We start from the raw sequence: 56,566 nt of genomic DNA, 5'->3' as shown, positions 1-56,566 counted from the left end.
GGACCGCTCGACGTGGATTGCCCTTTCCAGAGCTTTCCGGGTCTCAAGAACGCGTGATTCAGCCACAGGCCGGCCTCCAGGTATCGGGTGTACTCCACCAGACTCCTGTGGCCGTCCGAACTCATCGACTGCACCCACACATCGGCAAGAGTTGGATCCTTTTGTACCGAAACAGCACTCAAACTCGCGCCCCTTGAGTCGTGATTGTTCCCTTGAAGACTGGATCTGCGACTTCTCGCCCACGCGGAGCACGAGTGATGCTCCGGCGGGTCCAGGCAGAGGCCCACGACATCGCGGACCTTGCCGATGAAGAACGGGTCCCTGGACAGCTTGGACATCTTGGACCGGTGCGGCGCGAACGCGAACGCCTTCCAGATCCGGGAGATCGCCGACTGCGACATCCCGACGGCGGCGTCCTGCGGGTAGCCGGGGATGAGTATGCCGAACTCTCGCGCGGGCCCAGCCCGCTGAACGGGCGCCCATCCAGGAGGACTGTGAGGCCGTGACCAAGATCATCTCCCCCTGACAGGTAGTCACGGGACAGGTCTTATGACTTCGTGGCTCGTAGGTGGGCGGCCGCCAGTTCATCGCGATGTGGGAGAAGAGCCGGTGCTCGATCTTGTTCCACTTCGACGTGCCCGGCGGTAGGTGGCAGACCGTGATGACCAGCCCGGTTTCCGCGGCCAGGCGGGCGAGGCCGAGTTTCCGGGCCCGGGTGCGACGGCCGTTGGGCCCGCCCGCATCCGCAGTGATCAACAGCCGGGAGGCTTGCGGGTACTCGGCCCGGCCCTGACCGTGCCACCAGCGGCGGATTGACTCCACCGCGAACGCCTCCCTCGACCGAGCCAAGACCTCTGCGAGCGCTCACACTGGCGCTGTGCCGCGATCCGGAGAGGCCGCGCCCCCGCTATGTGAGCGTTCGTCAGGAGTCGGTGTTTACATACGCCCCTCGCATGGGTGGTGCGTTCCGCCGGGGAATCGGTGCTCCCGGCGTTGGCCGGTCGTCGAAGGGAGCACGGCCCCCAGTCGTCTCGGGCGGCGCCGGCGCACTATCGGCGATCGTCTGGTGCGCCGGGCAGCAGTGCCGTAGGGTGCCGGACGATCTGTGGGAGCGCTCCCACAGATCGTCCCTCCGACCGCAATCCGATTGGAGTACTTCGCATGCGTTATCCCCTCCTCGCCGTCCGGCGGCTGCCCCGGCTGCTCGTCGCCGTCGCCCTGGCCGGCTTCACGGTGGTGGCCGCCCCCGGCGGCGCTCCGGCCCACGACCGCCACGGCGGCCAGTCGACTGGCGGCTGCGCCCCCGACCCGGCGTTACTGTTCTGCGAGGACTTCGAGGAGCTGCCGCGCGGCGCGGGCACAAGCCTGCACTGGGGCGTGGATACCCGGAACGGCGCACTGTCCGTCGAACGCGAGCGGGGCCGCGGGCACGGCGGGAAGCGCGGCGCGGACCACGTACTCCGGGTGCGCACCGAGGGCAACGGATACGCGTTCCTGGAGGTCGACGAGTTCTCCGCTCCGGACAACAGCTTCTTCGGTCGGATGCGGGTGAAGGTCGACGACTTCCCCACCGCTCCGGACTGGGCCCACTTCACCCTGGTGGAAGCCACTGGCCGGGGCGACGGCAGCGTGGTCCGACCGATCGGCGGCCAGTACGTACCCACCGTCGGCAACGGGGTGCAGCTGTGGGGCATCGGCTCCGACGGCGGTCCCACGGGCGACTGGACCGACTGGCGCGAGTCCGCCCCGGCCGAACCGGGGAAGTGGACGTGCCTGGAATGGGAGGTGGACGCCTCGGACAACCGCGTGGCGGTATGGATCGACGGCGAGCCCCAGCCCGACATGACCGTCACCACCACCCGGCACGGAGGCAATCCGGTGGACTTCGTCCTCCCCGCCTTCGACACCGTCCGCATGGGCTGGCAGCTCTACCAAAGCAATCCCACCCCGGACTCCTACGACCTACGCCTGGACGACCTGACGCTGTCCACGGAACGCGTCGGATGCGGCCGCTGACCGGCCCCACGAGCCGGCGCCCGCTCAGGGCACCGGCCGGTTGAGACTGACGGCGAGCAGGGCGATGAGCGCCGGTACCACGGCAGCCGCCACCGCCGTCGCCCGCCCCGGCGGGCAGCGCGGTCAGCCCGAGCCCGGCGCAGGGCCACAGAGCGGGAGACGTCGGCCTGGCGTCGGCGCTCGATGCAGGCCTGCCCGATCGGGGCCATCTGGTCGTCGGCCGTCGCCTCCGGCTCCGGGACCGCCGGAGGCTGACCGCACACACCGCCGTGGTCTGCCGCTCCACCGCCTCCGCGTTCAACGGGGGCGACACGACTCGCGGGCACGACGGGTCAGGTCGTGTCCGGAAAGTCCCGTCGTACGCCCGGAGGGCGTGGCCTGCGGCGTCTGGTGCATCCCCACGTTCTCGGCCTCGGCCGAACAGGGGAGACCCCACTTCTCGGTGTACCGGCCGAGATCCCTCGTACTGGACGTACTGGGGATGTCGGCCGGTGCGGCGGGAGTGCGTGCCAGGCGTTGCGGGCCAGGCGGGTTTCCGGACACGGCCTAGGCGCGCACGCCGTCGTGCAGCACCGCGTCCCGCGCCGTGCGGGCGGCGTCCGCCGCGGTGTCGTGGTCGAGGCGTTCGTTCATGACGACCGTGCCGTAACTGCCGTCGTCCACCCAACTGCACGCCACCCGTGCGCCGGGGGCCTCCGTGTCGTCCGCGTACGAGACGCAGCGGAGTCCGCCCCCACCCGAGCCGGGGTCCGGCTGCCAGATCTCGTTGATGGTCGAGTCCGATTCCGACAGCCCCAGCTCGTAGCCCTTCAGGAACGTGTCGGGCGTGCCCCGGAAGTCACCCGTCGCACCGACGATGACGGCGCCCGGGTCGTCCTCGCCGCTCGGGGACGAGAAGTCGCCGTAGACGTAGGTGAACGTGCCCTCGGCGTCCATGGTCTGCGTCCACAGCGACGCGTAGTCGGAGTCGACCCCCTCCACCGTCGGCATGGCGGAGATCAGTTGCAGGCCCCGGAACACCAGCGGCGGCGTGACCGTGTAGCGCGGGTAGTCCTTGGGCGGCGTGGATCTGAGCGCTACCGGCGAGACCAGCGCGAACACCGCGAGGGTGAGCGCCGCGCCCAGCACCGCGAAGTCGCGCAGCCCCGGCGGGGGCGGCGGGGGCAGCGGGCTCGCCGGTTCCGGTGCGCTCTTCGGGAGCGGCAGAACACGGTCCACGGCACGGATGCGGGCACCGCTCTCCAGCACGGTGAGCAGCCGGTACGGGACGAGGGCCAGCACGGCGCCGGCAGCCGCCCACACCGACCAGCGCGCCGACGCGTCGAGGAGGAGCGTCAGGGCGCCCACCGCCAGGACGGCGAGGACACTCAGATACGGCGCCCTGATCAACCACAGGAGCAGGGGGCGGGCGGGCCGGGTGAACGCGGTGAGCGTCTCGGCGCGGATGGCCAGGCGCAGACTGTACGGGTGCTTCCCCGCCTCCTCCTCGGCGAGGCGGGCCGCCTCGGCCAGGCCGGGGGCGGCGGCCAGGGCCTGGCGCACGTCGTGGCGCTGGGTGTGGGCGAGGGAGAGCTGGGGCGTCGCGCTCTGCGCCGTCCAGAGCGGAGCCGGGTCGCGGAGCCGCTGGGCCTCCGGCGAGCCGGGGGCCAGCTCCTCGACCCGCGCCACGAGCTGCGCGGCGCGGGCGGCACGGCCGGGGCGCTCCAGTCCGTCGGCGGCCTGGCAGAGCTCGGCGTACGCGGCGAGCAGGATCAGGTTGTCGGGGAAGGCGTCGAGGCCCCGGCGGTAGACGCGCTCGGCCTCGTCGTCGTGGTCGTCCTCATCCTCGGCGACATGCGCCCGGCCCAGCAATGCGTACAGCTCCGGATCGTGGCCGTACTCCGCCAGTGCGGCGGTGGCCCGCTCGCGTGCCTCGCCGCGGCGCTTCGCCGCGAACGCTTCCCGTACGGCTTCCAGCGCGGCGGCGGCCTCCGGTGACCGCTGCTCCGCGTCCGGCTCTGACGGCTGTGCCATGTCGGGCGTGTTCGTGTGCCCGGTGTCCTGCATGAAGATCCCCACCCTGTGACGCGACCGGCGACGGCCGGACGCGTCACTATCGCGGGTGGCCGGTGCGCGGGTCAACGCCAATTGGGTGACGATTGTGCAGGTCAGCGGGCCAGCGCGGCGAGAAGGACCTTGCCCTGGCCGGGGCGGCCCCTGTTGGTGGCCCTCCGGGCCACGCGCTGGACCAGGGTCCGGCCGAACCCCCCGGCCGTACGCACGCGCCTGACAGGAAGTCATGCGCCGGCCGCCCTGCAAGCCCTGCACGCTGGATCCCTGCCTCGGCTCCCTGCGGCAACGCCGGCCCAAGGGCTGTCCCGCAATTCCTGGTGGATCAGCGCGCGGCGTCGGATGCGGTGCATCGCAAGGCGGAGAGGCGCCCGCATACTGGATGTATTCGGGCGATTCGACAACGCGGCGAGGTGCCGTAGCTGTCGTCGTGCGCCCACCGGGAATTGCGGGACAGCGCTTGGGACATCCCAGTGCGAAAATCTTGCACGAGGGACAGCAGGTCAAGGACTACCTCGGCCACCACCAGCGCGTGAAGACGGCAGTCGCACCCCTCCGGCGGGGCTTGCCCATCGACGAACCACGCGAGCGGCCGCCCTCATCTCGTGAAACGGCCGCTGGATCACCGCCCACCCGCACCGCCGCAGCTTGCGCATCACCGTCGTAGCTTGCACATCGACGAGCGGCTCCCCAGGCTCCTCGACCACTGCCCCGAACTCAATCTCCCCCGACCTGGTCCGCCGCTTCGCCACTGTGCTCGAAGACCGCGACGTGGCTCCCCTGCCCGCATGGCTGGGCGATCTCAGGAGGAGTGGACTGGCACCACTCCTCGGCCTTGTCGGAGCCCTCCACGAAGACCGGCATGCAGTCGCTCGGGACGCAAAGCCTCGGTCACTGGCCGTGCTGGCGTACCCGAGAACAACCCTTGCGCCGCCGTCACCGCAGCAGCGAGTCCGCGAGGGCCGTGGCGGTGGCGTCGTCGAGGGGCGCGTGGCCCAGCAGGAAGCGGTACCAGAAAACCCCGTAGATCTGGTCGACCATCAGGTCGAGGTCCCGTCCGGGCTCCAGCTGGCCGCGCTCCCGCCCCCGTTCCAACACTTCCCGCAGGGCCGCGCGACGGCACTCGGTGAACTCCCGCATGAGCGCGGCCAACTGTGGGTCGCGCGCCGCCTCCCTGGCCAATGTGCGCAACGCCGGTCCCACGGGGGGCCGCTGGGCCCCGGCGAAGGTGGCGGCGACGGCCACCCGGAGGTCGCCCCGCAGGTCCCCGCGATCAGGGGTGGGGACGGTCTGCTGGGCGCGTTCCGCCAAAGCCTCCAGGAGCACGGCCCCCTTCGAGGGCCACCAGCGGTAGAGCGTCTGCTTGCCGACCCCGGCCGCCCGCGCGATGGTCTCGACGGTGACGGTGTCGCCGTCACCCTCGCCGAGCAGCCGCAGCGCGGCGTCGAGGATGGCCCGTCGCGCCGCTTCGTTGCGCCGGCGCCCGGTGTGGGGCCGCACGTCGCCCGTGCCCGCATTCGTGTTCTTGTCCGCTTCCGTTTGCGCCATGACACACATCCCTCCGAGTTCCCGAGCCCGAACCACTTGACGAGACTGACAGTCTCGACAAGACTCACCTTACCGAGACCGCTGGTCTCGTCAACGCTTACGGAAGACCGAAGACAGGTTATGAACGACAACCGCGCACAGCGCTTACGGAGGACCGCCATCATGGCCACGGACCACACGCCCGCCCCCCGCGTCGTCGTCATGGGCGGCAGCTCCGGCATCGGCGAGGCCACAGCAGCACTCTTCGCCGCGACAGGGGCGGAGGTGACGATCACCGGACGCTCGCAGGCCCGCTTGGACGAGGCGGCGACCCGTATCGGCGGCAAGACGCTCACCCACCGGATGGACGCCACTTCACAGGAGGACACGGCGGCGTTCTTCGCTGCGTCCGGCCCCATCGACCATCTGGTCATCGCCGTCAGCGGCGCCGCGGGTGGCGGCCCCTTCACGGAGCTGGACCTCGCGGACCTGGCCACGGGCTTCGACGCGAAGTTCTGGCCCCAGGTCCGCATCCTCCAGGCCGCACTCCCCCGCCTCGACCGCCGGCGCGGCTCCGTCACCCTGATCACGGCCGCCTCGGCCCGTGCCGCCTTCCCGGGCACCTCCGGCCTCGCCGCGATCAACGGCGCCCTCGAGGCGATGGTGCCGCCCCTCGCGGCCGAACTGGCCCCGCTCCGTGTCAACGCCGTCTCCCCCGGCGTGATCGACACCCCGTGGTGGGACCGCGTCCCGGCGGAGCAGCGCACGGCACTCTTCGACGGCCTCGCGAAAACGACCCCAGCGGGCCGGGTCGGCCGCGCCGCCGATGTGGCGGGGGCCATCCACTCCCTGGCGACGAACGGGTTCATCATCGGCGTCGTGCTCGACTGCACGGGCGGCGCGAACCTCCCGATGGGTGCCCAGGCGTAGGGCGTTCAGCCCCCGGGGCACGGTGAGGCACGTGTCCCGGGGCCCCGGGCGAGCCGGCCGCCAGGAGCGGCACGCCCCCGCCCACCACCTTCCAGCTCGGCCAGCCGAGCAAGGACGCGCTTGGGGAGTTCGGCAGCCGTCAGCCGGAACGGGCTCCAGCGATCTTGAGAGTCCGGCTTCATCGACGCCGAGAAACGGAAGCGCCCGTTACTGTTGGGCTCGGTCACCATCTCGCCGAACGCACCGCTCGGTATCAGCCAGGCCGTCATGATCGCCCCCAGCTCGACATCCACGGCGACGAACAGCATGTCCAGACCGGCCCTCGGCTGGAACGTCTGCGACCGCACGAAGGCCATGAGCCTGCCGCGCTGAACTTGCGTTCCAGTGGACATGCGAGCCTTCACCTGCACCGCTAGAGTCGCGGAACTCCCGCGCCGGTGAAAGACAAGGTCCACCCCCTCGTCGTCCACGAGCGAAGTGGAGACGTTCAACTCGCCGCCTGTGGCAAGGATGCACGAGGCCGCGACCAAATACTCCGCCGCCTTCCCCATTCGTCCCGCAGCTGGGCTCTTGTCCAGGTAATCCTCGGCATCGCTCATGGTGGGAATCTACCGAGTGCCCCGCCCGAACGGCTTGCCGCAGGTAGCGGCTGGTCTGTGATCGGGCCCGAGGCGCGCGTCGCCAGATGGACCAGGGCGGCAAGCCCTGGCTTGGTGGCGAATGACGTCTCGTTACCGAGTCCGGCGGCAAGGCAGGGGCGGAGGTCCAGGAACGCGGAACGATAGTTCCCAGTCCACTGCGGCGTGCCCACGCCCACCGGCGTGGAACAGATATACAGCGGTCCGGGCATTTCCGATCCGCATGGCGGTGCCGGTGTACTGGCGCTGGACGCCGACCGTGCCACTGCCCTTCTGCACCGCCCCGGTCTCGTCAACGACCAACACCGCCTGGTCGTCATGCGAATGGTCCGCCACATAGCGGCGCACGGCGTCACCGACGGCGTCGGCGTCCCACTTGGCCCTCCCGAACAGGTGCGGCATGCCGTCCGGAGAGGCCCCCCGGCCCACTCGGCGATCGTCCAGCAGTTCCTGCGCGGTGGGTCCGAGAGCAGTCCGAGCACCAACCTCCTTACGCGGCGGCGTGGTTCGACCCGCGCGAGCCGACCTGCGATCCGGCCCATCAGGCCGTCGAACGCCGCCTGCCCGCGGGCAGGTCTACGCTGGGGCCCGCGGCCGCCGCGTGATCGTTTGTCTTCACGCACCGATGATCAACGGCGGCTGCACCCGTGCCGCCTCAGACGTCATCGGCCCCTGCGAACGCGAGGAGACCACCTGTGCAGGCCGCAGCATACGAAGCACTGCTCATCGGGGGCCGCGCCGGAGTCGGCAAGACCACGGTCGGCTGGGAGATCTCCGCGCAACTGCAAGCCCTACGCATCGCCCACTGCCTGATCGAAGGCGACAACCTGGACCAGGCATTCCCCGCCCCGGCCGACGACCCCGCCCGCACGAAAATGACCGAGGCGAACCTCGCCGCCATCTGGCGCAACTACGCCGCTCTGGGATACCGCAGGCTGATCTACACCAACACCGTCTCCGTTCTGGAACCCGACCTGATCGCCCGCGCCATGGGCGGCACACCCCGCATCACCGCTGTCCTCCTGACCGCCGACGACGCAACCGCCCGGCAGCGCCTGGGCATCCGGGAGATCGGAAGCCAACTCGACGCCCACGTCACCCGGAGCACTGCCATGGCCCAACACCTGGAAGCCACCGCGCCTCCATGGGTCGCACGAGTGCCCACCGACGGCCGCTCCGTCACCGACGTCGCACGCGATGCCATCGCGACGACAAACTGGTCATCCCCACCGGCACAGACCACAGATCACGATCTACGGCTGGAGTACTAGGGCGTGTATCGAAAGCGCTGTTCACCATGCTCATCGGTGGCTGCATAAGCGAGCCGCGGTTGCGCGTGCCACCTCTCCAGGCGCGTAGTCGAACACGTGCAACGAGTCTGGCCAGGTGACTTTCCGCAGCTCATTCCTGTCGGTTGGCCGGCGGGAGCTGAGGATGGGGCGTTCTGGTGGCGGGTGAGGGCAGGCTGCTTACATGGGTGGCAGCCTTTTTTTGCAGCTTGATGGTGATGTCGACCGTTCTGACTGCGTGCGCCGACCCCTGACAGTACGACGAGAGGGAACAGCGCTTTCCCCACCTGTGGCTGCCCCCTCGGCTCCGGAGCCCCCGTCGACATGCTCGTGGTTCTTCCATGTGAGCGCGACTCGCGGCCTGATCACTCACTGACGTTCAAGGTCGCGTACTCCGAGACCCCCAGCTCGGACAGCACCGCCCGAAGCCGGTCCAAGGCCGCAGCAGGGTCCGAGTCCTCCGCGATTTCCAAGTCAAGATGGCAGCGCCCCATGCCGCTGCCCGCGCCGGTGACCTCGCCGTCGAGCTCGAACACCGCCTCCATGGCCTCCTCGACCTCGTCACGGTCGATCGGCAGCCCCACGAACACGATCTCAACGAACACCCCGGCCCTCTCTCTCAACCCGGCGAACCATAGCGGTCACAGCACGAGATGCTGCAGCAGAAGCAGCGCGACCTCCCTCGTCGTCAGTTCTCGTATCCGCTGAGCAGCAACGGGAGCGTGACACGCGAGAATATCGTCCTCGCATTACGAGTACTCACTGCCGGAAGACACGCGTTTCGTGTGGCCATGCCTGCCAGCCGACCCTGTCTCAGCCCGGGTCCCGGTCGTCATCCGGCTCGCTCTCACTGCCCAGCGGGCTTCAGCGGCGTCCTCAGAGCACGATCGGCCGGTACTTCAGGGCCTTGTCGACAATCCGCTCGGGACACGGATCCTGAAGGATGCCCGAGGGGTGGAAGATCAGGTCACTCACCCGGGGATGCGGCAGGTTCGCTTCCAGGAGCCGCAGATAGTAATCGCCCTCCGCAGCGGCGGTCAGGAGTCTGCGGACGATCTCAACGAGCTCGGCCCGGGTGATGTCCGCGACCACGGGGCGAGCCGGCCGGGCCGCCTCCCTCGCGAACTCCTCCAGGCTCCTGTTTCCGTCGTATTCCGAGAAGTCGAGAGCCACGTAGTCGTGACCGGTCATCGCGTTGAACGCCTGGATCGCCTCACCCGCCACCTCCGGGCGGGCGACCAGTAGCTCAGCGATCCGTTCAACCTCAGCGCACAGCTCGTTCAGTCGCTGCCGGCTCACGGGCGGGGGCAGCAACTCCGGTCTCAGGTCCACAGCGGCATTATGTCCGTCAGTCCCGGCACACCCCGGCCGACCTCTCAGGGTGCCCCGGTGGCGGCGGGCCGATACGACGAGGCAGCCGACAGCGCCGAGGAAGACCAGAACAGAAGTCCAGTTGTTCAGGCGCAAACCGAGGAACGTGTGGGCCTCGTCCACGCGCAGGTACTCGGTCCAGAACCGGCCGACTGTGTAGGCGGCGACGTAGAGGGCGAAGGTCCTGCCGTGACGGAGCGGGAACCGTCTCCCCGCCCAGAGCACCAGGGCGGCGACGCCGATGTCCCAGAGGGACTCATAGAGGAAGGTGGGGTGATACGTCTCGATGTCGAGCATGCCGGCCGGACGGTGCGCGCGGTCGATCTCCAGGCCCCAGGGGAGCGTGGTGGGGCGACCGTAGAGTTCCTGGTTGAACCAGTTGCCCCAACGGCCGATCGCCTGGGCCAGGACGATGCCCGGGGCGACCGCGTCCGCGAAGGCGGGCAGGGGGACGCGGTGGTGACGGCAGCCGATCCACGCCCCGACCGCGCCCAGGGCGATGGCGCCCCAGATCCCGAGCCCGCCCTCCCACACGTACAGGGCTCGAATGGGCTCGCCGCGTTCGCCGAAGTACGCGTCGGGACTGGTGAACACGTGGTACAGCCGTCCACCGACGAGGCCGAAGGGCACTGCCCAGAGGGTGACGTCCGCGACAACGCCCCGCTCACCGCCGCGCGCGACCCAGCGCCGGTCGCCGAGCCGGACCGCCACGAAAACACCCAGGATGATGCAGAAGGCGTACGCCCTCAACGGAATGGGGCCGAGGTGAAGCACGCCGGCCGAAGGGCTGGGAAGGTAGGCGAGGTCCATAATCAAGAGCCTTGGTCGTGGTCGTGGAGGCTTCAGGTGGCACGCCCGAAGGCACGGGCGTTTCGGTCGTCGCTCAGCGCTGCCGGCCGTCGGCGGTGCGCAGTCCATAGCCGAGCGCGCGGTCGACGGCAATGTGCAGCAACCAGGCGAGTCCGAAGGTGAACAGGGCGGTGCCGGGCGGGTCGGGCAGCACCACGCAGAAGGCGAGCCACAGGAGGGGCACGACCGGCCGGTGGACGAGGTTGTAGCCCGGCACCCTGCCACGGGGAAGCTGCCCGGCCCCGTGTGACCCCGACGGCCCGATGAAGAGCGTCAGATCAGGAGCGAAGAGGCCCGCAATTCCGAGCGGAATCGTCCAGTCACCGTGGTTGACCATCTCCAGCACGAGCCAGAACAGCAGAAATGCACCGAGCAGGGCCCAGGTGCCGCGGACCGGACCCGAGGCGGAGCTCCGGGTAGCTCCCTCGGCCGTAGGGGATGTCATACGACCACTCCTGGCGAGGAAGTGACGTGTCTGAGCTCAGCTCCGCATGCGGCGGCGTGTACACAGCCTGCGGTGCGGGCGACGGATCCGGGAGCGGGTAACCCGGTAAGAGCGGTCATGCCGTGCCTCCATGGGACTTGGTCCGGATTGCCTGGGCGAACGCCTCGCAGCCGGTGCGCCAGGCCACGTCCAGATCCGCGCCGGGTGGAAAGCGACCGTCGAGTTCGAGCACGACCATGCCGTGGGCGAATGCCCAGAACGAACGCGCGAGGTCAACGTCGCCGTGCACCGCGCGGGTCAGCGGCAGCGCCGCCCGGTCTTCCAGTCCTTCGGGCAGCGCGGCGCGGGCGAGCGGCCAACTGTGCGTGATGCGGTACAGGTGCGGACCGGCGAGCGCATGACGTCGGTAGGCGTAGCCGAGCACCAGCAGGGGCGGGTCGGTGCCGATCTCGGCTTCGGCGGCCTCCTGCACCTCTGCCAGGAGGGTCAACCCCTGCGTTTGGAGCCCGGCCACGAGAGCGGCCTTGTCCGCAAAGTGCTTGTACAGAGAGGGTGCCCGGATGCCAACACGCTCCGCGATGCGCCGCATCGACAACGCATCCGGCCCTTCGGCGTCGAGCAGTTCACGGGCGGCGGACATGATCTGTTGTGCGCGGTCAGACACGGCGCGCCGTTCGCCCGACTTCGATGGCGGTGAGCCGTCCGAAGCCGGAAGTCATGGTGGTGCTCCCGCCCGTGCGTGGCCAGACGGTCTCTCTCCTGCCCCCGACAGAAACAGCCGAGCATGCGCGTGCGGTCGCCCGCGATGGGTGCTCTTCCCCGGAGACCGCCAACGTCCTCGAGGAAAGCACTGGCGCTGCCCTCGCTCTCCGGCAGGGCCGAGGCAGGAGGCTGCCGCGCAGGGTGCTGGCTGTGGAAGCAGTCATCGCGTCCCCCTCACCTGACGATCGATCCACGCGACTAACGGTGTTAGCCATGTGCGTCACGGTACGGCTGACAGTGTTAGCCGTCAAGGCCTCCGCTCCTGGTATGCCTTGTCGGCCCAGCACTTGAGGTCGGCGGCGGTGAGTGAGCCGACGATGCCGTGGGTGCGGGCGGCGGTCGGGTCGTGGGTGGACCCGGAATGCCCGCGGCAGCGCCCGGCCACCGGCGCTGCGCCGGGCCTCACCGGATCGCGGGCTGCGCCTCCGCGTGGAGGTGTGCGCCGATCTGCAGAAATGCCTGGACGAACGGGACGACAGGCACGGCGGAGGAGATCACCTGGGAACCGAAGTGGACGACGACGAGGTCGAGTCCCGGTGAGACGAACAGCCGCTGGCCGTGGATTCCGCTGGCCATGTACGAGCCGTAGGGGTCGTTCGGGATCCACCACAGGTCGTGGTACGAGAGCGTGGCCGGCGAGGTCACGGGCGCGCCGGGGAAGCGCACACGGCGCGGGTAGCCGTCGGGGACGCCGCTGACGATGGTCGTGGCCACGGCCTCGGGCACCACCTGCCGGTCACCGACCGCTCCGCCGCAGCGCAGCATCTCGCCGAGGCGGGCGACGTCGCGTGCTGTGGCGCTGAAGCCCCCGCTCGCCGCCTCGACGCCGTCGCTGTCGAGGATGTAGTAGGCGTCCTCCTCCGCTCCGATCCGGGACCAGAGGAGTTCGCTGACAAGTGCCGAGATGCTCGTACCGGTGACCCGGCGGAGGACTTCGGCGAGGGCCTCGACGTTGCCGTTCTCGTAGCAGAACCCGGTTCCGGGCGCGCCCGCGGCGCGGGCCGTGAGGAGGTGCTCGCGGATGGTGGCCGGCCCGCGGTAGTCGAAGGGGCGCAACCGGGGGGACAGTACGGCGAAGTACCGCTGCGCCTCGATGGCCTTGTCGAAGCTCCGGCCTCCGTAGGAGACCTGGGTGCCCATGTGCAGCAGGTCCTCGATCCGGGCCTCACCGAAGGCCGTTCCCGCGAGTTCGGGGACGTAGGCGGACGTCCGGACGGTGCGGTCCAGGTGCCCTTGGTGGGCCAGGACCGCCGCGACGAGACCGATGTAGGACTTGGCCGCCGAGGCGTTGAAGTGCGGGGTGTGCCCCTCGGTGCCGTGCAGGTACCTCTCGTATACGACGGAGCCGCGATGCAGGACGAGAAAGGCGTCGGTCTGCGCGGCGGCGAACAGGTCGGGCAGCGTGAGCGCGCCACCGCCGTTCGGTTCGAGGGGCAGCGTGTCGAGCGCGTGCGTGCCGAGGGCGGGAAGGGTGGACCTTCCGGGCAGGTCCCGGGGCCGGTCCGAGCCGCGCCAGACCCGGCGGCTCGGTGAGAGCTCGCGACCGGAGGCCGTGAAACGGCGGATCCAGGCGGGGTCCGTGTAGCCGCGCGCCCACGAGAGGTCACTCAGCGGGGCCGTCTCGGTCATGTGTCGCTCCGTCCGTCTGCAGCAAGAACCACTAGATCCCAAACAGGCTCCTCGTTACCGTACACATGGTTCAGTTACGGGAACAGAGGTCATTTACGGCCGGGCGAACTCGTTGACGCACAGGCGGCCGGAAGCTACGTTTCCAAATGAAGCGATCAATACCAGACAGACAGTCCGGAATGCTGGGCGCGACTGTCGAGCATCCCGTCGCGGACGACGCGAGTTCAGGGCGAACCTCCGTCCCCCGCCTCCCCCGCACCCCTTCCTCCCGAGCCGCTGGAGTGTGCCTCATGGTCGAACCGCCCTCGCCCGCCCCGCCTCTCGACACCGCCGGCGGCCCCGTCGACGCCAAGGGGACAACTCCGCATCCCGCGTTCGACCGACGGCACGCATGGCTGATCGCCGCGATGATCGTGTCGTTCATGCTCATCAATTACGCGGACAAGTCCGTGCTGGGGCTAGCCGCCGTGCCGATCATGAATGAGCTCGGCATCAGCAACAGCACGTACGGGATGATCTCCAGCTCGTTCTCGTTGCTGTTCAGCCTCTCGGGGCTGGTCGTCGGCTTCGCCTCGGCCCGCCTCTCCAGCCGAGTCCTCCTCTTCACCATGGCCGCCCTGTGGGCGGTGGCCCAACTGCCGGTGCTCGTCATGGCGTCGGTGCCGACACTGATGGCCGGGCGCGTACTGCTCGGGGCCGCCGAAGGGCCGGCGGCGTCGATGTCGATGCACGCGCTGTACAAGTGGTTTCCGGCGGACCGCCGCGGCCTGCCGTCGGCCCTGCAGATCAGCGGGGCCGCCCTGGGCACGCTGATCGCGGCCCCGGTGGTCACCTGGCTGATCACGAGCTCCGGCTGGCGCTCGGCGTTCGTGGTCCTCGCGGTGGCGAGTGCGCTGTGGAGCCTCGTGTGGTGGCGGGTGGGGCACGACGGGCCGCACGGCGGTGAGTCCGCACCGGGCGGACATCGGACCGCCGGTACTCCGGACCCTGAAACCTCGCGCGCCTCGGAGCGACTGCCGTACCGGCGACTCCTGCTCAACGGCACGGTGCTCGGTTCGATCGCCGCCGCCTTCGGGGCGTCCTGGGCGTTGGCGTTGAGCCATGCCTGGCTCCCCGCCTACCTGCGCACGCAACTCGGCATGACACCAGGGCAAGGCGCGACGGTCATCAGCGCCATCTCCGCATTCAGCCTCGTGCTGCTGCTCTCCGTACCCGTACTGGTGGACTTCCTCCGCCGCCGGGGCCGCTCCAGCCGCTGGTCGACGGCGGTCCCGCAAGGCGTCGCCGTGGCCGTCGCGGCGCTGGCCATGGCAGCTCTCCCGTTCGTCGACGGCCGAGGGGCCCATCTCGCGCTGCTCGCCGTGGCGTTCGGTGGTCACGCCATCGTCTTCCCGCTGCACTACATGACCGTTTCGGCCGTGGTCCCGGCGATCCAGCGCGGCGCCGTGTTCGGTGTCGTCGCCGCGGCCGGAACCCTGCCGGGGCTGGTCTCCCCGTATCTGACCGGGCACATGCTGGACTCCGCCGCCTCGCGGAGCGCCGGCTACACCCAGGCCTACCTGCTGTCCGCCGCCGTCATGCTCGTCTGCGCCGTGGCCGCCCTGATCGCCATCCGGCCGGAGCAGGACGCACGGCGGCTGAGGCTGGGCTGAGCGCCCCCGGACGGCCGCGAGATGCCGAAGTCTCGCGGCCGTCCGGGGCTCAGGCCGGACTTGTGAAGCCGCTGGCCCAGTACCGGCCGTGCAGCGCGAGGTTGAGCAGCATCCGCACGACCTCCTCGTCAGGCAGTGACGGAACGTCCTGTTCCACCCACCAGCGCAGCACCGCGATCTGCTCCCCCACCCAGACGCGGGCCAGCAGCTCGGGGTCGATGCGCGGCTGTACGGCGTTGCGTTCCGCTCGGGCACGGAACTCGTCGGCCGTCGCCCGGGCCAGGGCGTCCATGAACATCTGCAGCGGCTTGCCGTCGCCTTCGCCCCGCAGCACGATCCGGTACCGGTCGCGCTCCTCACGGGCGTGCCGCAGCATCTCCAGGACCGGCCTGCCGGTGAAGCCGACCTCACTGTCGGCGACGACGGGCTCGAGCCGTGCGGCGAGTCCGGCCAGGAGGTCCGCCGTCACACGGGCGAACAGGTCCTCCTTGTCGCGGCAGTGTGCGTAGAAGGTCGCGCGGGCCACGTCCGCCCGCTCGGTGATGTCCTCGACGGTCAACGCGGTGAAACCGCGCTCCAGCACCAGCTCCACCAGGGCAGTCCCCAGGGCGCGGCGTGACCGCCTCGTCCGTCTGTCCTCGGCCACGAAGCCACCTTTCCTCGATCGTGACGCTGCGAGCGCGCCCAGTCTAGAAGACTCTTGACACTTCTTACTTTACTGAACAAGCTGTCTGTAAATGAATTGACTGTGCATCTTCTGTCTCTTGGAGTACGGCTTCATGAACCTCGGCACCTATCTCTCACGCAGCGCTCGCTACTGGCCCGAGGCCCCCGCCCTCGTGTGCGGGGAGCGTTCCTGGTCCTTCGCCGAGCTGGAGTCCTCGGCGAACCGCCTCGCCTCCGCCCTCGCCGCGCGCGGTCTTCGCCCCGGTGATGTGGTGGCCTCCGTCGCGTGGAACCGCGGAGAACTGGTGGAAACCGAGTTCGCCCTGTACAAGGCCGGGTTGACACGCGCGCCGATCAACGCGCGCCTCGGGCGCGGCGAGATCGCGCACATCCTGCGCTACGCCTCCGTACGCGCCCTGGTCTACGACGCGGCACACCGCGAGGACGCCCTCGCCGCGATCGCCGCGGCCGGCAACGACTGCCTGCCCGTACCGCTCGACGAGGAACCGGAGGGGGACGTCCCGAACGGAGCACCGGCCGTCGCCTACTCCACCCTGCTCGCCGAGGGCGACACCGCCCCATTCCTGGTGGACGTGGACGAGGACGAACCCTGTGTACTGAACTTCACCTCAGGTTCCACCGGAGCACTGAAGGCCGCGGTGCAGACCGTCGGCAACCGGCTCGCGAACATGCGCAAGCTGCTCATGTCCGACGAGTCACGGCCACGGCCCGGCACGCGCTACCTCGCCTGCGGTCCCATCACCCACGCCACCGGAATGGGCCTGCTGGCCGGCGTGTTCGGCGGCTCCACGACGTACGTCCTTCCCGCCTGGGCCCCTGAGAGCTTCCTGGAGACGGTCGAGAGGGAGCGCATCACCGCCACCTTCCTCGTCCCCGCCATGGTGAACATGGTGCTCGCCCACCCCTCTGCGGGCCACCGCGATCTGTCCTCCCTGACGAGCGTGCGGATCGGCGGCGCGCCCATCTCACCGCAGCGGCTGCGGGACGCGGTGAAGCTCTTCGGGCCCGTCGTCGCCCAGGGATACGGACTCGGGGAGACCACCAGTGTCGTCGCCGGCCTGAGCGCCGGGGAGATCGCCCACGCCGTCGAGGAGGACCACGAGTTGCTCCAGTCGTGCGGGCGGGCCTCCTACGACACCGAGGTGCGTGTCGTCGACGAGGGGGGCCGTGAGCTCGGCCCGCGCGAGGTCGGCGAAGTCATCGTGCGCGGTCCGGACTGTGTGCGCGAGTACTGGAAGGAGCCCGAGCTCTCGGCGGAGACGTTCCGCGAGGGGTGGGTGCACACCGGTGACCTCGCCTGGATGCGTGAGGACGGTTACCTCTTCCTCGTCGATCGCAAGAAGGACATGATCATCTCGGGCGGTTTCAATATCTACTGCACCGAGGTCGAGGCCACCCTCTACGAGCACCCCGCCGTCCAGGAGGCATGCGTCGTCGGCGTTCCGGACGACACATGGGGCGAGGCGGTCAGGGCCGTCGTCGTCCAGGGCCCCGGTGACACCGGCGTGACGGCCGACGAGCTGATCGCCTTCTGCGCCGACCGCCTCGACCGCTTCAAGAAGCCCCGGGCCGTCGACTTCGTGGCCGCGCTGCCCCACAACCGCAACGGCAAGCTCGACCGCAAGGCCGTGCGCGAGCCGTACTGGGCGAACGCCTCCCGTCGCGTCAACTGACCGCTTCCGCTTGCCCGTTCCCTCAGGAGACCCTGTGACCTTCTCCCTGCGTCCCAGCTACGACGACCCGCGCACGGCCGAACTCGTCGACCGCCTGCGCGGCTACCTCGACGGCGAACTCGCCGACTACGAACGTGAGCGCGGCATCACCCCGACGGGGCGTCTGACCCGCGCCGATCTCGAACCGGTCTGGCGCCGCAGCCGTGACCTCGGCTTCTACGGCATCCACCTCCCCGAGGAGTACGGCGGGCAGAACCTCACGTACACCCAGCTCGCCGCCCTGAAGGAGGAGCTCGGCGCCAGTGGACGCGTCCTGTCGCACTGCGTGCTGGGCGACATGGGCGGCCCCCTGCGCGCGGGCGACATCCTCAAGTACGCCACCGGGCACCAACTGGACACCTACCTGCTGCCGCTGATCCGCGGCGAGCGGGCGTGCTGCTTCTCCCTCACGGAGACCGACGCCGGGTCCGACGTCCGCTCCATGCGCACGGTCGCGACCCGGGACGGCGATGGCTACCGCCTGTCCGGGCACAAGGTCTTCTCCTCCGCCGGCCCGTTCGCCGACTTCGCGATCGTCGTCGCCCGTATGGCGGGCACCGGTGAACTGCCGGACGAAAAGCCCCGGTTCTCGGCCTTCCTCGTGGACCTCGACAGCCCTGGCTGCCGTGTCGAGGACGGCGCGACGCCGATGTCCGGCGAGCACATCGAGAGCGACATCGTCCTGGACGACTGCTGGGTACCGGCCGCCAACCTGCTCGGTGAGGAGGGCGCGGGGATGCGCATCGCACTCGGCAGGGTCACCACGAACCGGCTGCTGCACTGCCCCAGTGTCCTCGGCGCCACCCGGCGTGCTCTGGACCTGACGCTGAACCGGGCCCGGACCCGCATGGTCGCGGGAGGTCAGCCGCTCCTCATGCTCCAGGCCATCCAGCACCGGGTCGCCGACATGGCGACCGGCCTGTACGCCGCACGTTCCATGACGTACGCGGCGCTGGCGGCCCTCGACGAGGGCCGCGAGGTCCACACCGAGGCGTTCATGTGCAAGCTCTTCGTCGCCGAATCCGCCTTCCGCATCCTCGACGAGGCGGTGCAGATCCACGGCAAGGAAGGGCTCACGCAGGGCAACGAGATCGAATTCCTCTTCCGAAAGATCCGGATGTTCCGCGTACTGACCGGCACGTCGGAGATCCAGCGCAACGGCATCGCCAAGCTGCTGGCCCTGCACCACTGACACCTGTCGCGGCGGAAGGTGTCCGCCCCCTCGTTCGCACTTCCGGTCGTGCCGCTCCGGACACCCGGGAAAGGTCTTTCACCCATGACACCGATGCACAGGCGCGGCTTCGTCGCCGCCACGGCGGGCGCCGCCGCCGCAGCCGTCTCGCTCAACCCCGTCACCGCGCAGGCGGCCTCAGGTCACCGCACTCACGGGACCCCGACGCCGACGCGTACGGACGGCCTCCCCTACGACGACACCACCGACTTCGACGACGCGCACCGTGGATTCGTCGCCGCGTTCACGGGCGGCCCGATCACCACCGCGGACGGCAGGACCGCATGGGATCCGGAGGCCTACGGTTTCCTCGACGGGGCCGGGGGCCGGGTTCCCGACACCGTGGACCCCAGCCTGTGGCGGCAGGCCCGGCTGCTGTCACACCGGGGCCTCTACCGGGTCGCCGACCGCATCTACCAGGTCAGGGGCCTGGACCTCTCCAACATGACGATCGTCGAGGGCGACACCGGCGTCATCGTCATCGACCCGCTGATCTCCGCAGAGACGGCCGCCGCGGCCCTGCGCCTCTACCGCGAGCACCGCGGCGAACGGCCCGTCCGCGCGATGATCTACACCCATCCGCACGTCGACCACTTCGGCGGCTGCAGGGGGGTGCTCCCGGACGGCCCCGGGGACATCCCCGTCGTGGCGCCCAGCGGGTTCATGCAGCACGCCGTCAGCGAGAACGTCTATGCCGGCCCCGCCATGTCCCGCCGCTCTTCGTACATGTACGGTGCCGGACTACCCTCCGGCGTGACGTCCCAGGTCGGGTGCGGTCTCGGTCTGACCGTGTCGCTGGGCACGGTCGGTCTCATCCCTCCCACCCACTCCATCGGGGCCACCGGTGAGGAGATGACGCTCGACGGGGTGCGGATCCGCTTCCAGATGACTCCCGGTACCGAGTGCCAGGAGGAGATGAACTTCCTCTTCCCCGACCTTCGCGCCGTCTGCATGGCGGAGAACGCCACCCACACCATGCACAACATCGTGACCCTGCGCGGCGCCCAGGTACGCGACGCGCACGCCTGGGCCGGCTACCTCACCGAATCGATCGAGCTCTACACCGGCGCCGCCGACGTCGCGTTCGCCTCCCACCACTGGCCCACCTGGGGCAACGACGACATCGTCGAGCTGCTCACGCACCAGCGGGATCTCTACGGCTACCTCCACGACCAGACGGTCAGGCAGATGAACCAGGGTCTGACCGGCACCGAGATCGCGGAGAATTTCCGGCTGCCTCCCCATCTCGAAGGCGTCTGGGCCAACCGTGGCTACTACGGCTCCCTCAGTCACAACGTCAAGGCCGTCTACCAGCGCTACATGGGCTGGTTCGACGGCAACCCCGCGCACCTGTGGGAGCACCCCCCGGTCGAGGAGGCCCGCCGCTGGGTGGAAACCCTGGGCGGCCAGGCCGCGGTCCGCTCCCGAGCCCGTCACTACGCGGAACGCGGCGATGTCCGCTTCGCCGTCACCCTGCTGAATCACGCCGTGTTCGACGACCCGGAGGACAAGCAGACCCGACGGGATCTGGCGGCCCTCTACACCCGCCTGGGGCACACCGTCGAGAACGCCGTCTGGCGGAACTTCTATCTCATGGGCGCGCGGGAACTGACCCACGGTGTCCTCTCCGGCGCCAGTGCCGCCATGGGCCCCGACATGCATCAGGCCCTGACGGTGGATCAGCTCATCGACGGACTCGCCGTGCGTGTGAACGGGCCGAAGGCATGGACCCTCGACCTCACGATCGACTGGCACATCGGCGACGACCGCCGGCGCCTCCGCCTCGCGAACGGACTCCTCACCCGGAGCACCGCCGCCCAGCCGTCCGCCGACGTGGGGCTCACCATGACGATGACCAAGGCCCAGCTCCTGCGCGTGCTCGCGGGCAAGGGAGTGGACGGCATCACCATGGAGGGCGACGCGGGCCTGCTCACCCGGCTGATGTCGGTCCTGGACAAGCCGGACAAGACGTTCGCGATCGTCACCCCCTGAGGGACGGCACTGTCGGGACACCGCCGGGGGCGCGGTCAGGCAGGCGGTGCGGCAGCGATGGGCTGATGCCGCTCCGACCGTGGCGTCCGAGGACTTGGCGCCGGTGTCGGCGTTCCCGGTGACGCCGGGGTGGCGCCGGGGGCGGGGCCTGTGGTGGTCGGCGGCCACTGGACGGCCCGTGACCGCGGGGTCGAACGCGATGCGTGTCCAGCTGATGGTCCTGGACCGCGCGATCCTGGCGCGACGGGGCCTGCGGGGCGACCGCTGCGGCTGCTGTGGTGGTGCTCGCGGCCCGGTGCGTTCCCGGGTACCGCAGCTCTTCGCCCGCCGTGCGGACCGCACCGCGCTTCTGGCCGAGTGCCCCCTCGACGCGGACGGCGCACGCGCGGTGAAGGCCGCCGAGGCAGTGGCGCAAGCATGCGCGGACGTCGGATGGACCCACCGACGCATCCCACCGCCCGACGACGTCCTGGCCGCCCACCCCGAATGGCCGGCCGGATACCGCCGCCCCCGTGACGCCACCCGCCCGGGCTGACGGCGGCGGTCGTCGCAGCGTTCATCCGGTCGGCCCCGCCGTCCCGGCGGATCAGGGATCAACGAGAACGGGACGGGGAGCGCCGGGCCGGCGCCGTTGGTGTGGATGAGGGTGCCCGCGCCCGTCTCACGCATCGCGCGTGCCACCGCTCGGCCGCATGCATGTTGAACACCCGTTCACGCAGAGCGTGGCTCTGTCTCGATCCGCGAGTCCTACGTGACCGTCCCCGGCGACGGCCACCCCAGCCACCAGATGAACAGGCCGCTCAGCAGGACGAGCAGGAAGAGAACGGCGTTCGTGCGACGGTAGGCGACCAACAGGGCCACGAACTCCCGGATCATGGCGCTCGGCCAGAAGTAGGCGGCTGTCGGGGCACCGATCACATGGCCCCGGACGCCGGTGCGGCGGGCGGTGATCGCGGCGCGGAAGACGTGGTAGTTGCTCGTGACGATCACGCACCGGTAGTCCGGGTTCGCCCGCTCCATCAGGGCTTTGCTGAACGTCAGGTTCTCGTCCGTGGTCGTCGAGCGGTCCTCGCGTTCGATCAGATCGGCGGGGACGCCCTGGGTGACCAAGTAGTCGGCCATCGCGTGGGACTCCGGCAGCTTTTCGTCGGGTCCCTGCCCTCCCGAGGTGAGCAGGACCGGGCGACGGCCCTTCCGGGACAGCCTGGAGTGTTCCTCACGGGCCCGGTCGAGACGGCCGGCCAGCAGCGGGGGCACGGCGGTGCCGCCGATCAGGCCCGAGCCGAGGACCACCACGTAGTCCGCCCGGCGCCGGATGCGCAGACGCCCGTACAGGCTCCCGTAGACGAGGAAGCAGAGGAACAGGAAGGCAACGTATCCGGCGAGCGCCGTCGCCGTCGCCGCCACCACCAGCAGCGTGTGGGTGTGCAGCACGAGCGAGGTGATCAGCAGCGCGAGAAGGGCGACCAGGGCACTGCCGGCTCCCAGGGACAGCAGGTTCGCCGGGCCCCTGCCTTCTTTGCGGACCATGGTGATTCCGTTGGCGATGAGGAACCACGCCAGCGTGACGACGCCCACGCCCGCAAGGGTCAGCAGCCCGACGACCAGGTCGCGGCCCAACTGTGCTCGCTCGGAGGCCACGTGCAGGAGGAGCCCGATCACCGCGAAGACGGTGGACAGGCCCAGCAGGACCGCATTGCTCACTCGGCGGCGGTCTCGCACCACACCGGCGCAGAACAGGAAGAGGCAGACGAACGACGGTACAAAGGCCACCATGCGCCGATCCTACGAGGCGTGGAGGGGTCCCCTGTCGGGCGGGGGCAGCATCGCGGAACACTCGGATCCCCGGGGTCCTGGAAGATGCGGCCCTCCTGCGGACGGGATAGGAAGAGTTCGACCGCTGTCATGGATTTTTACCCGCCCTCCTCCACAGACGGCCGGAAGGACGTGCGATGTTCCAGGAGCGCAAGGACCGCCGTCACGCCAATCGCGCGTTCGACCACGGCGAGGGCGTGACCCGCTACCGGATGCGGCAGAAGCTGGTCTCCCTCGGTGACGACTACTGGATCGACGACGAGTCGGGCGACCACCGGTACAAAGTAAACGGCAAGGTACTCCGGGCGCGCCGGACGTATCACATCGAGGACCGCGACGGCCGGCGCGTCGCAACGGTGCAGGGCAGACCGCTGCGGCTCAAGGACTCGATGGCGATCGAGGACGGCGACGGGCAGCGCGTGGCCGTGGTCAGGAAGGCCCTCGTGGGACCGCTGCGCGACCGGTGGCGGATCAAGCAGGAGGACGGCGGCGACCTCAGGGTGCACGGCAACATCCTCGATCACGAGTACACGATCGAGCGGGACGGTTACAAGGTGGCCGAGGTGTCGAAGCGGTGGTTCCGTCTCCGGGACACCTACGGCCTTGACGTGGGCCCGGACGTGGACCCCGCCACCGTCCTCGCGGCGGCCGTCGCCATCGACGCCATGGCGCACCCCGGGGAGTGACCGGGGCCGGGGCGGCTCGTCGTCGGAGGAGCCGCCCCGGGCGCGTACCCCGGTCAGGAGGCGCGGCGCAGCGCCACCACGTCGATCTCCACCAGGATGCCCATCAGCTGGGAGCCGACGGTGGTGCGCACCGGCCTCGGCTCACTGAAGTGCTCCCGGTACACGCGGTCGAAGCCGGCGAAGTCGCGGTGCACGTCCTGGAGGTGGACCGTCGCCTTGACCACGTCGTCGAGTGTGAGCCCGTCGGCGGCGAGGAGGGCGCTCACGTTGGCCAGGACCTGGCGGGTCTGCTTCTCGATGGTGTCGCCCAGTTCGCCGGTGGCCGGGTCCTGTGGGCCGAAGCCGGAGGTGAAGAGGTACGGGCCCGCGGCGATGCCCTGGCTGTAGCCGCCGATCGGGGCCGGTGCTCCGGCCGTGGTGACGGCGCGGCGCGGGGTGAGGGGGCTGTCGGCCGTCACTTGGTGAGGTCTCCTTCCGCGGCGTTGACACCCGCGTAGTGGCGGAGCTTGTCCTCGTCGACGGTGACTCCGAGGCCCGGCCCGTCCGGGACCCGCAGGCTGCCGTCGGACAGCGTGAGCGGCTCGATGATGTCGTCCGCGTGCAGGTAGTACATGGAGTCGATGGCGCGCGACAGCACCGGGGTGCTGGCGACCACCGCGAGGTGTGCCGCCGTGGCGATGCCCAGTTCGCCGCCGCTGTGCAGGTTCATGCCCAGGCCGAACGTCTCGCAGTGCGCGGCCAGCGCCTTCGTCGCGGAGACACCGCCCCACTTGTAGACGTCACCGTGGATCACGTCGACGGCGTTCTGCCGCATCGCCGGCGCGAAGTCCTCGAACCGCACCACGCACATGTTGGTGCACAGCGGGATGCGTACCTTCCGGCGGACCTGGCTCATCCCCTCGATCCCGACGCACGGGTCCTCCAGGTACTCCAGGTCCAGTTCCTCCAGCGCGATACCGGCCCGGATCGAGTCCGGCACCGACCAGGCGGCGTTCGGGTCCACGCGCAGGTTCACCTCGGGCAGCGCGGCGCGTACGGCCCGCAGGATCGCGACGTCGCCCTGGACGTCCTTGGTGCCCTTGAGCTTCACCGCCGTGAAGCCGCCCTCGGCGACCACGCGCTCGGTGTGCTCGGCCAGGGCGCGCGGCAGGTCCCCCGCGCCGGCTCCGGGGGCGTCGGCGCGTGTGATCAGGGCCGTCAGCGGCACCTCGTCGCGGACCGGACCGCCCAGCAGGTCGGTGACCGACTGCCCGGTGATCTTGCCCATGGCGTCCCAGCAGGCGACGTCGATCGCGGCGAGGGCCGCGTACCCCAGGTAGCCGTAGAAGAACGGCACCATGTGGTGGCGGCGGTGGAACGCCTCCAGGGCGAACGGGCTGGTGCCGATCAGGTCCTCGGCGAGGTCGCGGACGATCGCGGCGACCGGGCGGCCCCACATCGTCTCGCCCCAGCCCTCCACGCCGGAGTCGGTCCTGATGCGCACCACGGTGCGCGTCTCCCCTGTCTTCGTCTCGAACGAGCTGGTGAACGGGTTGACCAGGGGCAGGTTGACGACGTGGACGTCGACCTCGGTGATCTTCATGAGCACTTCCTTGTGTGAGGTGGTGGGGGTCACGCGAGGGGGCGCGACGCGGCGTCGAAGGCGAGTACGGCCCGGGCCAGGCCGCGGGCGCGCCGGTCGAGCAGGCGCCGGCCGTGCTCGGCGTCGGCACCGGCCGCGTCGTCGGTGGCGCCGCCCACCCGCTCCCATTCGCCGTGCCGCTCCACGGTCAGTCCGGGGTAGGGCGGCTTGTCGAAGAGGGGCGGGGGTTCGACCGGCGCGTTCACGGCCCGCTCGGCGCGTACCAGTGCCGGTTGCGCGGCGAGCATCAGCGACGTCTCGAACCAGCCGGCGTGTCCGGGCACCAGCTGGGCACGGAGCCCGTCCGGGTCCTCGGCGCCGTCTTCGGGCTCACCGGTGTCGGTGAGTGTCCAGTACGAGCACGCGGCGGCCGTGACGTCGGCGCGCAGTGCGAACCGCTTGACCGCGAGCCGCATGATCTCGTCATTGCCCCCGTGACCGTTGACGACGAGGACCCGGCGGTAGCCACAGGCGGCCAGCGAGTCGAGGAGCTCGTCCAGCACCATGCCGAGCACCGGCGCCGACAGCGTGAGCGCCGCCGCGAACAGATGGTGCGGGCTGTGTCCGTACGGCAGGGTCGGCAGGCGTACGAGAGAGGGCACGGCCTCCCCGGTGGCGGCCCGCTCGTCGAGGAGGGCCAGGGCCCGGGAGACCACGGCGTCGGCGAGCATCGTGTCGGTGCCCATCGGCAGGTGCTCGGCGTGCTGCTCCTGCGAGCCGATCGGCAGGACGGCGATCGCCTCGGGCGCCGCCGCCCGTGTCTCGCGCCAGGTGGTCTCGGTGAGATTGCGGTGGGTCATGCCGCTGTCTCCCCGGTCCGGGGGCATGACAGAGTCGGCGCATGGCGCATGAACGTATTCCTTTGCGGTTGGTGCCCGACCTGCGGCCGGACGAGCCGGCCGGTCGGGACGGCGGTGTGCTGGGCGCCGTCGAGGTGCTGCCCGGTCTGGTGCGTGCCGCGCTGCTCACCCGCACCGGCGCCGTACTCGCGCGGACGGAGGCCCGCTTCGACCCGGCGGGCTCGGACCCGGCCCTCGTGGACGCGGCGCTGCGCGGGGCCGCGGCGGTCTTCGACGGGCAGTCCCTGCTCGGGGTGGGTGTGGCGGCGGCCGGTGTGGTGGACCCCGTGGGGGGCCGGATCATCGAGGTGAACGACGCCCCGGCGCTGCGCGGCCACCCGGTGGCCGCCCGGCTCGCGGACCTGTCGGGCGCACCCGTGCGGGTCGAGCACCGGGCGCGAGTGCAGGTGCTCGGTGACCGCTGGTTCGGTGCGGGACGCGGTCGGCGCTCGTTCGCCTCCGTCGCGACCGGTGACGTTCTCGGCGTCGGCATCCTCTACGAAGGGGAGGTGCTGGCTCCGGCCGGCGGTCGCAGCGGCGCTCATATGACGGTCACCGCGAGCGGTGAGTTCTGCACCTGCGGACGGCGCGGCTGCTGGAAGACCGTGGCGACGACCCGCTGGCTGCGCGAGCGCGCCGCCGAGCACGGTTTCTTCCAGCACGCGGCCACCCTGGCGGCCCTGGTGGCGTCCGACGCACCGGCCGCCGCCCGTCTCGTGGACCGGTACGCGGAGAACCTGGTGCTGGGCCTCGCCACCGTCCAGCAGCTGTTCGCGTGCGGCCTGTTCGTGCTGCACGGCGAGGCCCTGGACGGCGGCGAGCCGTTCCGGGCCCTGGTCGAGTCGCGGCTGCGCGCCGACGCGCTCGGCGGCGGCGAGCTCCCCACCGTGGTCCTGGGCGAGGCCGCGGACATGGGCACGCTGCTGGGAGCGGCGGGGCTGGTCCTGTCGGGGGCCTAGGGCGTGTTCCGGGAGGAGCTCCGTTCGCCCGCAGGGCGGGCCCGGCGGCGTCCGGGGCGTGCGATCGCAAGACTTGGGGCCGCCCCGACCCGGGGTGTGCCGGGGCGGTCCCGACAACGCCGTGAGCGTGCGTGCCGGACGCCGCCGGACAGGGACTTTCGGAACACGCCCTGGTACGGACCTCACGCGCCGACTCCCCCCAGGATCCGGCGGCCGGGTTCGGGAACCGGCACGGCGTCCAGGAGGCGCCGGGTGTACGCGTCCTCGGGTGCGGCGAACACCTGCTCCGCGGTGCCGGACTCGACGATGCGGCCCTGTCGCATCACGGCGACCCGGTCGGCGATCTGCCGCACCACGGCGAGGTTGTGCGAGATGAAGAAGTAGGTCAGGCCAAGGCGTTCCTGGAGATCGGCGAGCAGGTCGAGGACGCGGGCCTGTACGGAGACGTCGAGCGCGCTCGTCGGTTCGTCGAGCACGACCAGACGGGGTTCGAGTGCCAGGGCCCGTGCGATGGAGATGCGCTGGCGCTGCCCGCCGGAGAACTCGTGCGGGTACCGGTCGAGGATGCCCGCGTCCAGGCCGACGGCGTCGAGGAGCTCCCCGGCCCGGTCGCGCACCTTCGCCCGGCCGCGCCGCCCACGGGCCCACTCCTCGTGGGTGACGAGCGGCTCCCCGACGATGTCGGCGATCCGCAGCCGCGGGTTCATGCTGGAGTACGGGTCCTGGAGCACGACCTGCATCTGCCGGCGCAGTGGCCTCAGTGCCGCCCCCTTGAGGGCGAGGAGGTCCGTGCCGTCGAACCGGACGCTGCCCGCAGTGGGTTCGAGCAGCCGCAGCAGCAGCCGGGTGAGCGTCGTCTTGCCGCAGCCGGATTCGCCGACCAGGGCGTAGGTCTCGCCTTCCCGGACGGTGAGGGAGACGTCGTCGACGGCGACGCTCGGCGGCCGGCCGGGGAATTCCTTGCGCAGTCCTTCGATCTCCAGCAGCGGGGTCGTGGTCATGCGACGGGCTCCAGTCGGGGGGTGGCTGCCAGCAGCTCGCGTGTGTACGGGGCGGCGGGACGCGTGAAGACCTGTTCGACGTCGCCGGTCTCGACGACCTCGCCGTGTCGCATGACGACGACGCGGTCGGCCGTTTCGGCGACGACGCCCAGGTCATGGGTGATGAGCAGGACGGCCATGCCGTGGCGTCGCTGGAGCCGAACGAGCAGCTCCAGGATCTGTCGCTGCACCGTCACGTCGAGCGCGGTGGTGGGCTCGTCCGCGATGAGGACGCGGGGCCGGGCCACGAGTGCGGAGGCGATCATGACGCGTTGGCGCAGACCGCCGGAGAGCTCGTGCGGGTACTGGCCGTAGCGTCGCTCCGGGTCGGGGATGCCGACCTCGTCCAGCGCGGTCAGCGCGGCCCGGCGGGCCTCGGCCCGGGTGTGGTCGCCGTGCAGCCGCAGCACCTCGGCCACCTGGTCCCCCACTCGCTGGAGGGGGTCGAGGCTGGTCATGGGGTCCTGGAAGACCATGGATATCCGGGCCCCGCGGATCTTGCGCAGCTCTTTCTCGCGCAGGGCGAGTACGTCCTGGCCGTCGAGCAGCACCTGGCCGCCCGTGTACACGCACGGCGGTTCCGGGTTGAGGCGCATCGCGGACAGGGCGGTGGCCGACTTGCCGCTGCCGGACTCGCCGACGACGGCCAGCGTCTCGCCGGCGGCGACCGAGAGGTTCACACCGCGTACGGCGTGCACGGTGGAGGAGGCGAGCGCGAAGTCGACGCGGAGGTCCCGGAATTCGAGGACGGGTGCGGCCGGCGGGGTCTGTTCGGGGTCGGTCATCGGCGGTACGCCTTCGGGTCCGCGACGTCGCGCAGCGCGTCGCCCAGGATGTTGATGGAGAGGGAGGTGAGCATGAGGGCGATGCCGGGGAAGACGGCGATCCACCAGGACGTGCCGAGGTAGAGCTGTCCGTCGGCGAGCATGCCGCCCCAGGTCACCGTCTCCTTGGGGACGCCGAGGCCCAGGTAGCTGAGCGATGCCTCGGCGACGATGGCGGACGCGATGTGCAGCGTCCCGATGGTGGCCAGCGGTGCCATGACGTTGGGCAGCAGGTGGCGCCGCATGATGGCCAGGTCGCCGACGCCGATCGCACGGGCCTCGGTGACGAAGTCGCGGGTGCGCAGCGACAGTACTTCGGAGCGCACCACCCTGGCGTACGAGACCCAGCCGGTGACCCCGATCACGAGGATCACGTAGCCGAGGCCCGAGCCGACGAATCCGACGACGGCGAGCGCCAGCAGGATCGCGGGGAAGGCGAGCTGGACGTCGGCGAACCGCATCACGACCCGGTCGGTCCAGCCGCCGAGGAATCCGGAGGCGAGGCCGGCGACGGTGCCGATCACACCGGCGAGCAGGGCCGCGCCCGCACCGACGAGCAGGGAGACCCGGGTGCCGTAGACGACCCGGGAGAGCAGGTCGCGGCCGAGCTGGTCGGTGCCGAGCAGATGGGCTGTGTCGCCCCCGGACTGCCAGGCGGGGGGCTGGAGCCGGCCGAGGAGGTTCTGGGCGGCCGGGTCGGCGGGCGCGATCAGCGGGGCGAACAGCGCGCACACGACGATCAGGAGGAGGAAGACGAGCGCGACGGCGGCGAGCCGGTTGCGCAGCAGTGAGCGCAGCACGGAGGGCTGGACCGAGGTCGCAGCGGGGGCGGTGGGAAGGGCTGTGGGGGCGGTGGTGGTCATCGGGAGTTCCTCACCCTCGGGTCGAGGAGGCCGTAGGACAGGTCCACGAGCAGGTTGACCACGACGAAGGTGGCGGCGAACAGCAGCACGGTGCCCTGAACCAGGGGGAAGTCGCGGTTGGCGATGGCTTGGACGGTCAGCTGGCCCACGCCGGGCCAGGAGAAGACCTGCTCGGTGAGGATCGCGCCGCCGAGCAGGCTGCCGATCTCCAGCCCGACGACCGTCACCACGGGCAGCGAGGCGTTGCGCAGTCCGTGCCGGAGCACGGTGCGTACCGGTCCGAGGCCGCGGGCGCGGGCCGTACGGATGTGGTCGGAGCCGAGCACGTCGATCAGTGAGGAGCGCAGCAGCCGTGCGACGACGGCGACGGAGTAGACGGCCAGGGTGATCGACGGCAGTACGACGTGGGCGAAGGTGCCGTATCCGGAGGCGGGCAGTGCGTGCAGGCCGACGGCGAAGACGAGGATCAGCAGGATGCCCACCCAGAAGGCGGGGGTCGACTGGCCGATCAGGACGGCCGTGATGACACCGCGGTCGGCGGCCTTGCCGCGCCGCATGGCCGCGATCGTGCCGGCGGGCAGGGCGATCACCAGCGTCACCACGAAGGCTCCTGCCGCGAGCAGCAGCGTGGCGGGGATGCGGTCGGCCAGGACCGCGCGGACCGGCTGGTTGTAGAAGAGGGAGTCGCCGAAGTCGAAGCGCGGCAGGCCCCACAGGTAGTCCAGGTACTGCGTGAGCAGCGGCCGGTCCAGTCCCAGGCTGTGCCGCAGCACGGCCTCCTGCTGGGCGGTGGCGTCGGGGGGCAGCATCACCTTCACCGGGTCACCGGACAGGCGTACCAGGAAGAACACGACGGTGGCGGTGCACAGCAGGACGAGGAGTGCGGTGCCGAGCCGGGAGGCGGCGGGCCGCAGCACGGTCCAGGCACGGCTGGGCCCGGAGGCCCGTACGCCGGGCGCGGTCAGGGTCTGGCTCATCACACGGCCACCTTCGCGCTCGCCATGTCCAGCACCCCTGCGGCGCCGGGCGTCCAGCTGGGCCGGGTGTTGTGCACGTAGATGTTGTCGATCTGGTAGAGGGGCACGAACGGTGCCTCGTCCTTGATCAGTTGCTGGAGTTCCGAGAAGGCGCGGCGGCGCACGGCCGGGTCCACGGACAGCTCTTCGCGGTCCACCAGGCGGTCGGCGCCCGGGTGGTGCCAGCGGCTCTGCCGCCGGTCGCTGCGTACGTTCGACTGGAGCATGCTCTCGCCGTCCATGGTCCAGACGGTGGACGCGGCGAGATAGACGGGGCCGAGCGCGCCGTGGTTGGAGGAGGTCAGGCGCTGGGAGTACGTGCCCGGGTCGAGCAGATTCACCCTGGCCCGGACACCGGCGCGGGCCAGCAGGCCGGCGATGGCCTCGGCCACGTTCGCGTCCAGGTTGGAGGCGGTGATCGAGGTGCTGATGCCGTCGGGATGCCCGGCCTCGGCCAGCAGCGCGCGGGCCTTGGTGAGCGAGCGCTCGAAGGGCTTCACGGACTCGTCGAAACCGAAGGCGCCGCGCGGGATCATCGCCGGCACCTCGGTGGCCTTTCCGCCGAGCACGGCCTTGATGAGCAGGGGAACGTCGATGGCGTGGTTGAGCGCCTGCCGTACGCGCCGGTCGGGCAGTGGTCCCCCGGTGAGGGTGTCGAGTGACAGGTACGAGGTGCGGATGCCGGTGTGGTGGCCGATCCGCACGCCCGGGTAGCCGGCCAGCTGCTGCGCCGCGTCCGGGGTCATGCCCGCCACGATGTCGACGCCCCCGCTCTGCAACGCGGCCAGCGCGGAGGAGGAGTTGGGGGCGGGTACGAAGACCAGCTCGTCGACGTGCGGGCGGCCCTGCCAATGGTGGTCGAAGGCGGCGAGGCGCAGTTCGTGGTCGCGCTGCCAGTGCCGGAACGTGAACGGACCGGTGCCCACCGGGTGTGCGGCGAAGCCCTCGTCGCCCACCTTCGCGAGGTAGCGCGGGGGTACCACGACGCCGCCGAACAGGGACAGCTTCGCGGGGAGGATCGGGTCGTGCACCGAGGTGCGCACATCGACCGTGTACGGGCCGACCACCTTGACGCCTTCGACGTAACGCAACTCCACGATGGGCGACTTCGTCGCGGGGTCGAGCAGCCGCTCGATGCTGAAGCGGACAGCCTCGGCGTCGCACGGCTCCCCGTTGTGGAAAGTGACGCCCCGGCGCAGCTCGAACCGCCACACCTCGGGCTCAACGGCCTTCCAGGACAGGGCGATCCGCGGTTGGAGCGAGTTGTCGCGACCCCGCGTGGTCAGCGTGTCGAACATGTTGATCAGGGCGTTCATCGACGTCATGTCGCCCTGCTTGTGCGGGTCCATCGTCTTCGGGTCCCCGGTCTGGGAGACCCGCAGCACGTTGCCGGCCGAGGCCGCCGACGGGGCTCCGCACCCGGTCAGCAGGGCTGGTGCGGCGAGAGCGGGCACCGCGAGGCCGCTCAGACGCAGCACCGATCGGCGGGAGCACCCGAGGCCCGGGCCGCCTCCCCCTTCGCATATTCGTTCCATTGGACAACACACTCGTTCCGGTGAATGGAATGCAGTTCGGGTAAGGTAGGCCACATGGGGAAACCGGTCAACAGTCGTCCGCAGAAGCAGACCTCCGCCGCGGCGCCCGTCGGCGCCGCCGAAGCGGATGGCGCACCGCCCGCGCCCGGCCCGGTGGACAAGGCGATGGAAGTCCTGACGGCCCTCGCGGCGGCGGGTGCGCCGCACCGCCTCGCGGACCTCGCCCGAAGCACGGGACTGGCCAAGCCGACCGTGCACCGACTGCTGCGTGCGCTCGCCACGTCGGGTTACGCCGAGGCCGGCCCGGGCGGCAGCTACCGGCCGGGGCCCCGGCTCCTCGGCCTGGCCGCGGGCGCGCTGGCCGACGACGCCGCCCTGCGCCGGGCAGGTCCGTTGCTGGATGAACTCCGTGTGCGCACCGGGCTGTTCGCTTCGTACGCGGTCCGCGACGACCGCGCGGTCATCCACCTGGACGTCCGCGCTCCGGCGCAGGACTTCGGTCTCGACCTGCCCCCCGGCTTCCGCGAACCCCTGACCGCCGGAGCGGCGGGCCTCGCCCTGCTTTCCGCCCTGCCGGACGGGGAGAGCGGACCACTGTCCGCCGGCCCCGACGGTGCACCCGCCGACGAGGTGACCCGCGCCGCCCTGACCGCCGCGGTCCGGGACGGCTACGCGTTCGACGGCACCGACGCCTGGCTCGACCGCCGCGCGCTCGCCTCCCCGGTGCGGGACGCGACCGGCCGCGCGGTGGGGGCACTCGTGCTGACGGGGCTCGCCTTCACGCTGGACGAGGCCGCGGCTCGGCTGTACGGGCCGATGGTGCGGTCGGCCGCCGCCGCGGTCTCGGCGGGCCTGGCCGCGCAGGCCGGCGCACGGCTCGGACTGGTGCCCGGCCCCGACCGCGACACGGATTTCGGCGCGGGAAGAACCGGTGGGAGCGGCAGGGCGGAGGAGTCACGGTGAGCGCCGACCGACGCACGACGAAGTCCGCCGGAGCGCGACGGGCCACCCCCGGGCGGGGAGGCGCGGCGACCGGCGAGGCACGGGCGGCTGCCCGACGCCGGCTGCTGGAGGGCGGGCGGGAGCGCGGCCTCTACTCCGGTGCCGCCTGGTCGCTCGGCGACACGGAAGGGCCGTGGGACCGCGGCTGGACAGGCACCCGCGCGCATGGTGGGGCCGCGCTGGACGGCAACGACCTGTGGGACCTCGCCTCGGTGACCAAACCGCTGGTGGGCCTGGTCGTCATGGCACTGGTGGACCGGGGCGCCCTCCGCCTCGGCGACACCGTCGGACAGCATCTGGCCCGCTACGCGGACAGCCCGCACGCTCCCCGTACGATCGCCCAACTCCTCGACCACACCTCGGGGCTGCCGGGCGGGGTGCCGCTCTACCGCGACCACCCGACCCGTGAGTCCCTGCTCACGGCGCTCGGCACACTGCCGCGCACCGCCGCGCCCGGCACCCGGGTCACGTACTCGTCCCAGGGGTTCATCCTGCTCGGCCTCATCGCCGAACAGGCGGCGGGCCGGAGCCTGGACGAGCTGATGAGCGAGCTCATGTGCGCCCCGCTCGGCCTCACCGACACCCGCTTCCGGCCGGCGCCCGCTCACCGGGGGCGCGCGGTGGCCACGGAAGCCTGCCCCTGGCGCGGGCGGACCGTCGTCGGCGAGGTGCACGACGAGAACACGGTCGTACTCGGCGGCGTCGCCGGACACGCGGGCCTCTTCTCCACCCTCGCGGACCTGGAACGCATCGCGCTCGGTCTGCTGGGCGGCGGGCCCCCGCTGCTGGAGCCGGACACCCTCGTGCTGATGACCGCTCCGCGCACCGACCACCTCAACCTGCGCCGCACCCTGGCCTGGCAGGGGCAGGACTCGACCGGCTCCCCGGTCGGCGACACCTTCGGCCCGGCCTCCTACGGTCACACGGGATTCACCGGCACGAGCCTGTGGCTCGACCCGGCGGCCGGCCGCTACGCGATCCTGCTCACCAACCGCGTGCATCCCAGCCGGGTGGAACGCGGATTCACCGAGCTGAGGCGGGAGTTCCACTCACTCTGAACGCGGAACACGGCGGCGGCCCCCACGCGCGCACCGGGGCGGGAGCCCCCCTTGCATGGCAAGCCGTGACGAACTACGGGGACCTCGCTAACGCCCCTCCGGAGCGACGGCCGCCTGCCGGCGCTCGTCCTGCAGGCGCTTGCGGTGAAGCCACTTCGGCAGCCCGGGTGCCTCCAGAAAGCCCTCCGCGTGGGCTGACGCCAGTGCGATGCGGGGCAGGTCCACGCTCTTCTCGAAGAGCAGGAAGCGCGGCTCCCAGATCGGACGGTACTTCGCGTTGGCGCGGTAGAGGGACTCGATCTGCCACCAGCGGGAGAAGAAGCGCAGCAGGGATCGCCACAGGCGCAGTACCGGTCCGGCGCCGAGCCGTGCTCCGCGTTCGAATACGGAGCGGAACATCGCGAAGTTCAGGGACACCTGGGTGATGCCGGTCTCGCCTGCGCGGTGCAGCAGCTCGATGATCATGTACTCCATCAGGCCGTTGTCGGAGTCGCGGTCGCGGCGCATCAGGTCGAGGGAGACGCCACGGGGGCCCCATGGCACGAAGGACAGGAGGGCCCGCGGTTCGCCGGCGGAGTCGTGGCATTCGACCATGACGCACCGCCCGTCCTGCGGGTCCCCGAGCCGGCCCAGCGCCATGCTGAACCCGCGTTCGGTAGCACCGTCGCGCCAGGCGTCGGCGCGCTCCACCAGGCGTGTCATCTCATCGGGTGCGATGTCCTGGTGGCGTCGGATGCGCACGGTGTAGCCGGCTCGCCGAACTCGGTTGTGGGCCTGCCTCACGGTACGCATGGCACGGCCCTCCAGGGTGAAGTCGGCGACTTCGACGATTGCCTCGTCGCCGAGTTCCAGGGCGTCCAGGCCGTGACGGGCGTAGATGGTGCCCGCTTCCTCGCTCGCGCCCATGACGGCCGGCACCCAGCCGTGGGCGCGCGCTTCGGCGAGCCAGGGGGCTATGGCTCCGGGCCAGGCCTCCGGGTCGCCGATGGGGTCCCCGGACGCCAGCGACACGCCGCCGGCCACGCGATAGGTGACCGCGGCCTTCCCGGTCGGCGACCACACCACGCTCTTGTCCCGGCGCAGCGAGAAGTAGCTGAGCGAGTCGCGTTCCGCGTGCATCTCCAGCAGGGCCCGCAGTTGTCGGTCGTCGTCCTCGCTGAGCGGGTCGACGGCGCGGCGGGTTCGGAACGCGGCGAAGGCGATGGCGATCACGAGCGCGGTCCCGAGCACGTTGATGGTGACGCCGGCCCAGTGAGGGATGGCGATGGCCGGGAAGTGCGATTTGTCCACGGTGACGGTGATCAGTTGCCATGTGCCGTAGCGCCAGCGCTCGGCAAAGGAGGCATGGCCCGCATCGGGTGCCCGGTTCGTAGCGGTCACCAGAAGCCAGGCGAGCAGCGAGGACGTCAGCAGTCCGCCGACGGCAACCGCGGCGGCGAGCTTGGGGTTGGAGCGGTCCCCCTTGGCGTAGAACTCTCGCCGCCCTGCCAGCAGCGCGGCGACGAACAGGGCGGTCAGTAGCACCGAGACCCAGTTCTGTGGGTGTTGCCGCATCTGCGGGAAGAACATGGCGAAGCAGACGAGGACCAGGAACCCGCCGCTGAGCGCCAGGTTGAGGATCCAGGCCGCGCGCTTGCGACGCCGCATGGTCACCGCGAGGAAAGCGGTGACCACACCGGAGGCGAAGCCCGCGGTCAGCAGGTAGGGGGTGAACAGGTCCTGCTCGTTGTGCCGCCGCACCCCCTGGCCGAGAGACACCCACACCGCGCTGAGGAAGTTGATGAAGGTAACGATGCGCAGGTACCACACGGCGTAGGAGGCGGCCCGTTGCGAGAAGGGGGATGTGTGTGCTGCGGTGGTCTGGAGGTTGGCTGGGTGGCTCATCGCATCTTCCTGGGCGGGCTGTTGTGGGCGGTGCACGGGACACCGTCGTGGTGTGTCCGGCGGCGGACCACGGCTCGGCCGACGGCATGGGAGGTTTGCCCGGCCGAGGCCCTCCGTTCGGAAGACTCGTCCGGCCTTCGGGGTAGGCGGGGGCCGGGGGCGCGCAGGCGGCCGGCGAGCGAGCGTCCGTCGCTGCGGGTCCGGGCGGCGGGCAAGGGCCCTGCCAGTGCGCCCGGCCCGCGAGTGAGGGTGGACGGCGACGAGCGCCGCTCTCGTCGTTCTCCTCGTTCCTCAGTGTTGGACGGGTTCGTTGGTCAGCTTCTGGCCGCGCAGCAGAACCCAGGCGACGGCAGAGGCGAGCAGCAGCAGGCAGGCGCCGACGCCCGCGGCGAGCGCTACGCCGTCGACGAAGGAGTCGCGCGCTGCCCGCAGCAGGGCCGCGGCCGCGTCGGCGGGCATGTGGACGGCGGCCACAACGGCTCCGGCCAGGGATTCGTGTGCCGCCTCCGGGGTTCCGGCCGGTCCGGTGAAGCCCTGGTAGATGTTGGTGACGACTGATCCGAGCAGGGCGATGCCCAGGGCGGTACCCAGTTCGTAGGCCGTCTCCGAGACCGCGGATGCGGCACCGGCCTGTTCCTTGGGGACAGCGGTCAGGATGATGTCCGACGTGATGGTGAAGGAGAGTCCGGCGCCGAAGCCCACGACGAGCAGGGTGGTGCCGATCAGCGGGTAGCCGGTGGACTGGGTGAGCGTGGTAAGCGCGGCCAGGGACAGTCCGATGACGGCCAGGCCGCTGGAGACGACCGCGCGCACCGAGAAGCGTCGTGCCGCGGCCCCGGCGACCAGACCGGCGACGACCGCGCCCGCGGCGGCCGGCAGTTCGGCGATGCCCGCTTCGATGGGCCGCCGGCCCTGGACGAGTTGCAGATACTGGGAGAGGAAGAACAACAGTCCGGAAAGCCCGAGAATGGTCAGTACGTTCGCGACAACGGCACCGCTGAAGCCGCGGTTGCGGAACAGCCGGACGTCCACCAGCGGGATGGGCAGGGTGCGCTGGCGACGGACGAACCCGTAGAGGGCGGCCGCACCGAGCACGCCTGCGGCGAGGGTGAGCCAGCCGAACCCCTCGGCCGCGGCCTCCTTGACGGCGTAGACGACGCCGACCATGCCGATCAGGGAGAGGAAAACACTCGGCATGTCCCACGGCCCCGGGGAGGGATTGCGGGATTCGGGGAGCATCTTGATCCCGACGACGACGAGCAGCGCCATCACGGGCAGGTTGATCAGGAAGACCGACCCCCACCAGAAGTGCTCCAGCAGCACGCCGCCGACGATCGGGCCGACCGCCATGCCCGCCGACGCGGCGGCGCTCCATATGCCGATGGCGAGGCTGCGCTCACGCGGATCGTGAAAGAGGTTGCGGATCAGCGCGAGCGTGGAAGGCATCAGTGTGGCACCGGCGACACCGAGCAGCGCGCGGGCGACGATCATCATCTCGGGGGTCTGCGCGTAGGCGTTGAGTACCGACACCAGGCCGAACGCGGTCGCACCGGTCAGCAGCAGGCGCTTGCGGCCGATGCGGTCGCCCAGACTGCCCATGGAGATGAGCAGGCCGGCGATCACGAACGAGTAGGCGTCACCGATCCACAGGAGCTGGGTCCCGGAAGGCTGCAGGTCCTCGCTGAGGTAGGGCGTGGCCAGACCGAGCACGGTGGCGTCCACCGCGACCAGAAGGACGGCAAGGACCAGCACGCCCAGGGCGATCCACCGGCCCGGGGCCTGTTGCGTGCCGCCCTGTCCGTCCTTGTGCAGAGTCTGGGTCATGACGCCTCCCTGCGGACGGCGCCGCCGAGCAGCAGCTCGGCGATCATGTGGCTGATGTCGTTGCGGGCCACCCGGCCCTCGGTGACGGACCAACTGCCGGCGGCCAGCAGCCCGTAGAGGGCTTCGGTGAGCCACGTCGCGCTCAGGTCGATGCGAAAGGCACCGCTTTCCTGGCCCCGGCGGAACAGGCTGGTGAGCCGGTCGTCGATGCGCGACCAACCCGCGTTCTGCTCCTCCCCCTCGAACAGCTGGTTCTCGGAGTAAAGGAAGGCGAGGAGACTCGCACACGGTTCCAGGGCGCGGACCAGGCGGTGAACCGCCTCCTCGGCCGGCCCGTCCTCCGGACGCGACGCCTCCAGGGCCGCCTCGCACTCGGCGATACCGAGGTCCTCCAGCGCCCGCACCAGGGCCTCACGCCCGGGGAAATGGCGGTTCAGCGTCGCCCGGCTGACCCCGGCAGCCCGCGCGACCTCTTCCGTGGTCGCAGTGGCCCTGCGTGACAGCAGATCGGCAGTAGTACGCAGCACATGATCGCGATCGAAACTCATGAGTCAACCATAACCCGCGCGAGACAAAAATGTCTCACATGCTTCAGAGGTGACTCTCACGAGCGACGTCCTCCGACCACCCCTCGGGGTATCGCCGACAAGACACGCCTGCCGCTTGCGGGCCGTCCACCGGGCCTGGGCCGCTTGTCCCTGGCAGGCCCCCGACCGCCAGGACCCCGCAGGGCGGTCGGGCACACTGTTCGCCGAGAGATATCGCTACTGCACCTGAGAGAGATTGATGGGACGCACCGCAGGACGAGGGCCCGACGACACCAAGCGATTGATCCTGGACGCCGCGAGGAGCGTCGTCGCGACCCAGGGGGCCCGAGCGACCCTCGATGACGTGGCGGCCGCGGCCGGCATGACTCGCGGGGCCGTGATCTATCACTACAGCTCGAAGAACGCCTTGTGGATCGCACTGGCCCGCGACGTGCTCGGCCAGGTCCACCGGGCGGTGGAGGACAGCATCGAGAGCGGGCAGGCGCCCGGCCGCCTGGCGCGCGCCTTCATTCGTGTATCGCTGGAGGGCGACGAGATCGATGCCGTCGGAAAGCGGCTGTTCCTCCTGTCCGCCCTTGCCGTCACTCCCGGGGTGCCCGAGATCCTCGCCGAGGACGGGGCCCACTGGAAGGCCAAGATGGCCGAAGACGGACTCTCGGTCGGAGCGCGCACCGTCATCCTCAACGCCATCGACGGCGCCGGCCTGATGACCGGGTGGGGGCTCAAACCCGACCATGCCGAGCTCGTAGCCCTGCGCACCGAACTCGAGGGCCTCGCCACCCCCGGCACTCACTGATCATCGCGAGACGAGGCGGCGGCATTCGGCTGGTGGGCTGCGGCCGCCCGAGACCGGGGCAGACCGTCAGGAGTATCCGGTCCGTGTACGCAACCTGCTCAAGTGGGCCCAGCTCCTGCCGCCGGACGGCCTCCATGGGGTGGGCGAGCGCCGGACTGTCCCCGTGCGACGGCGCATGGACGGCAGCCATGGTCACGCACCGGCGCCGCCGGTCTTCCCGACGTTGCCCCGGTCAGCCACCGGCCTGAGCCGGCCACCCTCCGCTGCCCGTCACCGTGTCCGGGCGGCTGCGCCGTCGATGACTCGAACGTCCGGGGGCGCACACGGCCTGCCCGGCCGGCCCCTCGCCCGCCCCTGCCCGAATCACGCACGTCTCACGTACCGGCATTGCCTGCGCGGCGCACCGGCCGGGACCGCAGGCCGCTCCGGGGCCGCGATCGAGCGCTCAGGAACACGAAGTGACGACGCTCGGTCGCGACAGGAAGGGAACCGGGTCGCCCGCTCCGTACTCGGACACCCTCGGACAGCTGGGCAGGACCGGCACAGCATCGGGCTCTCACCATCATCCGAGGAACATGAGCGTTCGGGGCGCCCGTGCGAAGGGCTCAGCAGGCGGGCCGGCGCCCGTCGCGCGCTCTCCGGATTCTCCTCACCCTGAAAGAACCCACCTTGAAACTACACTGACACGTCAGTACAGTTTTTTGGGCAGAGAGACCGCCAGGCCACGCACGGACGGGAGCACCACCATGAGCACTGCCGATAGCCGATCCACCGACGTAGTCGTCGTCGGTGCCGGGCTCGCAGGGCTAGCAGCTGCGGACCAGCTCGCGCGAGCGGGGCACGACGTCGTAGTCGTGGAGGGCCGCGATCGCGTCGGTGGACGGATTCACACGGTCGAGGTCGCGGGTGTAGCCGTCGATGCCGGAGCGACCTGGGTGGCACCCCACCACGAGGCGGTTCGCGATCTCGCCCGCCGGTTCGACTGCGAGTTCGTGCCACAGTTCCACCAGGGCAAGGGAGTCATGTCCTTCGGAGGGAAAAGGAAGATCGAGAGCGCCACCGCCATGGCGCCCTGGGCGATGCTCGACATCACACGAATCCTGAACAAGCTGCAGAGGATGGTCGACGACCTTCCCGTCTCGTCCCCCTGGGAGCATCCCCGAGCCGCACGGCTCGATTCCCTGTCGCTCGGTGAATGGCTGACCTCCGAGCACGCCCTGAAGGACACCCGTAAATTCCTGACCATGTTCAGCCTGGTCCAGTGGGGTGCACCCGTGAGCGACGTGTCACTCTTCAACGCGTTGCGGTACATCAAGAACCTCGGCGGGATCGAGTTCATGCTCACCGTCGAGGGCGGCGACCAGCAGGACCGGGTGCTGGGAACGACACACACGCTGGTCAGCCGGCTCGCCGACACACTGGAAGACCGCTTGCTCGTCGACTCTCCGGTGGAGCGCATCACCACGTTCGACGACTGCGTCTCGGTCGAGACCGGCACGCACACGATCGACGCCCGGTATGCCATCGTGACGGCGTCCCCGACGCACCGCTCGACCATCGAGTTCACCCCCCCGCTCCCGCAGCGCCACTACGGGCTCGCCCGCAGCTGGCGGCTCGGAGCCCTCAGCAAGGCCTTCGTCGCCTACGACCGCCCCTTCTGGCGAGACGAAGGCCTGTCAGGAGAGGGGATGTCCGACGACGAGACCGTCTTCCTCACCTTCGACGTCAGCCCAGAGGCAACCGGCCCCGGCATCCTCATGGTCTTCTGCGACGCCCGCGGGTTCGACGCATACGACAGCGACGAGCGCCGCCACCGCGTCATGAGGCACCTCATCCACCTGTACGGTGAGCCCGCCCGCCACGCCATCGACTACACCGACTTCTCCTGGGGCAACGACTCCTTCGCACCCGGCGGACCGAACCCGGCAGTCGGCCCCAAGGCGTGGACCACCTTCGGCCCGTTCCTGCGGGAGCCGGTCGGACGCGTGCACTGGGCCGGCACCGAGACAGCCGATGAGACGTCCGGCAGCATGAACGGCGCGATCCTCTCAGGCCGGCGCGCGGCGACCGAAGTGGCAGAACGCCTGGACTCCGGGCAGTGACGACACCCGCCGGCCCCGGGTCCCCCCGGCCTCAACCCCACCGCACGCCCCGGACCGCAGCAACTTCCCGCTGTGCGCGCAGTCACGAACCCCGCGCGAGCTGAAACGGCCCGCCTGGCGGTGGGAGCCTCCCGCTGGGTCCGCAGTGCGTCTCTCCCATTCCTGGGATGCACGTACCCCTTTGGGCCATGCGTCCATTCCGGCCATGCTCCCGGTTCCGATAGGTAGGGCTTGATGAACGCGAAGAACAACAACCAGAATGGGGCCGCCGTGACGGTTGCCACTGATTCCACTGCGGACGGCAAGTGGGCAGCGGAAGGAAAACTGGGCTCGCGGGCACCCGGGTTCATCCGGAAGTCAAGTCTGCTTCGGGCGGGCTGGCAGGTCGGGATCTTCCTCGCTGGTCTCGCTGTGGTTGGGGCCGGCGTCGCGATGCTGGTGCTACCCGGACCGGGCTGGCTCGTGATTTTCGCAGGTATGGCCATCTGGGCAACCGAGTTCGTCTGGGCACAGATTGCCCTGCGCTGGACCCGACACAAGGTCACCGCAGCCGCCCAGCGCGCGCTCGACCCCAAGGTGCGGCGGCGCAATATCATGTTCACCACAGTGGGACTTGTGATCATCACGGCGCTGATCGGGATCTACGTCTGGAAGTTCGGCATGATTATGCCGTGGACGATTAAAAAGTGAACCAGTACGGACGCCACGGGACTGTGGCCAGCCGACAAAATACGGGAGAGCATGACCCGCCGCTACATCATCCGGCGAAATCGCCATGCCGACGACCGGCGCCTACGCGCCGTCGTCGACAGGGCGAACGTCGCCTGATGCATTCGTCGTCGCGGCACAGGCAGAAGGGATGGCCCGCCGGGTCGAAGAGCACCCGGACGTTCTCCCTCGGCTGGAACTCCGCGATGACGGCGCCCAGGGCCACCGCCTCGGCGACCGCCGAGTCCAGGTCGCCGACCTGGAAATCGAAGCGGCATCATCGGGCGCTGGTCACCGTCGGCCGGTGGCCACACCGGAGACCGACAGCCCTCCGCCTGCTGGAACACGAAGAACGGTCCCCGCGGCGAGGCGGCCACGATGGCTGTTCCCGGCTCTTCGTGCCCGATGTGCCAATCGAGGAGCTCGGCATGGAACTTCGCCAAGCCGCTGGGATCCGGGGCATCGATCGTGGTGCCCCACCACATGCCGCCCGTTCGAGATCGCATGCCGGACCCTATCCGAGACCCCCACACCCGCCGCTACCCCCGTTGGAACCGGAGCGAGTCACCCGCGGAACACGACAGGGTGAACCCTGCCTCGTGCGGCCATGGATTCTTCGTCACGTCGCATCGTTTGCGCCCCCGACGCGATCGGGTTCGCGCCGCGAGGGTGCGACAGCGTGTCCCGGCCCACGAACCCCTACCGTCGGTCGACCGCGAGGACCTGCGGTGTGATCAGGTCATGGGGGTCCGGCGGGTAAGTGATCATTCCAGAATGACGTGCTTGCCCAGAGGTGCAGGCTCCTTCGGCTCGCATAGGCTGGCCAGTCACACTTGACACGCCGTCACGAGAGTCAGCCCATGCGCAGCACCAGGATCCGTCTGATAGAGCCCGCCGATGCCGGCCCGATCGCCGCGCACCGAGTGCGGGACTTCGAGGCCTTCCGAGCGTGGGAACCGGACCAGCCGGCAAGCTTCTTCACCCCGGAGGGCCAGGCGGAGCGGATCGACGGACTGTTGGCCGGATACCAGGCCGGTTCGGTCTGGCCGGGCGTGGTACTCGCCGACGGCCTGGTGATCGGGCAGGTAACCGTCGGAGGCATCCTGCCGCAGCCGCACCTTCGGCGCGGTTCCGTCGGATACTGGATCGCCGGCGTCGCCCAGAATCAAGGGCACGCCGGGCGGGCCGTCGCACTCGCACTCCGGGTCATGACGGACGAACTCGGACTGCACCGTGCTGAGGCGTCCACCAACCTGGAGAACCTTCCATCACAGCGGGTACTGCGCCGCAATGGGTTCACCCCGTACGGTGTCGCGCACTCCTCGATCTTCCTCGACGGGAGTTGGCGGGACTCGTTGCTGTGGGAACGGGTCCTGGGTGACTGACTGATCCCCTCACGGTGAGGTCCGCGAGCGGCGGAGGCAGATGAGGCTGCAGGCCAGTTCGAGGAGGCCGTGGTGGAGGTCCGCGCGTCGTCCGTAGCGGATGCGAAGGCGATCGAACTGGTGCAGCCAGGCGAACGCGCCCCGACCACCCACCTGACCTTTCAGTGGGCGACGCCGCGTCGGGCGATCATCGGCTCGATGCCGCGCTTCCACAGCATGTGACGGGACTTGTCGAAGTCGTGGCGGCGGTCGGCGTGCAGGCGGCGAGGCTTACGGCGGGGGCGCCCCGAATCTCTCGGATCGGTGGGACCGCGTCCAGAAGGGGCAGGGACCGCGTCCAGAAGGGGCAGGGACCGCGTGACGTCGTGCCGGTTTCCGCCGTGAGCGTGACGGCAAGCGGGGGGGGCCGTGGCGGTCGACCATCAGGTGATGCTCGGATCCAGGACGGGCACGGTCGAAGGTCGGCGTGACGCAACTCGGCCGGCAGCGCGGCATGGAGGCGGCGCCGGACGCGCCGGTCCTTCCAACGTACGACAGACCGCGTCGCACCTGCGCGGCGGGTGCTTCCTCCGCCATCCGCACTCCCCTCGCATCGTTCGGATTTCAGGAGCATCATGCAAGGGGCGGGGCCCGGAGGGGAAAAGGATTTCGGGGGGACAGTGGAATTTCCGTGGGGGCGAAAGCCGGATGCGAAGAGGTCTGGGCGGAGGTCGGAAACCGCTGTACGGGCGGCGGCACACGGTCCGTTGAAGTCCGCCGCCTGGAAGGCACCGATGGAATCGGACGAGGTAGTGCTGTCCCGAGCCGGGCAGACCATCGTGGCGCTGCTGACGACGGGCCGCCCCTGGCAGTCGTCCGACACAGCTCTGCTGCAGCGCCTGGTCCGAATGGCCGCCGCATCTCCCGCAGACGAGAACTTGGCCGTGCTCCTGGGCCTACTGCGCTGGTGCCGTTACACAGTGCACAGCGATCAGGCCGATCTCGACGCCGCGGTGACGGGATTGGCGCCATTCTTCCGGCCAGGCCGGATCGATGTGGTCCCGGTCGGTTTGAGAGGCGAACTGACCGACTCGTACGCCAGCCACTTCGGCAGCCAACTGGCGAGCGTGCACGACGATACTGAAGGACTGTCCCAGCTGGCCCGGTGGTGCCGGTGGGTTCTGTCCCACGCGGACCCGAGCACGGACCGTCACGGTCAGAGCCAGGCCGACTGCGCAGGGGTCCTGTTCCAGAAATACCTGGTGGTCGGCGAATTCCACGATCTCGTTGAAGCCATCAGCCGGACGGGCATCGCCGTACGCGTGACACCTGTCGATCATCCCACCGGACCGCTTGTCCGCCACAACCTCGCGGTGCTACTGACGCACCGTTTCAACGTGACGAAATCAGACGGCGATCTTCACGCAGCCTTGCAGGCGAGTGAGACAGCATTGCGGCTGGTGTCGTCGGACGAGGCACGCGAGGGTCTCGCGAGTGATTACCGCTCCCTTCTCTCCGAACGGACCGAGCGGGCGTTGCGGGAGCACCGGTGGGACGAGGTGCTGGCTTGCGCCCGCGCGGCCTCCGGCCACCCTGAGATGCGCGGATTCGGCCAGGACGCCAGGGCCAGGGCGCTATTCGGGCGTTTCAACCAGAACGAGGCCCCTGTCACAGACCTGGACGAGGCCATCGAGCTGTGGAAAGGACTCCTGCACAAACCGCCGGCGGACGCCGGAAGCCAACATCGCACCGTCACTCATAATTCCCTCTCGCGCGCTTACTGGCGGAGGTACCAGCACCAAGGCCACGCCCGCGACCTGGACGCCGCGATCACCCATGCGCAAGCCCACCTTGACGCCACGGAGACCGATGTGTCTGCGCAGCGCAACCTGGTCGTTCTGCTCCTGGAACGCCTACGGCCTGACACGGCGACCGGCGAGTCGTCCTATGGAGACCGGCAGAAGCAACACGACATCGAGTCGATCATCGCGACGAGCCGTCGGATTCTCACCACGCACGACGACCGCACCTTCTTCGCTGATGCGCTCGCCCTGGCGCTGAGGCAGCGCTTCATGTCCACCCGCCGGGCCGAAGACCTCGACGAGGCCGTCGGGGCACTGGAGGCGGCAGCCGCCCATAGCGTTGTCATCACATCCCAAACCTTCTGGCGCGACAGCGAGATCTCACACCTTCACGCGCTGCGGTACGAGGTCGGCCGGGGCGTCGGCGCGCTCAGGAAGTCGATCGCGTCGGCTGAGCGCGCCGTGGCATCGGCCTCACCGGGCGGTCCCCAGCGCTCCGAGGCACTCAGCACACTCAGTCAGCTTCTGATCTGGCTCTTCGCGCATTCAGGAGACCCGTCCGAGCTGGACCGAGCCGTGGACTGTGCCCGCGAAGCCGTCCGAGCCGAACCAACGGACCCGCGCAGCGCCTCCGGGCCACCGGCCCCGCTCATCGCTCTCGGCCGCGCCCTCACCGAACGAAGCCACCGCACCGGCAGCCTCGACGACGCGAACGAAGCCGTCGAGACACTGCGCCAAGTGCCCGCCCTCTCCGGGCAGGCCCTGCTGGCCCTGGGGATGGCGCTGTCGACCCGTGCCGAACGGACCGCGAGCGCCCCGGACCTGAACGAGGCCATCCAGGTTCTGAGGCGGTCAGCAGGACAGGACCATGCCGACAGGCCGTCCGCACTGACGGCGCTGGCCGAGGCACTGCTGCGCCGTTACCACGCGGACGGGGATCAGGCCGCCCTGGAAGAAGCCCTCGTCCTGGCGCGGCGCGCCGTGGCCGTGGTCCCACAGGGTGACCTTGAGCATCTTCACGGGCTCACGGTCCTGGCTGCCGTCCTGTCCGTGCAAAGGCAAGTCCACCCGCAGGACGTCGACCTACAGGAACTCGTCGGCCTCGCCACGCGGGTCGTCGACCTGAGCTCGCCCGACAGCGCCGATTTCGCGATCTTTCTCCGCAACATGGCCGTGGCTCTGATGCGGCGGGGCGAGGCGGACGACCCGGTCTCAGCAATGATCCAGGCGGCCTCCGAGACGGACCCGCCGGGCTTCGCGGGGGTGTTGGTCCTTCCGCCCCCCTTCCTGCACCCAGACATCAGACGTTCGGCGAACGCGCTGACCGCAGCGGCTCGCAGCACGGCCCTCGCCCCCAGGCACCGCATCAGCTCGGCCTTCATCGCGGCTTCTCTGGTGGCCGGTTCCGAACTGCCCTGGGCCCAGGCCCTGTTGAGGGACGCCATCGAGTTGATTCCGCTGGTGGCACCACGCCGGATCAGCCGCGCCGATCAACAGCACGCGCTCAAGGACCTCTCCGAACTCGTCACGTACGCCGCGGCCGTCACCCTCAACCCGCTGCAGGTGCTCGCCCCGGACCTCTGGGGCGACTCGCTCCCCCCGGAACCCGAGATGCGCAGTCTCCAGATCCTGGAGCAGGGGCGCGCGGTCCTCCTGAGCCAGATGCTGGACCTCCGGGGCGACGTCTCGGAGCTGCGCCGCCTGGACCCCGAACTCGCCGACCGCTTCCTGCGCCTGCGTGACGCGCTCGACAACGAGACACCCCCTGCCACCGACCGGCACCGGGCAGCCGCCGAACTCTCCGCCACGATCGAGGAAATCCGCGGACGCGAGGGGTTCGCTTCCTTCGCTCGCCCTCCCGACCCCGAGACGCTCGTGGCCGAGGCCGCGCAGGGCCCCATCGTCGTATTCAACTGCAACCCACTGGGCTGCGACGCCCTCCTCGTCACCTCCGACGGCGTCAGCCGCCTCACGCTGCCAGACCTGACGCACGATGACGCGGTCCGGCAGGTCGACTTGTTCCACAACGCGATCACGGCGGCGCACCAGGCCGACGACCGGCGCCTACGACAGGACGCGCAGCGCACACTCGAAGGGATCCTGGCCTGGCTGTGGGACGTGGCAGCCGGGCCCGTGCTGACGGAACTCGGCATCGGCCCCGGTGAGGGTCCCCTCCCCCGCGTGTGGTGGTCGCCGGGCGGCCTCCTGGGCTCGCTGCCGATCCACGCCGCCGGTCACCACTCCCCCTCCGCGTCCGAAGAACCGGGCCGCACCGTCATGGACCGTGTGGTCTCGTCGTACACTCCCACGATCCGCGCCCTGCGGCACGCCCGGCGGACGCGGGAGGCGCGCAGTGGGCCGCGGCGCTCGCTCGTTGTGGCCATGCCCTTCACACCCCAGGCCCCGCCGCTGCCCTGCGTCCTGGAGGAGGCGGAGGCCGTCGCCGCCCGGCTACCCGGTGCCACGATTCTCACCGGGTACGACGGCGAGGCCACGGCCACCACCGGCACCATTCCGACCCGGGAAACGGTTTTGGCCCACCTCAAGGGGGTGTCAGCCGTGCACCTGGCCTGTCACGCCGTCACCGACCATTCCGACCCCTCACGGGGCAGGCTGCTGCTCCGGGACCACGAGACGGCCCCGCTCACAGTCGCAGGCATCTCCGCGGCCGTGCTGGACAACGCAGAACTGGCCTACCTCTCGGCGTGCAGTACGCACCACACCTCGGCTACGGGCCTGCTGGACGAGGCCATCCACCTGACCAGCGCGTTTCAACTGGCAGGCTTTCGGCACGTGGTGGGCACCCTGTGGGAAGCCGACGACGAGATGTCCGCGCAGATCGCCGACTCCTTCTACACCTCCCTCACAGGGGCCGACGGCCCGGACTACACCCGCTCGGCCGCCGCACTGCACACAGCCGTCCGAGCCGCACGCGATGATTTCCCCAACACCCCCTCCCTCTGGGCCGGGTACGTACATGCGGGCGCCTGAGACATTCCCCCACGATGGCGAAGCGGGATGCGAACCGGACGCTCGCGCACCCGGCGCGCCCTGGCCTGGGCTCGGTCTGCGGGAGCCCACGGACGGGCGAATCGCCTGGCTTCGTCGTCCTCCGGATTCCGTCCGGAGCATTACTGCGGCCGCATACGGTGCGCGACCACGCTCACGCGTTCGGCGTGGCCGCGTTCGTGTCCCGGTGCTGCCGACACCACAGCTCCAACAGTCCCAGGAGCCGGTCGGCGACGCCTTTCCCTCTCAGGCAGTTGCGTGCTTGACGCCCAGGCCGCCGCGGAACCCCATGTCGTCAGGCCCCTCGGACACCGATGCGTCCGGGCGCCAGCGGTCGACGGTCACGACGCCCGGCTCCAACAGCTCCAGCCCCGTGAAGAATTCCTCGATCTGCTTCTGTGTGCGCAGTACCACGGGCTTGGAGACCTTGTTCTGCCGGTAGAAGGCCGATGCCTCCGCCGCCCTGACGGGATCTGCGTCACCGCAGGCATGGGACAACGCGACATACGAGCCGGCCGGAAGAGCATCCACAAGAACCCGCAGGACGCCCGCCGGGTCCTCGTCTTCGTCGAGGAAGTGCAGGATCGCGGCCAGGACCAGGCCCACCGGACGTGTCATGTCGAGTGTCTCGGTCACCTCAGGCGATTCCAGTACCGCGCGCGGGTCACGCAGGTCGGCCTGCAGGTAGGTCGACCGGCCCTCGGATGATATTGGGGTGAGCAGCGCCTCGGCGTGCCGCAGCACCACGGGGTCGTTGTCCACGTAGACGATCCGAGCCGAGGGCGCCATGCCTTGGGCGATCTCGTGCAGGTTGGGCCGGGTGGGGATGCCGGTGCCGATGTCCAGGAACTGTGTGACACCCCCCTCTTTCACCATATGCCGTACAGCGCGCGCCATCCACGCCCGGTTCTGCTGCGCACTGCGCTGGATTTCCGGCCAGCGCTGGGCAATGCCCTCCGCGACGGCTTGGTCCACCGGGTAGTTGTCCTTGCCACCGAGGAGGCTGTCATAGACCCGCGCCGGGTGCGGCTTTCCCTGTTCGAACGACCCGTTGGGGGACACACGTTCTCCTTCGCGCACGGCACACTCGGTTCACACAACAACGCTCTGACCAGAGCCATTTGAACATACTGTGCAGTGCGAACCCACCCCTTCGGGATGCTGGGCCGGCGAAGCACGTGAGCGCGGGCGGGGTGGTACTGAATCCACCCTCTCCGTAGCGCATGGGCCTCGTTGCCCTCCTCCGCGCCGGGGCCCGCTCTGAACGCGGCCGGCTCCTTGATCGGTCACAGACGACCACGGCGTGAATAGGGTGGCGGACCTGCCTCGAAGTCCGAGAACATCCGGTCATGTTGGATAGCACGGCAGGACAGGGTCTTCCGGTCGGCCTCGGGTTCCGGCCGTACCGCGGCGACGAGGACCACGGCGCCATGGCCGCGGTGCGGCTGGGGTGTGTTGAACGGGACCGGGTCGATGTCCATTCGGTAGTGGAAGGGCTCCCGACAGCGGCCGGGATCGCCGAAGCCTCTGCCGAGTTGGAGGAGCCGTCCAAGAACCAGATCCTGGCGGTGCTCGACGAGAGCGTCGTCGGCTACGCGACGATCCGGTGGTGGCAAGAGCGGGACGATACGTGGCTGTACCTGCACCGCGGCTATCTCTTGCCCGAGCATCGAGGCCGGGGCATCGGCTCAGCCATGCTGAGCTGGGCCGAAGAACGGATCCGCCAGCTCGTCGAACAGCACGGAACTGCCCGGACGGCAGTGATCGGCGCGAACGCCATGGCCTCCGAGCAGGACGCCACGGCACTTCTGCGCGGAGCCGGCTACCGACATGTCTTCAGCCTGGTCGAGCTGGAGTTGGGCGATCTGCGGCAGGTGCCCGAGCCGGGCAGCGAGCTGCCGGCCGGGATCCGGACAGGGCCGATCGGGACAAGCGACTACCGTGCAGCCTGGAGGACGGTCGTCGATTCGTACGCGGACCGCGGTTTCACTCAGAGATGGCCTTTCCAGGACTTCGTCGACACCGCCGACCCGGCATGCTGGAGGGCTGCCTGGAACGGGCAGGACATGGTCGGCGTCGCCCTGTGCTCCATCCGCCGTCACGACCACACCGTGGGCGAGGTGGAAGAGCTGAGTGTCCGGACGGACCAGCGACGCCTCGGAATCGGCCGGGTCCTGCTGCTGGACGGTTTGTGGAGCCTTCGCGAGCAGGGTGCGACGACCGCTCGGCTGTTCACCGGCACGGCAAATCCACACCGGTCCTACGACCTCTACGAAAGTGTGGGGTTCCGGCGGCGGAACGAGTACGTCCGTTACCGCAAGCCGCTTGCTTGATCGACCACCCGTTGGGCTGTCGGTCAGTCCACAGGATCTGCCGATACCTCGACGACACCGTTCGAATGCCTGGTTTCGCCTCGGCCGCCCCGGCGCCCGGACGCCCCGTGCCAGCCCCTCACACTCAACGGCAGCGAGGCCGTCATCGCCCACGGCGACCACCAGCCTGTCTCGACGATGGCCTTCGTGAACGCACACGGCCGCATCACCCAGATCTACTCGCTGCTCGACCGACCACGCATCGAACAACTGATCCGCAGCGTTGGGTGGGCCCACCAGCCCAGCGACAACGGAACACCCACAAGCGCTTCTCGCTGCCCGCTCAACCAATGGCCCGGCCCGCTCCGGTGAACGCGGCCTCGGGGCTATGCCCGGCATCGGGGCACGTTCTGACCCCATCTTTGCCGGATGCCCGAATTGATCGCGCCCACTTGGCCATCTTCGGTACCTCCTCTCACAGTCGGTTGTCCCCTGGCGCCGAGGCCGGCCACCACCGTACGGGCGGATCAGAGGTCGACGAGGGTGGGACGTCACACCGTGTAGACGCGTTCGACTTCGTCGCGCTGCGTGTGCAGGTCCCAGTAGAGGGGGGCGACGTCCTCCGCCGAGGCCGCCGGTACTCCGGGCGGGCCGTCCGTACCGATCCACACACCGATGGCGACGTGCCCGGCCTGGACGCCCGTGCCGGCCAGTTCCTTGTGCATGCTGAGTACCCAGTTGCGCAGCGCGGCTTGGGCGGCGTTGAGGTTGCCGAGCATCGGAGTGGGGTCGACCGAGCCGGCTCCGTTGGTGTAGAGCAGGGTGCCGCCACCGGCCTCGCGCATTGCGGGCAGCACGACCCGTGTGGCGGCGATGGCCCCGTAGAGCAGGATGTCCATCGCCCACTGCACATCGGACGGGTTGGTCGCGGACGGAGCGGTGAGCGGCGTGGATGCGAGGCTCCCGGCTGGGGAGTACTCCAGGACGTCGATGCCGCCGAAGCGGGTGGCTGCGTCCTTGAGCGCCCGGGTGAGCGCGTCATGGTCGAGTATGTCCGCGGGGAACGCGGCGGCGGTGATGCCTTCGGCGTCGAGCCGGCCGGCCAGGTCGTTGAGCCTGTCGCGGTTGCGGGCGATGAGAGCGACGTCGAAGCCGTGGGAGCCGAAGGTACGGGCGATGGCCAGGCCCATACCGGGGCCGGCTCCGACGATGGCGATGCTGGGCACAGTGAATCCTTTACTGGGAAACCGTTGGGACAGGGGTGGATCAGGCTGCAGTGAGCGCGATATTGCGGGTGGTGCCGGCGCCGGAACTCGGTGAGCCCCTGGCCGGCCTCCACCAGGTCGTAGGCAGAGATCACCGACACCTTGAGGACCGATGCGGACGAGGTCCGCCTCGGACCCGGCTCTGCGGTGGCGCTCACGCGGGAGCAGTTCTACGACCGCATTACAGGGAGCGGGGTGGGCCCGGGGCGGCACACGCGGTTGCCCGCGCCCTCACTGTCCGTAGTCGTCGAGGAAATGGTTGTCGTGGGCTTCGTGCAGCCGGCTCAGGTCACGCTCGTTCACAGTGGCGAGCTGCGCGAAGTACTCCTCGCGCGGTACACCTGGCGACAGTGCCATCAGAAGGGTGGCACTGTCGGCGCGCTCCTTCCGGAGAGCGTGGACGGCACCCACCGATGCGTGCGCGGTGTCGCCGGGCAGCAGTGTCTGCCAGGCATGCCCATCGAAGTAGTCGACCTCGCCTTCTTCAACGATGAAGGTCTCGCTGAAGGTCGTGTGGAAGTGCGGGGCAGGTCCCCGGCTGGAGGGCGACATGCGCCACCGGTAGATGCTCACGATCCCGCCGGTCTCCGCCGGACCCGCGAGGACCTCGATGGTCGATCCGCCGGCGCCGAGCCGGATCGTTCGTGACTGTCGGGCTCGCTCGGGCTCCTTGGAACACCGGGCAATCGATTCCGTGTCGGTCATGACCCGAGTCTCGGTGCTCCGCCGTTCTGCTCGCGCTCACTTCGGCGGTGGCCTAACAATGGTGGAGTGATCCGCTACCGATTGGGCGTTGGAGCCGCGAGCGTGCGGTGGGCGATGTCGCCTATGCACGAAGTGGTCAGTCTCGCCCAGCTCTTGACCGAACCGCAGCGTCACCCGATGTTCCACCCGTGGCTTCGCCGTCGCCACCACCGTCTCTCGCTCCCGGACCTGCGGGCGCTCACGGTCTTCATGGCCGATGGTGCGTATCGACCCGACTTCCTCGACCCATCGCCGATGTCCAGTGAGCCGACGTTCGAGGAAGGAATGGATGCCCTCCTCGCCGCGCCGGCGGACCAGACGTACGCCGAGCTGGTCGACGCTACGAGGGGGCGCGGGCAAGAACTTGGCCGCCGATTGCTCGGTGACCCCGACCGAGCCAGGTCCGAGGCCGCAGACGCGCTGAGCCGCCTCTGGAAGGCAGTTGTCGAACCGGAATGGCCGTCCATGCGGGAGGCACTGCGTGCCGAGATGCTGGACCGGGCCATCCAGGTCAACCGCGAGGGATTGCGCGCAGTCCTTCCGCGCCTGCACCCGTCCGCTGCCTGCGAGGGCGACACCATCACCGTCGAGAAGACCGTCGATGTCGACGTCGACTGCCCTGAGGGGCTCATTCTCGTTCCGTCGCTGTTCATCACCGACCGGGTGCAATGCACCACCTCGGACCACTGGACTCCGGCGATCTACTACCCGGCATCCGGGCGCTACCTCTGGGCCGCACCCCCCACCCCGAGGTCGCTTGACCGTCTTCTGGGGAAGACTCGATCGAAGATCCTGGCCGCGCTCACCACTCCGCTGCAGACGAGCGTTGTGGCCAGGCTGGTGAGTGTCACTCCCCCGACAGCCAGCGAACACCTGGCAATCCTGCGAGACGCCGGGTTGATCGACAGCAGCCGGGCCGGTCGCACGGCCACGCACGAGCTCACCAAGGCCGGACGTGCCCTCCTTGACGCGGCCTCACCGCGGCCATGACAGGTCGGGCCCTGCTGATGGGCCGTCAAGCACCGGGCCTGCCACGACCAACCCCTCGGCGTCGCGACAGGCCACGGCGTCGTCCGGGGCGTCGATGTGGCGGACGGGGCGTGCGGGGAGGAGACGCCGATGCCGGAGTGCGCGGCCCTGCGGCAGTCGGTGCCTGTGTGAACGAAAGGTTCTGTGATGTGATGGCCCACCCCGCTGTGCCACGGGTTCCGACGGGAATCACAAGGCCCTCGCAGCCGTGGGCGCTGCCCAAGCGGACAGCGCGCAGGTACGCCAACGCATGGACGACATCGCCTACACGCTGTGCGCGTGCACCGGAACCCGCGACAACGGCTCGGCTCTGATCGCCGCCGGGCACCGGCTGCCCGGTGCCCGGCGGCTGGACGTTGCGGTCCTGGCCGGCGGCTGACCGGCCGGCCAGGACCCGAGTCTCCTGCCGTGGCAGCGTCGTCGAGTGCGTTGTCAGGAGGTGGGCCGGTCCGGCTGCCGGTTCAGCCGGACCTCGGTCACGCTCACGCCCTGCGGGGCGCCGAACGCCCGGATCATGACGCCGTTGCCGATGCCGGTGACCTCCAGGGCCAGGTGGTCGGCTCCCACGCGCAGGTCGAACCTCGACACGGGCCGGCCGGAGAAGTCGGGCATGCGGTGGATCCGCGCTCCGGGGTACCTCAGGACCGTCAGCCTGTCCCGCATCTGCTTGTACGTGGCCGTCTCCGTCCCGGAGAACGCCTTGCTGATCCGAAGCCGGTGCCTCTGGGCGGCGCACTCCTCCGCCGGGGTCAGCGCTATCGGGTCGGCCAGAGCTGGAAGCGCGCGGTCGGGGGCAGGTGCCGGTCCGGCGGCGCTCAGGACATTCGGTTCGCACGCCTGCGCGATGAGGTCGGCCAGCTCCAGGAACCGCGTCTCGGCCTCGCGGACGGCCGTCACGGCGGTGGCCTTCCGGGCGGTCCGCGTGATGGAGGCATGGGCGGGGGCGTGGATGACGAAGGTACGCGCCGAGGGGGCAGGGGTGGTGGCGTGGGCGCTCGGGGTGCCGGCGGCGGCGAGGACGACGACGCTGCCGAGTGCGGGGACGAGCAGGGACTTCGGAAAGAGAATCGATCGCATGTCCGTAGCCTGCAGGCCAGGAGCCATCGGCCGCCTGAGTAGTCGTACTCACGCCGTCGGCGCGGCAGTTGGGCCGCCGCCTGCCGCAGTCGTGGGCATGGGTTCTGCCGGGGCCGGAGTGGCCCGGCAGGACTCGGTCGTATCCCCGCAGTGCCTCGTAGGGGCCGCCCCGCATCACTGACTTACGGGGCCTCGTCCTTCACGAAGTGGGCTGCGGAATCGGTCAGATCCGACGGGGCGGCCATTGCCGTACCCAGAACGAATGCCGTGGTGAACAGAACGGTTGCAATGAGTTTCGTCAAAGTCTCTGTATTCCTCATAACGGACGGGAAAGGTGACCGCTGGCCTAAGGGCTGTCCCGCAATTCCCGGCGGGCACACGACGGCAGCTACGGCACCTCGCCGCGTTGTCGAAACGCCCGAATACATCCAGTATGCGGGCGCCTCTCCGCCTTGCGATGCACCGCATCCGACGCCGCGCGCTGACACACCAGGAATTGCGGGACAGCCCTTAGGCGCGGCGAATCGTTCCTGCCTGTCTCTTCATGACGCGGACGATCGTTTCTGCGGGTGGCGGATCATCGAAGACAGGAGTGACCGGGCCGGAGAGCCCCTTCTCCTCAGTGATCCTCACGGGCTCGGCCGACGGGTGCTCGTCGGTCCAGAGCGGTCGCAGCCCGAGCGGGTACCGAATCTCCTCGAACCTGTCCGATTGCGAGGTGCGCCCGTGTTCGGCGCCGGCGTTCGAAACCGGGGCGGGCCATGCCTCCCGTTCGATGTTTTCCAGGCGTCGGCGGAAGTCGACGTGCAGCTCGTCCATCGTGTCGAGGAAGCTCTCCAGCAGAGAGCGCATTCCATACCTCCTGTGGCCACGCCGGCCGTCGGCTCCCGGTGTGCCGACAGGGCAGATGGGGCCTGGGCTGTACAGGGACGGCGGTGCGTTGTTCGCTCGTGATCGTTTACGGGATTCCAGACTCCCCAACGACTCCCACCGCCGAAAGGAACGTTCCAATCGGGTGATGTCGCCCGGAGTTGACACCGCGCGACCCCTCTGTTCCGACCACGAGCCTTCCAAGTTTCGTGACGGTCCCTCACGGGATCGGAAGGAGGTCGCCCCCCCCCCTGCGGGGCGCCCAGCCGCTGCCCATGCCCGCCACATGCCGGGCCGGAGCCGTGAGCCCCAGCAGCATCACATTCGTCGAGGCAAACACATCATTGGTACTGAGATCCGCCACGTTGATCAGGAACGGAACGAAGAACAGCACTGCCGCGACCATGCCGAGCAGGAAAAGCGCCTCTCATCGAAAGTGCACCCCCTGTACCCCCTGTACCCCCTGTACCCCCTCACCGGATACACAGGCCGCCTCCTGACGCCGGCTGGCGGTATGCCATGGGCTGCAGGACTGGGCCTTCGCCCATCCTCACCAGTACGCACTGCTGTACGGCACGACCGTGCCCGGTTACCAAGCGCCCCAGGACACCATCACCCCGGCCGCCAGGATTCCGTTGCTGCTGCTGGGCATCGCTTGCGATGCCTGGCGCACCGGAGAGCTCACGCAACCCGTCGACGAACCGTGGTCGAACGAGGTGGCCGCGAACGCCGCCACCCCTGCTGAGGCAACAGGCTTCCTCGACGTCCCGCCCTCACTGCTCATGCGCGCCGTCAGCGCCTACACCCAACTGTTCGGCGCCATCAGCATGGAACTCTTCGGCCACCTCCGCGGCGCCTTCGGCGACGACACCGTCTTCTTCGACCACAGCACCACCCTGCTCGCCGGCCTCGTGGGCTGCCACACCGACTGAGCAGTTCGCAAGCGGCCGCGTGGTGCCTGGCCGAGGAGGACCGAGCCGACCTGATCGGCATCCTGGCCGCTTCCCGAACTGGACACTGCAGCCGGACGCCTCCGGGGCCCTCGAAGCGCGCCTCGACGAGCAGGCGCGAGGCTAAGGGCTGTCCCGCAATTCCTGGTGGATCAGCGCGCGGCGTCGGATGCGGTGCATCGCAAGGCGGAGAGGCGCCCGCATACTGGATGTATTCGGGCGTTTCGACAACGCGGCGAGGTGCC

General features: G+C 69.9%; 49 protein-coding genes and 6 pseudogenes (1 of these 55 cut by a window edge). 23 read left to right on the top strand and 32 right to left on the bottom strand.

The window, feature by feature from the left end; translation table 11 throughout:
- From ACN6LM_RS04760 to ACN6LM_RS04750, 3 genes and pseudogenes are all read right to left on the bottom strand, one after another.
- Positions 1-66, bottom strand: the 5' end (the start) of a protein-coding gene (locus ACN6LM_RS04760) for a maleylpyruvate isomerase family mycothiol-dependent enzyme (protein ID WP_445063998.1). 585 nt of this gene lie to the left of the window's left edge; only the first 66 of its 651 coding nucleotides appear in the window; its start codon is at positions 64-66; the stop codon falls past the left edge of the window.
- Between the two features lie 150 nt (positions 67-216).
- A pseudogene (locus tag ACN6LM_RS04755) lies at positions 217-413 on the bottom strand (IS630 family transposase); the annotation flags it as partial.
- 135 nt (positions 414-548) lie between these two features.
- Positions 549-831 (bottom strand): annotated as a pseudogene (locus ACN6LM_RS04750) (ISAzo13-like element transposase-related protein); the annotation flags it as partial.
- 330 nt (positions 832-1,161) lie between these two features.
- On the opposite strand from ACN6LM_RS04750, the gene ACN6LM_RS04745 reads away from it, so the two are divergent.
- On the top strand, positions 1,162-2,016 hold the full coding sequence (locus ACN6LM_RS04745) for a hypothetical protein (protein WP_445063997.1): 855 nt from the start codon (positions 1,162-1,164) through the stop codon (positions 2,014-2,016).
- A 546-nt stretch (positions 2,017-2,562) separates the two neighbouring features.
- Here ACN6LM_RS04745 and ACN6LM_RS04740 read toward each other — a convergent pair.
- From ACN6LM_RS04740 to ACN6LM_RS04730, 3 genes are all read right to left on the bottom strand, one after another.
- Positions 2,563-4,029 (bottom strand): tetratricopeptide repeat protein, encoded by a 1,467-nt coding sequence (locus ACN6LM_RS04740; RefSeq protein WP_445063996.1) that lies wholly within the window; start codon positions 4,027-4,029, stop codon positions 2,563-2,565.
- Between the two features lie 753 nt (positions 4,030-4,782).
- Positions 4,783-4,929, bottom strand: coding sequence for a hypothetical protein (locus ACN6LM_RS04735; RefSeq protein ID WP_445063995.1), 147 nt, complete (start codon positions 4,927-4,929; stop codon positions 4,783-4,785).
- 72 nt (positions 4,930-5,001) lie between these two features.
- Entirely contained in the window at positions 5,002-5,613 is a 612-nt protein-coding gene (locus ACN6LM_RS04730) for a TetR/AcrR family transcriptional regulator (protein WP_445063994.1), read from the bottom strand.
- 162 nt (positions 5,614-5,775) lie between these two features.
- On the opposite strand from ACN6LM_RS04730, the gene ACN6LM_RS04725 reads away from it, so the two are divergent.
- Positions 5,776-6,522, top strand: coding sequence for an SDR family oxidoreductase (locus ACN6LM_RS04725; RefSeq protein WP_445063993.1), 747 nt, complete (start codon positions 5,776-5,778; stop codon positions 6,520-6,522).
- Between the two features lie 5 nt (positions 6,523-6,527).
- On the opposite strand, the gene ACN6LM_RS04720 is transcribed toward ACN6LM_RS04725, so the two are convergent.
- Positions 6,528-7,121 (bottom strand): hypothetical protein, encoded by a 594-nt coding sequence (locus ACN6LM_RS04720; RefSeq protein WP_445063992.1) that lies wholly within the window; start codon positions 7,119-7,121, stop codon positions 6,528-6,530.
- Positions 7,122-7,216: 95 nt separating this feature from the next.
- A pseudogene (locus ACN6LM_RS04715) lies at positions 7,217-7,702 on the bottom strand (IS701 family transposase); the annotation flags it as partial.
- 153 nt (positions 7,703-7,855) lie between these two features.
- Between ACN6LM_RS04715 and ACN6LM_RS04710 the strand changes: the two are divergent.
- A complete protein-coding gene (locus ACN6LM_RS04710) occupies positions 7,856-8,431 on the top strand; it encodes an AAA family ATPase (RefSeq protein WP_445063991.1) in 576 nt (191 codons plus the stop codon).
- 383 nt (positions 8,432-8,814) lie between these two features.
- On the opposite strand, the gene ACN6LM_RS04705 is transcribed toward ACN6LM_RS04710, so the two are convergent.
- From ACN6LM_RS04705 to ACN6LM_RS04685, 5 genes and pseudogenes are all read right to left on the bottom strand, one after another.
- Positions 8,815-9,054 carry a hypothetical protein gene (locus ACN6LM_RS04705; protein WP_445063990.1) on the bottom strand — a complete coding sequence of 80 codons (240 nt, stop codon included), beginning with the start codon at positions 9,052-9,054 and terminating at the stop codon, positions 8,815-8,817.
- A 739-nt stretch (positions 9,055-9,793) separates the two neighbouring features.
- A pseudogene (lgt, locus tag ACN6LM_RS04700) lies at positions 9,794-10,630 on the bottom strand (prolipoprotein diacylglyceryl transferase); the annotation flags it as partial.
- Positions 10,631-10,703: 73 nt separating this feature from the next.
- On the bottom strand, positions 10,704-11,114 hold the full coding sequence (locus tag ACN6LM_RS04695; protein ID WP_445063989.1) for a DUF4260 family protein: 411 nt from the start codon (positions 11,112-11,114) through the stop codon (positions 10,704-10,706).
- A 115-nt stretch (positions 11,115-11,229) separates the two neighbouring features.
- Positions 11,230-11,778: a TetR/AcrR family transcriptional regulator gene (locus ACN6LM_RS04690; RefSeq protein WP_445063988.1), complete on the bottom strand. Its 549-nt coding sequence runs from the start codon at positions 11,776-11,778 to the stop codon at positions 11,230-11,232.
- Between the two features lie 500 nt (positions 11,779-12,278).
- Complete coding sequence (locus tag ACN6LM_RS04685; RefSeq protein ID WP_445063987.1) at positions 12,279-13,505, bottom strand: serine hydrolase domain-containing protein; 1,227 nt, start codon at positions 13,503-13,505, stop codon at positions 12,279-12,281.
- A 290-nt stretch (positions 13,506-13,795) separates the two neighbouring features.
- On the opposite strand from ACN6LM_RS04685, the gene ACN6LM_RS04680 reads away from it, so the two are divergent.
- Positions 13,796-15,157 (top strand): MFS transporter, encoded by a 1,362-nt coding sequence (locus tag ACN6LM_RS04680; RefSeq protein ID WP_445063986.1) that lies wholly within the window; start codon positions 13,796-13,798, stop codon positions 15,155-15,157.
- A 49-nt stretch (positions 15,158-15,206) separates the two neighbouring features.
- On the opposite strand, the gene ACN6LM_RS04675 is transcribed toward ACN6LM_RS04680, so the two are convergent.
- Positions 15,207-15,803 (bottom strand): TetR/AcrR family transcriptional regulator, encoded by a 597-nt coding sequence (locus ACN6LM_RS04675; RefSeq protein ID WP_445063985.1) that lies wholly within the window; start codon positions 15,801-15,803, stop codon positions 15,207-15,209.
- Positions 15,804-15,921: 118 nt separating this feature from the next.
- Between ACN6LM_RS04675 and ACN6LM_RS04670 the strand changes: the two genes are divergently transcribed.
- The 4 genes from ACN6LM_RS04670 to ACN6LM_RS04655 all read left to right on the top strand — a co-directional run bounded on the left by ACN6LM_RS04670 (position 15,922) and on the right by ACN6LM_RS04655 (position 21,314).
- Complete coding sequence (locus ACN6LM_RS04670; RefSeq protein ID WP_445063984.1) at positions 15,922-17,517, top strand: AMP-binding protein; 1,596 nt, start codon at positions 15,922-15,924, stop codon at positions 17,515-17,517.
- Positions 17,518-17,551: 34 nt separating this feature from the next.
- Positions 17,552-18,748: an acyl-CoA dehydrogenase family protein gene (locus tag ACN6LM_RS04665; RefSeq protein WP_445063983.1), complete on the top strand. Its 1,197-nt coding sequence runs from the start codon at positions 17,552-17,554 to the stop codon at positions 18,746-18,748.
- Between the two features lie 84 nt (positions 18,749-18,832).
- Complete coding sequence (locus ACN6LM_RS04660) at positions 18,833-20,779, top strand: alkyl/aryl-sulfatase (protein WP_445063982.1); 1,947 nt, start codon at positions 18,833-18,835, stop codon at positions 20,777-20,779.
- A gap of 178 nt (positions 20,780-20,957) precedes the next feature.
- Entirely contained in the window at positions 20,958-21,314 is a 357-nt protein-coding gene (locus ACN6LM_RS04655; RefSeq protein WP_445063981.1) for a hypothetical protein, read from the top strand.
- A 212-nt stretch (positions 21,315-21,526) separates the two neighbouring features.
- Here ACN6LM_RS04655 and ACN6LM_RS04650 read toward each other — a convergent pair whose 3' ends face one another.
- Positions 21,527-22,555 carry a YdcF family protein gene (locus ACN6LM_RS04650; protein WP_445063980.1) on the bottom strand — a complete coding sequence of 343 codons (1,029 nt, stop codon included), beginning with the start codon at positions 22,553-22,555 and terminating at the stop codon, positions 21,527-21,529.
- A 176-nt stretch (positions 22,556-22,731) separates the two neighbouring features.
- Between ACN6LM_RS04650 and ACN6LM_RS04645 the strand changes: the two genes are divergently transcribed.
- Complete coding sequence (locus ACN6LM_RS04645) at positions 22,732-23,280, top strand: LURP-one-related/scramblase family protein (RefSeq protein WP_445063979.1); 549 nt, start codon at positions 22,732-22,734, stop codon at positions 23,278-23,280.
- A 53-nt stretch (positions 23,281-23,333) separates the two neighbouring features.
- On the opposite strand, the gene ACN6LM_RS04640 is transcribed toward ACN6LM_RS04645, so the two are convergent.
- From ACN6LM_RS04640 to ACN6LM_RS04630, 3 genes are read right to left on the bottom strand one after another with little or no spacing between them, the layout of a single operon-like run.
- Complete coding sequence (locus ACN6LM_RS04640; protein WP_445063978.1) at positions 23,334-23,738, bottom strand: RidA family protein; 405 nt, start codon at positions 23,736-23,738, stop codon at positions 23,334-23,336.
- Positions 23,735-24,862 carry a mandelate racemase/muconate lactonizing enzyme family protein gene (locus ACN6LM_RS04635; protein WP_445063977.1) on the bottom strand — a complete coding sequence of 376 codons (1,128 nt, stop codon included), beginning with the start codon at positions 24,860-24,862 and terminating at the stop codon, positions 23,735-23,737. The genes ACN6LM_RS04640 and ACN6LM_RS04635 overlap by 4 nt, the downstream gene beginning before the upstream one ends.
- Positions 24,863-24,891: 29 nt before the next feature.
- Positions 24,892-25,701, bottom strand: coding sequence for a creatininase family protein (locus ACN6LM_RS04630; RefSeq protein ID WP_445063976.1), 810 nt, complete (start codon positions 25,699-25,701; stop codon positions 24,892-24,894).
- Positions 25,702-25,742: 41 nt separating this feature from the next.
- On the opposite strand from ACN6LM_RS04630, the gene ACN6LM_RS04625 reads away from it, so the two are divergent.
- Complete coding sequence (locus ACN6LM_RS04625; protein WP_445063975.1) at positions 25,743-26,699, top strand: ROK family protein; 957 nt, start codon at positions 25,743-25,745, stop codon at positions 26,697-26,699.
- A gap of 182 nt (positions 26,700-26,881) precedes the next feature.
- On the opposite strand, the gene ACN6LM_RS04620 is transcribed toward ACN6LM_RS04625, so the two are convergent.
- The 5 genes from ACN6LM_RS04620 to ACN6LM_RS04600 are packed head-to-tail and all read right to left on the bottom strand — an operon-like array spanning position 26,882 to position 31,977.
- A complete protein-coding gene (locus ACN6LM_RS04620; protein ID WP_445063974.1) occupies positions 26,882-27,700 on the bottom strand; it encodes an ATP-binding cassette domain-containing protein in 819 nt (272 codons plus the stop codon).
- Positions 27,697-28,524: an ATP-binding cassette domain-containing protein gene (locus ACN6LM_RS04615; RefSeq protein ID WP_445063973.1), complete on the bottom strand. Its 828-nt coding sequence runs from the start codon at positions 28,522-28,524 to the stop codon at positions 27,697-27,699. The genes ACN6LM_RS04620 and ACN6LM_RS04615 overlap by 4 nt, the downstream gene beginning before the upstream one ends.
- Positions 28,521-29,426 carry an ABC transporter permease gene (locus ACN6LM_RS04610; RefSeq protein ID WP_445063972.1) on the bottom strand — a complete coding sequence of 302 codons (906 nt, stop codon included), beginning with the start codon at positions 29,424-29,426 and terminating at the stop codon, positions 28,521-28,523. Before ACN6LM_RS04610 ends, ACN6LM_RS04615 begins: the two co-directional genes overlap by 4 nt.
- The gene (locus ACN6LM_RS04605; protein ID WP_445063971.1) at positions 29,423-30,403 is read right to left on the bottom strand and encodes an ABC transporter permease; all 981 of its coding nucleotides are present in this window, start codon (positions 30,401-30,403) and stop codon (positions 29,423-29,425) included. Before ACN6LM_RS04605 ends, ACN6LM_RS04610 begins: the two co-directional genes overlap by 4 nt.
- The gene (locus tag ACN6LM_RS04600; protein WP_445063970.1) at positions 30,403-31,977 is read right to left on the bottom strand and encodes an ABC transporter substrate-binding protein; all 1,575 of its coding nucleotides are present in this window, start codon (positions 31,975-31,977) and stop codon (positions 30,403-30,405) included. The genes ACN6LM_RS04605 and ACN6LM_RS04600 overlap by 1 nt, the downstream gene beginning before the upstream one ends.
- Positions 31,978-32,031: 54 nt before the next feature.
- Between ACN6LM_RS04600 and ACN6LM_RS04595 the strand changes: the two genes are divergently transcribed.
- Together ACN6LM_RS04595 and ACN6LM_RS04590 are read left to right on the top strand one after the other, a co-directional pair.
- A complete protein-coding gene (locus tag ACN6LM_RS04595; RefSeq protein ID WP_445063969.1) occupies positions 32,032-32,940 on the top strand; it encodes an IclR family transcriptional regulator in 909 nt (302 codons plus the stop codon).
- A 101-nt stretch (positions 32,941-33,041) separates the two neighbouring features.
- On the top strand, positions 33,042-34,037 hold the full coding sequence (locus ACN6LM_RS04590; protein ID WP_445064042.1) for a serine hydrolase domain-containing protein: 996 nt from the start codon (positions 33,042-33,044) through the stop codon (positions 34,035-34,037).
- Positions 34,038-34,124: 87 nt separating this feature from the next.
- Here the strand turns inward: ACN6LM_RS04590 and ACN6LM_RS04585 are convergent, their stop codons facing one another.
- The 3 genes from ACN6LM_RS04585 to ACN6LM_RS04575 all read right to left on the bottom strand — a co-directional run bounded on the left by ACN6LM_RS04585 (position 34,125) and on the right by ACN6LM_RS04575 (position 38,293).
- Positions 34,125-35,921 (bottom strand): phosphatidylglycerol lysyltransferase domain-containing protein, encoded by a 1,797-nt coding sequence (locus tag ACN6LM_RS04585; RefSeq protein WP_445063968.1) that lies wholly within the window; start codon positions 35,919-35,921, stop codon positions 34,125-34,127.
- A 291-nt stretch (positions 35,922-36,212) separates the two neighbouring features.
- Positions 36,213-37,745: an MFS transporter gene (locus ACN6LM_RS04580; protein WP_445063967.1), complete on the bottom strand. Its 1,533-nt coding sequence runs from the start codon at positions 37,743-37,745 to the stop codon at positions 36,213-36,215.
- Entirely contained in the window at positions 37,742-38,293 is a 552-nt protein-coding gene (locus ACN6LM_RS04575; RefSeq protein WP_445063966.1) for a TetR/AcrR family transcriptional regulator, read from the bottom strand. Before ACN6LM_RS04575 ends, ACN6LM_RS04580 begins: the two co-directional genes overlap by 4 nt.
- Positions 38,294-38,573: 280 nt before the next feature.
- Between ACN6LM_RS04575 and ACN6LM_RS04570 the strand changes: the two genes are divergently transcribed.
- The 7 genes and pseudogenes from ACN6LM_RS04570 to ACN6LM_RS04540 all read left to right on the top strand — a co-directional run bounded on the left by ACN6LM_RS04570 (position 38,574) and on the right by ACN6LM_RS04540 (position 48,056).
- A complete protein-coding gene (locus tag ACN6LM_RS04570; RefSeq protein WP_445063964.1) occupies positions 38,574-39,089 on the top strand; it encodes a TetR/AcrR family transcriptional regulator in 516 nt (171 codons plus the stop codon).
- Positions 39,090-39,835: 746 nt separating this feature from the next.
- Entirely contained in the window at positions 39,836-41,191 is a 1,356-nt protein-coding gene (locus tag ACN6LM_RS04565) for a flavin monoamine oxidase family protein (RefSeq protein WP_445063963.1), read from the top strand.
- A 234-nt stretch (positions 41,192-41,425) separates the two neighbouring features.
- On the top strand, positions 41,426-41,881 hold the full coding sequence (locus ACN6LM_RS04560; protein ID WP_445063962.1) for a TIGR02611 family protein: 456 nt from the start codon (positions 41,426-41,428) through the stop codon (positions 41,879-41,881).
- Positions 41,882-41,917: 36 nt separating this feature from the next.
- Positions 41,918-42,019, top strand: a pseudogene (locus ACN6LM_RS04555) (transposase); the annotation flags it as partial.
- A gap of 740 nt (positions 42,020-42,759) precedes the next feature.
- Positions 42,760-43,284 (top strand): GNAT family N-acetyltransferase, encoded by a 525-nt coding sequence (locus ACN6LM_RS04550; protein ID WP_445063961.1) that lies wholly within the window; start codon positions 42,760-42,762, stop codon positions 43,282-43,284.
- Between the two features lie 69 nt (positions 43,285-43,353).
- The gene (locus tag ACN6LM_RS04545) at positions 43,354-43,506 is read left to right on the top strand and encodes a hypothetical protein (protein WP_445063960.1); all 153 of its coding nucleotides are present in this window, start codon (positions 43,354-43,356) and stop codon (positions 43,504-43,506) included.
- 392 nt (positions 43,507-43,898) lie between these two features.
- Positions 43,899-48,056, top strand: a complete 4,158-nt coding sequence (locus ACN6LM_RS04540; RefSeq protein WP_445063959.1) for a CHAT domain-containing protein — start codon at positions 43,899-43,901, stop codon at positions 48,054-48,056.
- A 264-nt stretch (positions 48,057-48,320) separates the two neighbouring features.
- Here ACN6LM_RS04540 and ACN6LM_RS04535 read toward each other — a convergent pair whose 3' ends face one another.
- Positions 48,321-49,136, bottom strand: a complete 816-nt coding sequence (locus tag ACN6LM_RS04535; protein ID WP_445063958.1) for an SAM-dependent methyltransferase — start codon at positions 49,134-49,136, stop codon at positions 48,321-48,323.
- Between the two features lie 287 nt (positions 49,137-49,423).
- Here ACN6LM_RS04535 and ACN6LM_RS04530 point away from each other — a divergent pair, with 287 nt between their 5' ends.
- Entirely contained in the window at positions 49,424-50,407 is a 984-nt protein-coding gene (locus ACN6LM_RS04530; RefSeq protein ID WP_445063957.1) for a GNAT family N-acetyltransferase, read from the top strand.
- A gap of 530 nt (positions 50,408-50,937) precedes the next feature.
- Here ACN6LM_RS04530 and ACN6LM_RS04525 read toward each other — a convergent pair.
- Entirely contained in the window at positions 50,938-51,612 is a 675-nt protein-coding gene (locus tag ACN6LM_RS04525) for an SDR family NAD(P)-dependent oxidoreductase (RefSeq protein WP_445063956.1), read from the bottom strand.
- A gap of 270 nt (positions 51,613-51,882) precedes the next feature.
- Positions 51,883-52,356, bottom strand: coding sequence for a cupin domain-containing protein (locus ACN6LM_RS04520; RefSeq protein ID WP_445063955.1), 474 nt, complete (start codon positions 52,354-52,356; stop codon positions 51,883-51,885).
- Between the two features lie 66 nt (positions 52,357-52,422).
- On the opposite strand from ACN6LM_RS04520, the gene ACN6LM_RS04515 reads away from it, so the two are divergent.
- Both ACN6LM_RS04515 and ACN6LM_RS04510 read left to right on the top strand, forming a co-directional pair.
- Positions 52,423-53,385, top strand: coding sequence for a DUF5937 family protein (locus ACN6LM_RS04515; RefSeq protein ID WP_445063954.1), 963 nt, complete (start codon positions 52,423-52,425; stop codon positions 53,383-53,385).
- Positions 53,386-53,576: 191 nt separating this feature from the next.
- Positions 53,577-53,803: pseudogene (locus ACN6LM_RS04510) on the top strand (DUF5133 domain-containing protein).
- Positions 53,804-53,856: 53 nt separating this feature from the next.
- Here the strand turns inward: ACN6LM_RS04510 and ACN6LM_RS04505 are convergent.
- From ACN6LM_RS04505 to ACN6LM_RS04495, 3 genes are all read right to left on the bottom strand, one after another.
- Positions 53,857-54,501 (bottom strand): hypothetical protein, encoded by a 645-nt coding sequence (locus tag ACN6LM_RS04505; protein ID WP_445063953.1) that lies wholly within the window; start codon positions 54,499-54,501, stop codon positions 53,857-53,859.
- A gap of 510 nt (positions 54,502-55,011) precedes the next feature.
- Positions 55,012-55,353, bottom strand: coding sequence for a hypothetical protein (locus ACN6LM_RS04500; RefSeq protein ID WP_445063952.1), 342 nt, complete (start codon positions 55,351-55,353; stop codon positions 55,012-55,014).
- A gap of 238 nt (positions 55,354-55,591) precedes the next feature.
- Positions 55,592-55,786, bottom strand: a complete 195-nt coding sequence (locus ACN6LM_RS04495; protein WP_445064041.1) for a hypothetical protein — start codon at positions 55,784-55,786, stop codon at positions 55,592-55,594.
- A 91-nt stretch (positions 55,787-55,877) separates the two neighbouring features.
- On the opposite strand from ACN6LM_RS04495, the gene ACN6LM_RS04490 reads away from it, so the two are divergent.
- Entirely contained in the window at positions 55,878-56,303 is a 426-nt protein-coding gene (locus ACN6LM_RS04490; RefSeq protein WP_445064040.1) for a TetR-like C-terminal domain-containing protein, read from the top strand.
- The last annotated feature ends 263 nt before the right edge of the window (positions 56,304-56,566 follow it).

The organism is Streptomyces sp. SAS_281 (genome assembly GCF_052542855.1).
This window is presented reverse-complemented; position numbering and strand designations above follow the sequence as displayed.

Coding starts and splice junctions, on each gene's coding strand:
- ACN6LM_RS04725 (WP_445063993.1), top strand. CDS start 5,776: ATGGCCACGGACCACACGCCCGCCCCCCGCGTCGTCGTCATGGGCGGC.
- ACN6LM_RS04580 (WP_445063967.1), bottom strand. CDS start 37,745: ATGACCCAGACTCTGCACAAGGACGGACAGGGCGGCACGCAACAGGCC.
- ACN6LM_RS04685 (WP_445063987.1), bottom strand. CDS start 13,505: ATGACCGAGACGGCCCCGCTGAGTGACCTCTCGTGGGCGCGCGGCTAC.
- ACN6LM_RS04595 (WP_445063969.1), top strand. CDS start 32,032: ATGGGGAAACCGGTCAACAGTCGTCCGCAGAAGCAGACCTCCGCCGCG.
- ACN6LM_RS04620 (WP_445063974.1), bottom strand. CDS start 27,700: ATGACCACGACCCCGCTGCTGGAGATCGAAGGACTGCGCAAGGAATTC.
- ACN6LM_RS04730 (WP_445063994.1), bottom strand. CDS start 5,613: ATGGCGCAAACGGAAGCGGACAAGAACACGAATGCGGGCACGGGCGAC.
- ACN6LM_RS04680 (WP_445063986.1), top strand. CDS start 13,796: ATGGTCGAACCGCCCTCGCCCGCCCCGCCTCTCGACACCGCCGGCGGC.
- ACN6LM_RS04650 (WP_445063980.1), bottom strand. CDS start 22,555: ATGGTGGCCTTTGTACCGTCGTTCGTCTGCCTCTTCCTGTTCTGCGCC.
- ACN6LM_RS04520 (WP_445063955.1), bottom strand. CDS start 52,356: ATGACCGACACGGAATCGATTGCCCGGTGTTCCAAGGAGCCCGAGCGA.
- ACN6LM_RS04695 (WP_445063989.1), bottom strand. CDS start 11,114: ATGACATCCCCTACGGCCGAGGGAGCTACCCGGAGCTCCGCCTCGGGT.
- ACN6LM_RS04600 (WP_445063970.1), bottom strand. CDS start 31,977: ATGGAACGAATATGCGAAGGGGGAGGCGGCCCGGGCCTCGGGTGCTCC.
- ACN6LM_RS04530 (WP_445063957.1), top strand. CDS start 49,424: ATGTTGGATAGCACGGCAGGACAGGGTCTTCCGGTCGGCCTCGGGTTC.
- ACN6LM_RS04550 (WP_445063961.1), top strand. CDS start 42,760: ATGCGCAGCACCAGGATCCGTCTGATAGAGCCCGCCGATGCCGGCCCG.
- ACN6LM_RS04540 (WP_445063959.1), top strand. CDS start 43,899: ATGCAAGGGGCGGGGCCCGGAGGGGAAAAGGATTTCGGGGGGACAGTG.
- ACN6LM_RS04610 (WP_445063972.1), bottom strand. CDS start 29,426: ATGACCACCACCGCCCCCACAGCCCTTCCCACCGCCCCCGCTGCGACC.
- ACN6LM_RS04625 (WP_445063975.1), top strand. CDS start 25,743: ATGGCGCATGAACGTATTCCTTTGCGGTTGGTGCCCGACCTGCGGCCG.
- ACN6LM_RS04575 (WP_445063966.1), bottom strand. CDS start 38,293: ATGAGTTTCGATCGCGATCATGTGCTGCGTACTACTGCCGATCTGCTG.
- ACN6LM_RS04605 (WP_445063971.1), bottom strand. CDS start 30,403: ATGAGCCAGACCCTGACCGCGCCCGGCGTACGGGCCTCCGGGCCCAGC.
- ACN6LM_RS04740 (WP_445063996.1), bottom strand. CDS start 4,029: ATGGCACAGCCGTCAGAGCCGGACGCGGAGCAGCGGTCACCGGAGGCC.
- ACN6LM_RS04635 (WP_445063977.1), bottom strand. CDS start 24,862: ATGAAGATCACCGAGGTCGACGTCCACGTCGTCAACCTGCCCCTGGTC.
- ACN6LM_RS04645 (WP_445063979.1), top strand. CDS start 22,732: ATGTTCCAGGAGCGCAAGGACCGCCGTCACGCCAATCGCGCGTTCGAC.
- ACN6LM_RS04745 (WP_445063997.1), top strand. CDS start 1,162: ATGCGTTATCCCCTCCTCGCCGTCCGGCGGCTGCCCCGGCTGCTCGTC.
- ACN6LM_RS04500 (WP_445063952.1), bottom strand. CDS start 55,353: ATGCGCTCTCTGCTGGAGAGCTTCCTCGACACGATGGACGAGCTGCAC.
- ACN6LM_RS04630 (WP_445063976.1), bottom strand. CDS start 25,701: ATGACCCACCGCAATCTCACCGAGACCACCTGGCGCGAGACACGGGCG.
- ACN6LM_RS04505 (WP_445063953.1), bottom strand. CDS start 54,501: ATGCGATCGATTCTCTTTCCGAAGTCCCTGCTCGTCCCCGCACTCGGC.
- ACN6LM_RS04565 (WP_445063963.1), top strand. CDS start 39,836: ATGAGCACTGCCGATAGCCGATCCACCGACGTAGTCGTCGTCGGTGCC.
- ACN6LM_RS04660 (WP_445063982.1), top strand. CDS start 18,833: ATGACACCGATGCACAGGCGCGGCTTCGTCGCCGCCACGGCGGGCGCC.
- ACN6LM_RS04585 (WP_445063968.1), bottom strand. CDS start 35,921: ATGAGCCACCCAGCCAACCTCCAGACCACCGCAGCACACACATCCCCC.
- ACN6LM_RS04720 (WP_445063992.1), bottom strand. CDS start 7,121: ATGAGCGATGCCGAGGATTACCTGGACAAGAGCCCAGCTGCGGGACGA.
- ACN6LM_RS04560 (WP_445063962.1), top strand. CDS start 41,426: ATGAACGCGAAGAACAACAACCAGAATGGGGCCGCCGTGACGGTTGCC.
- ACN6LM_RS04615 (WP_445063973.1), bottom strand. CDS start 28,524: ATGACCGACCCCGAACAGACCCCGCCGGCCGCACCCGTCCTCGAATTC.
- ACN6LM_RS04735 (WP_445063995.1), bottom strand. CDS start 4,929: ATGCCGGTCTTCGTGGAGGGCTCCGACAAGGCCGAGGAGTGGTGCCAG.